This is a genomic window from Pseudomonas sp. 43mfcvi1.1 (assembly GCF_900115935.1).
Lineage (GTDB): Bacteria > Pseudomonadota > Gammaproteobacteria > Pseudomonadales > Pseudomonadaceae > Aquipseudomonas > Aquipseudomonas bijieensis.
Genome location: NZ_UETT01000019.1, coordinates 1 through 56,149, shown reverse-complemented (window position 1 = coordinate 56,149; position 56,149 = coordinate 1). Strand labels below are relative to the sequence as shown.

Annotated in this window: 53 protein-coding genes (1 of these 53 cut by a window edge); 34 read left to right on the top strand and 19 right to left on the bottom strand. The window is 61.0% G+C overall.

The window, feature by feature from the left end; translation table 11 throughout:
- Window positions 1-212: the 5' portion of a polyribonucleotide nucleotidyltransferase gene (locus DTP52_RS27940; RefSeq protein WP_109756263.1), read on the bottom strand. Its footprint begins 208 nt before the window's first position; the window shows 212 of its 420 coding nt (coding positions 1-212); the start codon lies at window positions 210-212; the stop codon falls past the left edge of the window.
- 95 nt (window positions 213-307) lie between these two features.
- Between DTP52_RS27940 and hrpB the strand changes: the two genes are divergently transcribed.
- Window positions 308-2,827 (top strand): ATP-dependent helicase HrpB, encoded by a 2,520-nt coding sequence (hrpB, locus tag DTP52_RS27935; RefSeq protein ID WP_109756262.1) that lies wholly within the window; start codon window positions 308-310, stop codon window positions 2,825-2,827.
- Window positions 2,828-2,845: 18 nt separating this feature from the next.
- Here the strand turns inward: hrpB and DTP52_RS27930 are convergent, their stop codons facing one another.
- From DTP52_RS27930 to DTP52_RS27920, 3 genes are all read right to left on the bottom strand, one after another.
- Window positions 2,846-4,081 carry a hypothetical protein gene (locus DTP52_RS27930; protein ID WP_109756261.1) on the bottom strand — a complete coding sequence of 412 codons (1,236 nt, stop codon included), beginning with the start codon at window positions 4,079-4,081 and terminating at the stop codon, window positions 2,846-2,848.
- 13 nt (window positions 4,082-4,094) lie between these two features.
- Window positions 4,095-5,174, bottom strand: a complete 1,080-nt coding sequence (locus tag DTP52_RS27925; protein WP_109756260.1) for an endonuclease/exonuclease/phosphatase family protein — start codon at window positions 5,172-5,174, stop codon at window positions 4,095-4,097.
- Between the two features lie 90 nt (window positions 5,175-5,264).
- Window positions 5,265-5,927, bottom strand: coding sequence for a YciC family protein (locus DTP52_RS27920; RefSeq protein ID WP_109756259.1), 663 nt, complete (start codon window positions 5,925-5,927; stop codon window positions 5,265-5,267).
- A 176-nt stretch (window positions 5,928-6,103) separates the two neighbouring features.
- On the opposite strand from DTP52_RS27920, the gene DTP52_RS27915 reads away from it, so the two are divergent.
- From DTP52_RS27915 to DTP52_RS27905, 3 genes are all read left to right on the top strand, one after another.
- Window positions 6,104-6,862, top strand: a complete 759-nt coding sequence (locus DTP52_RS27915) for a DUF2076 domain-containing protein (protein ID WP_109756258.1) — start codon at window positions 6,104-6,106, stop codon at window positions 6,860-6,862.
- Between the two features lie 127 nt (window positions 6,863-6,989).
- Entirely contained in the window at window positions 6,990-7,469 is a 480-nt protein-coding gene (locus tag DTP52_RS27910; protein WP_053182045.1) for an NYN domain-containing protein, read from the top strand.
- Between the two features lie 22 nt (window positions 7,470-7,491).
- The gene (locus DTP52_RS27905; RefSeq protein WP_109756257.1) at window positions 7,492-8,103 is read left to right on the top strand and encodes a PolC-type DNA polymerase III; all 612 of its coding nucleotides are present in this window, start codon (window positions 7,492-7,494) and stop codon (window positions 8,101-8,103) included.
- Window positions 8,104-8,235: 132 nt separating this feature from the next.
- Here DTP52_RS27905 and DTP52_RS27900 read toward each other — a convergent pair whose 3' ends face one another.
- Window positions 8,236-8,688, bottom strand: a complete 453-nt coding sequence (locus DTP52_RS27900) for an Lrp/AsnC family transcriptional regulator (protein WP_109756256.1) — start codon at window positions 8,686-8,688, stop codon at window positions 8,236-8,238.
- 160 nt (window positions 8,689-8,848) lie between these two features.
- Here DTP52_RS27900 and yedA point away from each other — a divergent pair, with 160 nt between their 5' ends.
- Both yedA and DTP52_RS27890 read left to right on the top strand, forming a co-directional pair.
- Entirely contained in the window at window positions 8,849-9,751 is a 903-nt protein-coding gene (gene yedA, locus DTP52_RS27895; RefSeq protein ID WP_109756255.1) for a drug/metabolite exporter YedA, read from the top strand.
- A gap of 58 nt (window positions 9,752-9,809) precedes the next feature.
- The gene (locus DTP52_RS27890; RefSeq protein ID WP_109756254.1) at window positions 9,810-11,147 is read left to right on the top strand and encodes a DEAD/DEAH box helicase; all 1,338 of its coding nucleotides are present in this window, start codon (window positions 9,810-9,812) and stop codon (window positions 11,145-11,147) included.
- Window positions 11,148-11,271: 124 nt separating this feature from the next.
- On the opposite strand, the gene DTP52_RS27885 is transcribed toward DTP52_RS27890, so the two are convergent.
- Window positions 11,272-12,513, bottom strand: a complete 1,242-nt coding sequence (locus DTP52_RS27885) for a TIGR03862 family flavoprotein (RefSeq protein WP_109756253.1) — start codon at window positions 12,511-12,513, stop codon at window positions 11,272-11,274.
- Window positions 12,514-12,793: 280 nt separating this feature from the next.
- On the bottom strand, window positions 12,794-13,714 hold the full coding sequence (locus DTP52_RS27880; RefSeq protein ID WP_109756252.1) for a histone deacetylase: 921 nt from the start codon (window positions 13,712-13,714) through the stop codon (window positions 12,794-12,796).
- Between the two features lie 73 nt (window positions 13,715-13,787).
- On the opposite strand from DTP52_RS27880, the gene DTP52_RS27875 reads away from it, so the two are divergent.
- The 3 genes from DTP52_RS27875 (at window position 13,788) to DTP52_RS27865 (ending at window position 15,921) form a co-directional block, all read left to right on the top strand.
- A complete protein-coding gene (locus DTP52_RS27875; protein WP_109756251.1) occupies window positions 13,788-14,357 on the top strand; it encodes a GNAT family N-acetyltransferase in 570 nt (189 codons plus the stop codon).
- A 104-nt stretch (window positions 14,358-14,461) separates the two neighbouring features.
- Window positions 14,462-15,331 carry an acyl-CoA thioesterase II gene (gene tesB, locus DTP52_RS27870; protein WP_003185696.1) on the top strand — a complete coding sequence of 290 codons (870 nt, stop codon included), beginning with the start codon at window positions 14,462-14,464 and terminating at the stop codon, window positions 15,329-15,331.
- A complete protein-coding gene (locus DTP52_RS27865) occupies window positions 15,328-15,921 on the top strand; it encodes an HAD family hydrolase (protein ID WP_109756250.1) in 594 nt (197 codons plus the stop codon). Before tesB ends, DTP52_RS27865 begins: the two co-directional genes overlap by 4 nt.
- Before the next feature lie 143 nt (window positions 15,922-16,064).
- On the opposite strand, the gene DTP52_RS27860 is transcribed toward DTP52_RS27865, so the two are convergent.
- Together DTP52_RS27860 and DTP52_RS27855 are read right to left on the bottom strand one after the other, a co-directional pair.
- Entirely contained in the window at window positions 16,065-17,012 is a 948-nt protein-coding gene (locus DTP52_RS27860) for an alpha/beta hydrolase (protein ID WP_109756249.1), read from the bottom strand.
- Window positions 17,013-17,900: a neutral zinc metallopeptidase gene (locus tag DTP52_RS27855; RefSeq protein ID WP_109756248.1), complete on the bottom strand. Its 888-nt coding sequence runs from the start codon at window positions 17,898-17,900 to the stop codon at window positions 17,013-17,015.
- Between the two features lie 212 nt (window positions 17,901-18,112).
- On the opposite strand from DTP52_RS27855, the gene DTP52_RS27850 reads away from it, so the two are divergent.
- From DTP52_RS27850 to DTP52_RS27835, 4 genes are all read left to right on the top strand, one after another.
- Window positions 18,113-18,889, top strand: a complete 777-nt coding sequence (locus tag DTP52_RS27850; RefSeq protein ID WP_109756247.1) for an IclR family transcriptional regulator — start codon at window positions 18,113-18,115, stop codon at window positions 18,887-18,889.
- A 54-nt stretch (window positions 18,890-18,943) separates the two neighbouring features.
- Window positions 18,944-19,822: a DMT family transporter gene (locus DTP52_RS27845; protein ID WP_109756246.1), complete on the top strand. Its 879-nt coding sequence runs from the start codon at window positions 18,944-18,946 to the stop codon at window positions 19,820-19,822.
- 397 nt (window positions 19,823-20,219) lie between these two features.
- Window positions 20,220-20,963: a polyprenyl diphosphate synthase gene (uppS, locus tag DTP52_RS27840; RefSeq protein WP_109756245.1), complete on the top strand. Its 744-nt coding sequence runs from the start codon at window positions 20,220-20,222 to the stop codon at window positions 20,961-20,963.
- Window positions 20,964-20,989: 26 nt separating this feature from the next.
- Window positions 20,990-22,024, top strand: a complete 1,035-nt coding sequence (locus DTP52_RS27835) for a hypothetical protein (RefSeq protein ID WP_109756244.1) — start codon at window positions 20,990-20,992, stop codon at window positions 22,022-22,024.
- A gap of 177 nt (window positions 22,025-22,201) precedes the next feature.
- On the opposite strand, the gene DTP52_RS27830 is transcribed toward DTP52_RS27835, so the two are convergent.
- A complete protein-coding gene (locus DTP52_RS27830) occupies window positions 22,202-23,539 on the bottom strand; it encodes an MFS transporter (RefSeq protein WP_109756243.1) in 1,338 nt (445 codons plus the stop codon).
- 270 nt (window positions 23,540-23,809) lie between these two features.
- Between DTP52_RS27830 and quiC the strand changes: the two genes are divergently transcribed.
- Both quiC and DTP52_RS27820 read left to right on the top strand, forming a co-directional pair.
- Window positions 23,810-25,711, top strand: a complete 1,902-nt coding sequence (gene quiC / locus DTP52_RS27825; protein WP_109756242.1) for a 3-dehydroshikimate dehydratase QuiC — start codon at window positions 23,810-23,812, stop codon at window positions 25,709-25,711.
- Between the two features lie 103 nt (window positions 25,712-25,814).
- The gene (locus tag DTP52_RS27820) at window positions 25,815-26,492 is read left to right on the top strand and encodes a TetR/AcrR family transcriptional regulator (RefSeq protein WP_109756241.1); all 678 of its coding nucleotides are present in this window, start codon (window positions 25,815-25,817) and stop codon (window positions 26,490-26,492) included.
- A gap of 32 nt (window positions 26,493-26,524) precedes the next feature.
- On the opposite strand, the gene DTP52_RS27815 is transcribed toward DTP52_RS27820, so the two are convergent.
- Window positions 26,525-27,376, bottom strand: coding sequence for a shikimate dehydrogenase (locus tag DTP52_RS27815; protein ID WP_370873694.1), 852 nt, complete (start codon window positions 27,374-27,376; stop codon window positions 26,525-26,527).
- Between the two features lie 5 nt (window positions 27,377-27,381).
- Window positions 27,382-27,822, bottom strand: a complete 441-nt coding sequence (gene aroQ, locus DTP52_RS27810) for a type II 3-dehydroquinate dehydratase (RefSeq protein ID WP_109756239.1) — start codon at window positions 27,820-27,822, stop codon at window positions 27,382-27,384.
- 304 nt (window positions 27,823-28,126) lie between these two features.
- Here aroQ and idi point away from each other — a divergent pair, with 304 nt between their 5' ends.
- From idi to DTP52_RS27780, 6 genes are read left to right on the top strand one after another with little or no spacing between them, the layout of a single operon-like run.
- A complete protein-coding gene (gene idi / locus DTP52_RS27805) occupies window positions 28,127-28,693 on the top strand; it encodes an isopentenyl-diphosphate Delta-isomerase (RefSeq protein WP_109756238.1) in 567 nt (188 codons plus the stop codon).
- An 11-nt stretch (window positions 28,694-28,704) separates the two neighbouring features.
- Window positions 28,705-29,625, top strand: coding sequence for a polyprenyl synthetase family protein (locus tag DTP52_RS27800; RefSeq protein WP_109756237.1), 921 nt, complete (start codon window positions 28,705-28,707; stop codon window positions 29,623-29,625).
- Between the two features lie 22 nt (window positions 29,626-29,647).
- The gene (dxs, locus tag DTP52_RS27795) at window positions 29,648-31,582 is read left to right on the top strand and encodes a 1-deoxy-D-xylulose-5-phosphate synthase (protein ID WP_109756236.1); all 1,935 of its coding nucleotides are present in this window, start codon (window positions 29,648-29,650) and stop codon (window positions 31,580-31,582) included.
- Between the two features lie 46 nt (window positions 31,583-31,628).
- On the top strand, window positions 31,629-32,612 hold the full coding sequence (locus tag DTP52_RS27790) for a hypothetical protein (RefSeq protein WP_146206890.1): 984 nt from the start codon (window positions 31,629-31,631) through the stop codon (window positions 32,610-32,612).
- Entirely contained in the window at window positions 32,609-33,913 is a 1,305-nt protein-coding gene (gene ispG, locus DTP52_RS27785) for a flavodoxin-dependent (E)-4-hydroxy-3-methylbut-2-enyl-diphosphate synthase (RefSeq protein WP_109756234.1), read from the top strand. The genes DTP52_RS27790 and ispG overlap by 4 nt, the downstream gene beginning before the upstream one ends.
- Window positions 33,914-33,928: 15 nt before the next feature.
- The gene (locus DTP52_RS27780; RefSeq protein ID WP_109756233.1) at window positions 33,929-35,104 is read left to right on the top strand and encodes a 1-deoxy-D-xylulose-5-phosphate reductoisomerase; all 1,176 of its coding nucleotides are present in this window, start codon (window positions 33,929-33,931) and stop codon (window positions 35,102-35,104) included.
- 74 nt (window positions 35,105-35,178) lie between these two features.
- On the opposite strand, the gene trmA is transcribed toward DTP52_RS27780, so the two are convergent.
- Together trmA and DTP52_RS27770 are read right to left on the bottom strand one after the other, a co-directional pair.
- Window positions 35,179-36,258, bottom strand: a complete 1,080-nt coding sequence (gene trmA, locus DTP52_RS27775; RefSeq protein ID WP_109756232.1) for a tRNA (uridine(54)-C5)-methyltransferase TrmA — start codon at window positions 36,256-36,258, stop codon at window positions 35,179-35,181.
- On the bottom strand, window positions 36,255-37,550 hold the full coding sequence (locus tag DTP52_RS27770) for an NCS2 family permease (protein WP_109756231.1): 1,296 nt from the start codon (window positions 37,548-37,550) through the stop codon (window positions 36,255-36,257). Before DTP52_RS27770 ends, trmA begins: the two co-directional genes overlap by 4 nt.
- A gap of 204 nt (window positions 37,551-37,754) precedes the next feature.
- Here DTP52_RS27770 and DTP52_RS27765 point away from each other — a divergent pair, with 204 nt between their 5' ends.
- The 5 genes from DTP52_RS27765 (at window position 37,755) to DTP52_RS27745 (ending at window position 42,923) form a co-directional block, all read left to right on the top strand.
- On the top strand, window positions 37,755-38,210 hold the full coding sequence (locus DTP52_RS27765; RefSeq protein ID WP_109756230.1) for a DUF4879 domain-containing protein: 456 nt from the start codon (window positions 37,755-37,757) through the stop codon (window positions 38,208-38,210).
- A 135-nt stretch (window positions 38,211-38,345) separates the two neighbouring features.
- Window positions 38,346-38,912 carry a DJ-1 family glyoxalase III gene (locus DTP52_RS27760; protein ID WP_109756229.1) on the top strand — a complete coding sequence of 189 codons (567 nt, stop codon included), beginning with the start codon at window positions 38,346-38,348 and terminating at the stop codon, window positions 38,910-38,912.
- 287 nt (window positions 38,913-39,199) lie between these two features.
- Window positions 39,200-39,724 (top strand): (2Fe-2S)-binding protein, encoded by a 525-nt coding sequence (locus tag DTP52_RS27755; protein ID WP_109756228.1) that lies wholly within the window; start codon window positions 39,200-39,202, stop codon window positions 39,722-39,724.
- A complete protein-coding gene (locus DTP52_RS27750) occupies window positions 39,721-40,722 on the top strand; it encodes a xanthine dehydrogenase family protein subunit M (RefSeq protein WP_109756227.1) in 1,002 nt (333 codons plus the stop codon). Before DTP52_RS27755 ends, DTP52_RS27750 begins: the two co-directional genes overlap by 4 nt.
- Window positions 40,722-42,923, top strand: a complete 2,202-nt coding sequence (locus tag DTP52_RS27745) for a xanthine dehydrogenase family protein molybdopterin-binding subunit (RefSeq protein WP_109756226.1) — start codon at window positions 40,722-40,724, stop codon at window positions 42,921-42,923. The genes DTP52_RS27750 and DTP52_RS27745 overlap by 1 nt, the downstream gene beginning before the upstream one ends.
- Here the strand turns inward: DTP52_RS27745 and DTP52_RS27740 are convergent.
- Window positions 42,920-44,158: an MFS transporter gene (locus tag DTP52_RS27740; protein WP_109756225.1), complete on the bottom strand. Its 1,239-nt coding sequence runs from the start codon at window positions 44,156-44,158 to the stop codon at window positions 42,920-42,922. The two genes, DTP52_RS27745 and DTP52_RS27740, sit on opposite strands and share 4 nt — an antisense overlap.
- A gap of 504 nt (window positions 44,159-44,662) precedes the next feature.
- On the opposite strand from DTP52_RS27740, the gene DTP52_RS27735 reads away from it, so the two are divergent.
- The 3 genes from DTP52_RS27735 to DTP52_RS27725 are packed head-to-tail and all read left to right on the top strand — an operon-like array spanning window position 44,663 to window position 47,280.
- Window positions 44,663-46,093: a cytochrome ubiquinol oxidase subunit I gene (locus DTP52_RS27735; RefSeq protein WP_109756224.1), complete on the top strand. Its 1,431-nt coding sequence runs from the start codon at window positions 44,663-44,665 to the stop codon at window positions 46,091-46,093.
- A 3-nt stretch (window positions 46,094-46,096) separates the two neighbouring features.
- Entirely contained in the window at window positions 46,097-47,104 is a 1,008-nt protein-coding gene (gene cydB / locus DTP52_RS27730; RefSeq protein ID WP_053125566.1) for a cytochrome d ubiquinol oxidase subunit II, read from the top strand.
- Between the two features lie 11 nt (window positions 47,105-47,115).
- The gene (locus DTP52_RS27725; RefSeq protein ID WP_003205785.1) at window positions 47,116-47,280 is read left to right on the top strand and encodes a DUF2474 domain-containing protein; all 165 of its coding nucleotides are present in this window, start codon (window positions 47,116-47,118) and stop codon (window positions 47,278-47,280) included.
- Between the two features lie 40 nt (window positions 47,281-47,320).
- Here the strand turns inward: DTP52_RS27725 and DTP52_RS27720 are convergent, their stop codons facing one another.
- The gene (locus DTP52_RS27720) at window positions 47,321-48,445 is read right to left on the bottom strand and encodes a class I SAM-dependent methyltransferase (protein ID WP_109756223.1); all 1,125 of its coding nucleotides are present in this window, start codon (window positions 48,443-48,445) and stop codon (window positions 47,321-47,323) included.
- 181 nt (window positions 48,446-48,626) lie between these two features.
- Window positions 48,627-49,367 carry an autoinducer binding domain-containing protein gene (locus DTP52_RS27715; protein ID WP_256594288.1) on the bottom strand — a complete coding sequence of 247 codons (741 nt, stop codon included), beginning with the start codon at window positions 49,365-49,367 and terminating at the stop codon, window positions 48,627-48,629.
- A 266-nt stretch (window positions 49,368-49,633) separates the two neighbouring features.
- On the opposite strand from DTP52_RS27715, the gene DTP52_RS27710 reads away from it, so the two are divergent.
- The gene (locus tag DTP52_RS27710) at window positions 49,634-50,410 is read left to right on the top strand and encodes a ferredoxin--NADP reductase (protein ID WP_109756222.1); all 777 of its coding nucleotides are present in this window, start codon (window positions 49,634-49,636) and stop codon (window positions 50,408-50,410) included.
- Window positions 50,411-50,452: 42 nt separating this feature from the next.
- On the opposite strand, the gene mscL is transcribed toward DTP52_RS27710, so the two are convergent.
- Entirely contained in the window at window positions 50,453-50,866 is a 414-nt protein-coding gene (gene mscL, locus DTP52_RS27705) for a large-conductance mechanosensitive channel protein MscL (protein ID WP_072411386.1), read from the bottom strand.
- Between the two features lie 282 nt (window positions 50,867-51,148).
- Here mscL and katB point away from each other — a divergent pair, with 282 nt between their 5' ends.
- The 3 genes from katB to radA all read left to right on the top strand — a co-directional run bounded on the left by katB (window position 51,149) and on the right by radA (window position 54,786).
- The gene (gene katB, locus DTP52_RS27700; RefSeq protein WP_109756221.1) at window positions 51,149-52,690 is read left to right on the top strand and encodes a catalase KatB; all 1,542 of its coding nucleotides are present in this window, start codon (window positions 51,149-51,151) and stop codon (window positions 52,688-52,690) included.
- Between the two features lie 137 nt (window positions 52,691-52,827).
- Window positions 52,828-53,376 (top strand): ankyrin repeat domain-containing protein, encoded by a 549-nt coding sequence (locus DTP52_RS27695; RefSeq protein ID WP_109756327.1) that lies wholly within the window; start codon window positions 52,828-52,830, stop codon window positions 53,374-53,376.
- Between the two features lie 42 nt (window positions 53,377-53,418).
- Window positions 53,419-54,786, top strand: coding sequence for a DNA repair protein RadA (gene radA / locus DTP52_RS27690; protein ID WP_030140305.1), 1,368 nt, complete (start codon window positions 53,419-53,421; stop codon window positions 54,784-54,786).
- A 140-nt stretch (window positions 54,787-54,926) separates the two neighbouring features.
- Here radA and DTP52_RS27685 read toward each other — a convergent pair whose 3' ends face one another.
- Complete coding sequence (locus DTP52_RS27685; protein ID WP_109756220.1) at window positions 54,927-55,283, bottom strand: PilZ domain-containing protein; 357 nt, start codon at window positions 55,281-55,283, stop codon at window positions 54,927-54,929.
- A gap of 158 nt (window positions 55,284-55,441) precedes the next feature.
- Between DTP52_RS27685 and DTP52_RS27680 the strand changes: the two genes are divergently transcribed.
- On the top strand, window positions 55,442-56,149 hold a 708-nt coding region (locus tag DTP52_RS27680; protein ID WP_305887899.1), incomplete at its 3' end, for a carbon starvation CstA family protein.

The following is a 56,149-nucleotide window of genomic DNA, read 5'->3' as shown; positions in this document are numbered from 1 at the left end:
ATGGCGCCGGTGGCGAAGTCCACGGCGAAGGCGATCAGGCCAGGGATGATGTAGAACAGCAGGCCGACGGCATCGAGCGCGGCAATCGCCGGGTCGATCTTGCCATCAATCTGGCCGCGACGGTCCGGGTAGAAGATCGAGCCACAGGCGCTGATCTGAGTCAGCAGGGAGGCGACCAGCACGCCACCGATCACGCGAAAGGGAATACGCATAGCAATCTCCTGAACAGGTAAAGGCGTTGCTGGTTGGAGTCCAGACCACGCTAAACAGTTCGCCGTTATACTCGGCCCTCTGTTTTGGAGCCAGCATGATTTCTTTGCCGATTGATGAAGTTTTACCCGCCCTGCGTCAAGCCTTGGCATCGCGCCACGAAGCCGTGCTCGAGGCGCCGCCCGGTGCCGGTAAAACCACCCGTGTGCCCCTGGCCCTGCTGAACGAGCCCTGGCTGGCCGGGCAGACCATCCTGATGCTCGAACCCCGGCGCCTGGCGGCACGGGCGGCGGCCGAGCGACTGGCCAGTGAACTGGGGGAAAAGGTCGGTGAAACCGTCGGCTACCGGATTCGCCTCGACAGCAAGGTCGGGCCCCGGACCCGCATCGAGGTGGTCACCGAAGGCATCCTCACTCGCCGCTTGCAGGATGATCCGGCGTTGGAAGGCGTGGGGCTGCTGATTTTCGATGAGTTCCACGAACGCAGCCTCGATGCCGACCTGGCCTTGGCCTTGAGCCTCAACGGCCGAGAGCTGTTTCGTGACGACCAGCCGCTGAAGATTCTGCTGATGTCCGCCACCCTGGAAGGGGAGCGCCTGGCCGGGTTGCTGGACGATGCGCCGATCCTGCGCAGCGAAGGGCGTATGTTCCCGGTGGCGGTGCGTTGGGGGCGGCCGTTTCAACCCGGTGAATTCATCGAGCCGCGACTGGTGCAGACCGTGCTGGAAGCGCTGCACGATGAAACCGGCAGCGTCCTGGTGTTCTTGCCCGGCCAGGCGGAAATCCGCAGGGTCCATCAACAACTGGCCGAGGCCTTGGGCGAAAACACCGATGTGCTGCTCTGCCCGCTGCATGGCGAGCTGGACCTGGCCTCCCAACGCGCCGCCATCGACCCTGCGCCACCGGGCCAGCGCAAAGTGGTGCTGGCCACCAACATCGCCGAAACCAGCCTGACCATCAACGGCGTACGAGTGGTGATCGACGCTGGCCTGGCGCGGGTGCCGCGTTTCGACCCGGGCAGCGGCATGACCCGTCTCGACACCCAGCGCGTTTCCCGGGCCAGCGCCACCCAGCGGGCCGGACGGGCCGGTCGATTGGAACCGGGCGTGTGCTATCGATTGTGGTCCGAAGACCAGCATGAACAACTGGCTGCTTACGGCAGTGCGGAGATTCTTTCGGCGGATTTGGCCGGGTTGGCCCTGCAACTGGGGCGCTGGGGTGTGGCGCCGCAGCAATTGGTCTGGCTCGATGTCCCGCCGGCCGCTGCATATGCCCAGGCCCAGGATCTGCTGCAACGCCTGGGCGCGCTGGAGGGCGAGCAACTGACCCGCCACGGCCAGGCCATGGCCGAACTACCAGCCCACCCGCGCATCGCGCATCTGCTGCTGCGCGGCCAGGCGCTCGGGCTGGCGGACATGGCCTGTAACGTCGCTGCGCTGCTGGGCGAGCGCGATATTCTGCGTGGCGCCGGTGCGGATCTGCACAGTCGCCTGGCCTTGTTGTCCGGCGAAGAACGAGCGGCGCGTGGCGCCCAGGGTGGGGTGCAGCGGGCGCGGCAACTGGCCCGGCAGTATCGCGGTTATCTACGGGGCAAGGCCGAAGAAGCGGTGGCCGATCCCGATCATCCACGCTGGCTCGGTGCGTTGCTGGCGCTGGCCTACCCCGACCGCGTCGCCCAGCAGCGCCGGCCCGGCGGCGCGGAATATCGCTTGGCCAATGGCCGTGCGGCGCTGTTTGCCGAAGCTGACAGCCTGATGAAACAAGCGTGGCTGGTGATCGCCGACCTGGGCAGCCGCCATGGCCAGCGGGAAGAGCGGATCTACCTGGCGACGGATTTCGACCCGGCGTTGTTCGATTCGGTATTGGCCGAGCAAGTCCGTGTTGTGGATCAACTGGATTGGGACGAGCGTGAAGGTGTGCTGCGTGCCGAGCGCCAGCGCAAGGTCGGCGAACTGGTGCTCAGCCGCGAGCCATTGATCGGCCTGGATGAGTCAGCCCGTAGCCAGGCCCTGGTAAACCTGGTGCGTCGCAAGGGCCTGGAATTGTTGCCCTGGACCCCGGAACTGCGGCAATGGCAGGCGCGGGTGGCGCTGCTGCGTCGCCTGGACCTGGAGGCCAAGGGCGAGAGCGAGTGGCCGGATGTCAGCGACGTGGCGTTACTGGACAGTCTCGAACATTGGCTGATGCCGTATCTGGGGCGAGTCTCGCGCCTCAGTCACTTCGCCAACCTGGACTTGTCCAGCATCGTTCACAACCTGTTGCCCTGGCCCCTGCCGCAACGCCTGGATGAACTGGCGCCGCACCATTTGAGCGTGCCCTCGGGCTCGTCCATCCGGCTGGACTACAGCGAGCACCCGCCGATCCTGGCGGTGCGCTTGCAGGAGCTCTTCGGCCTGGCCGACACCCCGCGCATTGCCGGCGGGCGGCAGGCGGTCAAGTTGCACCTGTTGTCACCGGCGCGGCGACCGGTGCAGGTGACCCAGGACCTGGCGAATTTCTGGCGCAGCACCTACGCCGAGGTGAAGAAGGACCTCAAGGGGCGCTATCCCAAGCATTACTGGCCGGACGACCCCCTGGTGGCGGAGGCGACGGCGCGGGTCAAGCCGCGTAAACCCTAGTGCCCTGTATCACAAAGACTATTTCAGATGCCTCGAGACGATATCTGCAATCAAAAGACCTATTTTTTCGCTGAAGGCCACTGATACCTGACCGTTGGCATACTGGATCCTGGCCGGTGCGAGGGATTCGTCGCTTTCGGTCACGCCCTTTACAACGGCATATCCATTGACCGATACGGTCAGGCGAACTCTCTTGACCGACAAGCCATGGCCAAAGTCCTTTTGCAGGACGTCCGCCGGGACAATGCCTGAAATTCTGGGGTCCGCTAGCGGCGAGCTTGCATCTCTATCGTAGTGGTTGAAGAACCGCTCGATGAGTACGCCCTCTACCTGCTCGAATGTGAACGCCAGGTTGTCGAAAAGTCGGTGTGGGTCGAATTCCTGTGTTCTCAGGCAGAACGTCAAGACCTTCAAGATGACTTGCGACCCTTTGAAATTAGGGTTGCCCGCAGGCGGATGAGTGCTTTCGGAGAAATGGAGCCGGGTCAGGTACAGGGCATCGTCCTTGACCAGGATATTCAAGTCGATCCTGGGTGGCGTGGGTTTTATCCCGGCGGATTTAATGCCGTACCATTCATAAAATCCGCCGAACCGGTCATGAATGGGGGTATTGGGTTTGCGCCCGTTGTTGATGTCGGATTCGTAATACAGCATGTTGGAACACAGTGATTCCGCCAGTTCTTCAGTCGGCGAGATATGCGTCCAGGGCCACTCCTCGATGGAAGCGAAGCGTTCGTCTTCCGTTTCGATCTGGTGCCTGAGATGGTGTGTCCCGGAACCGGCTAGATAGCAGGTTCCAAAGTTCTTGGTGGTTATCGTGGCTTCGGGGCGGTGGATGTAGGCGCGCTTGGCACCTTTTCCATCCAGTAGAACGCCCAGCATATGGAATGCACCCGCGGTCCTGCCCATGCCCATTAGAGCCTGGTCGATCGTGTCGGCATCTATCAGGGCATCCGGTTGATAGCTGAGTTTTGTCTCGATCGACCCTGCCAGCGCCACCCAGAATTCATAAGCCGATCGACAATCCCCTGCAAAGGCGAGCATGCCGCTGTTGTTCTTCAGGATGTAGGTTTTTCGACCCATGCGCGCGATATGAAACGGACCGTCGGCGTCATGCCAATCAGTGGGTATCAACCCCAGTGAAGGAACCCATACAGACATCGATTTGCGCATGTCCGGACCGTCCGCGCTGATCAAACAGTCGGCGATCAAGTGCGGGTCATTCTCGGGGTTGATCAGGGCGATTACCGTCATGGTGACACTCCGTTCATGGCATTGCCGGCAACAAGAACCGCGCAATCACCGGCAAATGATCGGAGATGCGCAAGGTATCGTCCTGCCTTACCTGAGCTTCAACCCGTTTGATCCGCGGGCTGTAGAACAGGTAGTCGACGGTGCGGTCGGGGCCGTTGAGGCCGGGGTCGTTCGGGTAGTGGGTCAGCCAGTGTTCGCGGTCGATGCCGCTGGCCTCGTTGTTGGTGGGGATCATCGGGTATTTGTCCCACAACAGGTGCAAGGGGCTGTCGGCGGAGTAGGGCGTGCGTTGCTCGGACGGCAGGCGCCGGTACTGGCCCAGGGGCAACTGGTTGAAGTCGCCGCCGATCAACCAGGGCGTGCCCGCCGATTCGAATTTATCCAGTGTCTTGGCGACGGCGGTGATTTGTCTGGGCGGGGTTTCTTCCGGCTCGGTGGCCCGTTCCAGATGCGTGTTGAGCACCGCCAGTTGGCCGCCATCGCTCAGTGGCAGATAGCTCACCAACAAGGCATTTTTCGGCTGGAACTGACGGCTGATGAAGTTGGCGTCGGCCACCGGCAGTTGTACTCGTTCGGCGTGTTCGATGCGGTAGCGGCTCAGGGTCGCCAGTTGCCGGCCGACGCTGCCGAAGATATGCGGGTTGGGGATGAAGTCGGCCTTCCAGTCGAAGGCACTGGTGCCGCACGGGTAGAGGTCGGCCAGGCGTTCCTGCAACAGCTTGAGCTGGTCCTGGTAATCGCTGGCCTTGGCGCCCTTGTCCAGTTCCTGGAGCAGCACGATGTCCGGTTGCTCGTCGCGGATCACCCGTGCCACTTCGTCGAGGCTGAAGGCCATGTCTTCCAGGGTCGGGCTTTCATCGTCGCCCTGGGCCAGGTCATTCCAGAACACGTAGCGCTTGCCGGCGAGGAACTGAACGTTCCAGGTCATCACCTTCAACGCCTGGCCGGGCACCAGCGGTGCCGCGTTGGCGGTGCAACTGACCGGCACGGTTTCCCGGGGCTGTGGTCGCCAGGTCAGGCCGTAGATCGACAGGGCGGCCAGGCTGAGGATCAACAGCAGGCCCAGCAAGGTGTAGCGCAGTAGACGGGTCATGGCTCGGCTTATGGGCGAAACGCGAAAGTGCTCCCGAGCATAACCGAGAGCGGTTCTCAAGCCCAAGCCCAGGGCCTTCGCAGTGTGCGATCAGCGGTTATCAGGTTTGGCCTCGATCAACATGAACATGCGGAAAAGCACCACGCTGGTGAACAGTTGCAGGAAACTGTGGACGCTGTCGATCAGCAGGCTGAGCACGGGGTTCTGGGGCGAAGGATACACCGAGACGCTGACGCCCTTGAGCAGCCATAGCGGGCCCATCACCGCGAGAATGCACAGCAGGATCCGCCAGAAGTTGCCGCGGGACAGGTTCAGGCTTTCCTTCATCGCGGCCAGGGGTGTCAGGCCCCTGAGGACCAACAGGTATTCACTGAAGGCCAGGGTCACCATCAGCCACAGGCCAGGCAGGAAGTACAGCGAAAGCCCCACCAGGATCAACAGCGTGTTGAGGGCCGTCAGCAAGGCAAAGCGTGGCCACAGGGTCAGGGCCGTTGCGAGCAAGTCACGGGTGCGTGGCGCTTCACCGCGGCTGCGGGCGTCGAGAAACAGGATCAACGCGGCGGTGTACAAGGGGTAGACCAGGAGCCCGACGATCACGCTGTAGCCGGGGAAACCCTCGGGGCCGACGGCGTTGTCCACGCCTTGCTGCAGCACAGCCTCGAGTATGACCAACGGCAGGCACAATTGGGCGATCCGGCCCAGATGGCGCTTGAAGAAATACAAAGAGTCGCGCAACACGTCAAACGGATTCATGAGTCGGTATCGCAGTTCAAAAAAGCGGTTCGACACTTTAACCGATCAGGCGCCCGCACAAGCAAACGTAAACATCAGGTAAAGACCATTGAAACCTTTTTGGCGAGCCCCATTACTGGTGGGCACCGGTCTTCGGGATCGGAATGGTTTCTACCCGGCAATCTAACGAGGTCGCCATGAACAGCGAAGAACAAACCCTGATCGATGGACTGTTTTCACGGCTGCAACAGGCCGAAAAGGAATCAGCCCCGCGTGACGCCCAGGCCGAGGCGCGGATCAAGGAGCACATGGTCAGCCAGCCAGCGGCGGGCTATTTCATGGCCCAGGCGATTCTGGTGCAGGAGGCCGCGATCAAGCGCCTCGATGAACAGAACAAGCAACTGAGCCAGCAAGTCGAGCAATTGCAGGCCGAGCTGCAACAGGCCCGCAAACAGACGTCGGCGCCCAGCGGCGGCGGTGGTTTTCTCTCGAGTATTTTCGGTGGCAGCTCGCGGGATTCACGCCCATCGAGCCCGCCGGCCTCCAGTGGGGGCGGCTGGCGCGAACCGGCGCCGTCGTCCTTCAATGCTCCGCCCCAACAGGGCTTCGGCGCGCCGCCCGGCAATTACGGCGCACCGCAACAGCAGGCCCCGGCAGCGAGCAGCTTCCTGGGCGGCGCCCTGAAAACCGCAACGGGCGTGGCCGGCGGCGTGATGCTGGCCCAAGGCATCAGCAGCCTGTTCCACAGCGGCCAGCAACCGCAGGAAATCGTCGAAGTCATCAAGGAAGAGCCGGCCCAACCGGTCAACGACACTGCCAACAGCAGCGACAACGGCTGGGGTGATGATCAGCGGGTGGCCGATAACGACACCTATGGCAACGACCAGGGTGGTTTCAGCGACGCGGACTACAGCGACGATTCTTCTTTCTTCGGCGACGACGACTCCTTCGTCTGACCCACCATTCGTCCGGGGCGCCCTGGCGCCTCGGACCGATTATTCGCGGAACAATCCTTCAGGCTGGCATACTGAGCGACTTTCGGCCCAGGTGGTCTGCGTGCGTGTGCATCCAAGAGGAAACGCGGTGAAAAAAATTGCAGTGTTCGCCGATGTCCAGAACCTCTACTACACCGTGCGCCAGGCCTATGGTTGCCATTTCAACTACGCCGCGCTGTGGGCCGATGTGAGCAAGCAGGGGCAGATCGTCGAGGCCTACGCCTATGCGATCGATCGCGGCGACAGCAAACAGCAGCAATTCCAGCAGATCCTGCGCAACCTGGGTTTTGTCGTGAAGCTCAAGCCCTACATCCAGCGCAGCGACGGCTCGGCCAAGGGCGACTGGGACGTGGGCATCACCCTCGACATCATGGACGCCGCCGACCACGTCGATGAAGTGGTGCTGGCCTCCGGTGACGGCGATTTCGACATGCTGCTCGAGCGCATCATCCAAAAGCACGGCGTCCAGGCTGTGGCCTATGGCGTGCCGGGGCTGACCGCCAATTCGCTGATCCGCGCCGCCAGCCGCTACGTGCCCATCGAAGGCGCCTTGCTGCTCAAGAATTGATTTTTACGGAGCTCAGACAGGTTTGGAACGCATCGCAGTCATCGACTTTGAAACCACCGGCATCACGCCAAGCAGCAGTTGTCGGGCCACCGAAATTGCCGTGGTGATCCTTGAGCAGGGCCGGATCGTCGACCGCTACCAGAGCCTGTTGAATGCCGGCGTGCGCGTCCCGGCGTTTATCGAGCAACTGACCGGCATCAGCAATGCCATGCTGCGCAGCGCACCGTCGGCGGAAAAGGTGATGAACGAGGTCAACGAGTTCGTCGGCATCACGCCGCTGCTGGCTCACAACGCTGCGTTCGACCAGAAGTTCTGGGACTTCGAACTGGGGCGAATCAAACGCACCCGCTTGCAGAATTTTGCCTGTTCACTGTTGCTGGCCCGACGCTTGATGCCGGCGGCGCCGAACCACAAACTCGGCACCCTCAACGCGTTCGCTGGCCTGCCCCACACCGGCCAGGCTCACCGGGCCATGGCCGACGCCGAAATGGCCGCCAACCTCACCGCGCACCTGGCCTCGGAACTGCGGCAAAAGCATGGGCTGCGGGAGTTGTCCCATGATTTGCTGTGCAGCTTGCAGAAAGTGCCGGCGGCGAAGATCAACGAGCATCTCAAGCGGCATCGCGGGTTCTAAACACACCACAAAACAAAAACTGTGGGAGCGAGCCTGCTCGCGATAGCGTTGGATCAGCCAACATCAATGTCGACTGACATACCGCAATCGCGAGCAGGCTCGCCCCCACAGTTTTGATTTGTGTTGGGTCGTTTATTTCCCGTTGCCTTCCAGCTGCCCCAACGGCACACGCTTTTCAATGGCGCTGGACAGCACGATCGAGGTCTTGCTGAAGCCGAACTTGGCGATGCGGTTGATCAGCTCTTCCAGCTCCGGCATAGAACCGACCGCCGCTTGCATGATCACGCACGGATCGCCGGTCACCCGATGGCATTCGGTCAGTTGTGGGATCTTGCACAGTTCGTCGTAAGTCTTCTGTTTACCGTGCTGGTCCATCCGCAGTTCGATGACGCATTGGATCGGCAGGCCGATTTTCGCCATGTCGACTTTGGCTTGATAGCCGGTAATCACGCCGCTGGTTTCCAGCTTGCTGACTCGCTCGGCCACGGCGGGGGCCGACAGGTTCACTTTGCGGGCCAGTTCGGCGTAGGACGCACGACCGTTTTCCAACAAAGCGCTGAGCAGCATGCGGTCGTATTTATCCACGGTTTGGCTTCCGATGACATGACTTTCGAAAGCATGGTTTATAGCGTTTATCTCCGTGTTTTGAAAAGTGTATGGGTCGGATAAACAGGTTTTGTAACTTATTTTCCGTCTGTCGCCTTTCTAGAATAGCGTCTCTCATTGTCCTGACTTCGAGCCGACCATGCCTGGCCCACGCCGTTTTCCTTTGCCATTGATCGCTGCCTTTTTCGCCTTGTACGTCATCTGGGGATCGACCTACCTGGTGATTCGCATCGGTGTCGAGCATTGGCCGCCGCTGTTGCTGGCGGGGATCCGTTTCGTGTTGGCCGGTTCGCTGATGTACGGCTTCCTGCGCTGGCGTGGAGCGCCGGCACCGACTTGGGCGCAATGGAAGGCCGGGGCCATCATTGGCGTGCTGTTGCTCAGTTTCGGTAACGGTGCGGTGAGTGTGGCCGAGCACACGGGCGTGGCATCCGGGGTCGCTGCGCTGGCGGTGGCGACGGTACCTTTGTTTACCCTGCTCTGCGGCTACTTCTGGGGCGCGCGCAATACCCGTCTGGAATGGGCGGGGATTGTGCTGGGGTTGATCGGCATCGCCATGCTCAATCTCGGTTCGAACCTGCAATCGAGCCCGTTGGGCGCGACCTTGCTGGTGTTCGCGGCAGCGTCCTGGGCCTTCGGTTCGGTGCTGAGCAAGCACCTGCCGTTGCCGGCGGGGGCGATGGCCAGCGCCGTGGAAATGCTGGTGGGTGGCGTGGTGCTGTTGATCGGCAGCGTGGCCAGCGGTGAGCATCTGGACAGTATTCCGCCGTTGGAAGGTTGGTTCGCCCTGGCTTACCTGACTTGCTTCGGCTCGATCGTTGCCTTCAACGCCTACATGTACCTGCTCAAGCATGTACGTCCGGCGGCAGCCACCAGTTATGCCTACGTCAACCCGGCCGTGGCGGTGTTGCTGGGCATTGTGTTCGCCGGTGAGACCATCGGCATCGAAGAAGCCCTGGCGATGCTGGTGATCATCAGTGCGGTGGTGTTGATCGGCTTGCCCCAGTGGCGCAAACCCAAGCCTGCGCCGGCCACATCCTGATTTAGGGTAAACTGCCGCGCATTGCACACCTTGCGCTGATTTTTCCTACGGTATTTCCATGACTTTCGCCACCCTTGGCCTGATCGAACCCTTGCTGCGCGCCCTCGAGACGCTTGGTTACCAGACCCCGACTCCGGTGCAGGCCCAAGCCATGCCGGCAGTGCTGGCCGGTCGCGACTTGATGGCCGCCGCCCAGACCGGTACCGGCAAGACCGCCGGTTTCGCCGTGCCGCTGTTGCAACTGCTGACCACCGAGGGACCGAAAGTCGCGGCCAACTCGGTGCGGGCGTTGATCCTGGTGCCGACCCGCGAGCTGGCCGAACAGGTCCATGAAAGCGTGCGTCAGTACGCGCAAAACTTGCCGCTGAGCACTTACGCTGTGTACGGCGGCGTCAGCATCAACCCGCAGATGATGAAGCTGCGCAAAGGCGTCGACCTGCTGGTCGCCACGCCGGGCCGCTTGCTCGACTTGTTCCGCCAGAACGCGCTGAAGTTCAACCAGTTGCAGACCCTGGTGCTGGACGAAGCCGACCGTATGCTCGACCTGGGCTTCTCCGAAGAACTGGCGAATATCTACAAGGCCCTGCCGAAGAAGCGCCAGACCCTGTTGTTCTCGGCAACCTTTTCCGATGCGATCCGCTTGCTGGCCGGGCAGATGCTCAACGATCCGCTGAGCATTGAAGTGAGTCCGCGCAACGTGGCCGCCAACACCGTCAAGCAATGGGTGGTGACGGTGGACAAGAAGCGCAAGCCGGAATTGTTCGTGCACCTGATGCGCAAGAACAAGTGGAAGCAGGTGCTGGTCTTTGCCAAGACGCGCAACGGCGTCGATGCGCTGGTGGAAAAACTCCAGGGCCTGGGCGTCAACGCCGACGGCATCCACGGTGACAAGCCCCAGGCCACCCGCCAGCGTGCCCTGGACCGCTTCAAGGCCAGCGAAGTGCAGATCCTGGTGGCCACCGATGTCGCCGCCCGTGGCCTGGATATCGAGGATTTGCCGTTGGTGGTGAACTTCGACCAGCCGATCGTCGCCGAAGACTACATCCACCGTATCGGTCGTACCGGTCGGGCGGGCGCTACGGGGCAGGCGATTTCTTTGGTCTGCGCCGATGAAGTGAATCTGCTGTCGGCCATCGAGATGCTGACCCGTCAGACATTGCCCCGGCAGATGGAGCAGGACTTCGAGCCTGAGCATCGGGTGCCGGACACTGATGCCAGTGGCCAGGTCATCAAGAAACCGAAAAAGCCGAAGAAACCAAAGGCCTCGGGCGGTGGTGGCAAGCGCAACCTGGGCAAGTGGGTGGACAGCGGCGATTCCTCGCCTGTGGAACCCTCGGTCAAGCCTGTGCGAAAAGTGCCGGTGTTCAATACCGGGCCGCGTAAGCGTAAGCCTTGATGATCTGCTCTATCTGATAAACCACTTTCGCGAGCAGGCTCGCTCCCACATTCGACCGAGTTCTTTCAGAAAGAATGCGATCACTGTGGGAGCGAGCCTGCTCGCGATGGCCGCGCCTCGATCTTCAATCCAGGCGCTGTAACCACTCCACCATGCCCAACCCCGACGCCCGGCCGCTGGCAAAGCACGCCGTGAGCAGGTAGCCGCCGGTCGGCGCTTCCCAATCGAGCATTTCCCCAGCGCAGAACACGCCAGGCATTTGCTTGAGCATCAGGCGTTCATCCAGGGCTTCGAACGCCACGCCACCGGCGCTGCTGATGGCTTCGTCCAAAGGCCGGGTCTTTACCAGGGTGACCGGCAAGGCCTTGATCGCCTGGGCCAGCCGCGCCGGGTCAGCGAAACAATCGGCGGGTGTGAGCTCGCGCAACAGCGCCGCCTTGACCCCATCGATGCCCAACTGACTGTGCAGGTGCTTGGCCATCGAGCGTGAACCGCGAGGCTTGCTCAGGGCTTGCTGGATTTTGTCCACAGGTCGCCCTGGCAGCAGGTCCAGATGAAGCGTTGCGCTGCCGTGTTGGTTGATCGCTTTGCGAATCGCTGCCGACAACGCATAGATCAAGCTGCCTTCGATGCCCGTGGTGGTGATCACGCATTCGCCGAGGCGCGGCACATCGTCGTTCAGGCCGATGGCGATGTTCTTCAGCGGGGCGCCAGCGAATTTGCTGATCATCAGGTCGCTCCAGGCCTCGACCTCGAATCCGCAGTTGCTCGGTTGCAACGGTGCCAGGGCCACGCCGTGCTGTTCCAGCGCCTGCATCCAGGCGCCGTCAGAGCCCAGGCGTGACCAGCTGCCGCCGCCCAGTGCCAGCAGTGTCGCGTCGGGGCGTAGTGTTTTCTCACCTTCCGGACTGGCTATTCGCAAACTGCCATCGGGGTTCCAGCCGAGCCAGCGATGACGGGTGTGGATCACCACGCCGGCATCACGCAGGCGCTTGAGCCAGGCGCGCAACAGCGGGGCGGCTTTCATGTCGGTAGGAAACACTCGGCCGGAGCTGCCGACGAAGGTGTCGATGCCCAACCCGTGAATCCATGTGCACAACTCATCCGCACCGAATGCCCGCAGCAGCGGCGCGAGGTTCGGCGCGCGTTCGCCATAGCGGGACAGGAAGGCCTGGAAGGCTTCGGAGTGGGTGATGTTCATGCCGCCAACGCCAGCCAGCAGGAATTTCCTGCCCACCGATGGCATGCCGTCGTACAGGTCGACCTGGACCCCGACCTGGCTCAACACCTCGGCCGCCATCAGGCCGGCGGGGCCGCCGCCGATGATGGCGATGTTCGGTGTGGAAGGCTTGGCGGTCGAGGTCATGATTTGAACTGTGGGGGCTGGAATAGGCGGGGCATTCTACCAGCACAGATCCCTGTGGGAGCGGGCTTGCTCGCCAATGCGGTGTGTCAGTGACATAAATATCGACTGGCGCACCGCATTCGCGAGCAAGCCCGCTCCCACAGCAGTAGGTAGGTGCTCTTGAGAGCTGATCAAAAAACAACCAGGACTGCGCAAGCTATAGTCAACACAGCCTGTAGGCCGTTTCGCTCAGGTTATCCACAGGCCGGCCCACAGGCATTGTGGGTAACGCGCCCAGCGTTCAATGACAACCTGATGACGCCCAGACCTTTTGTGCGCTGTGGTGCAGGATCCCATGGCGACGGGCCAGGGCCTGGCGGTCCTTGCTGTAGCCGCCGCCGATCACGCCGACCACCGGGATGTCGCGCCCCAGGCAATGGCGCATGACCCTCTCGTCCCGGGCGGCGAGGCCTTCGTCGGTCAGCTTCAGGTAACCGAGGGCGTCGTCCTTGTGGACATCGACGCCGGCGTCATACAGCACCAGGTCGGGCTGGTAGAGCGGCAGCAAGTAGTTGAGCGCATCGTCCACCACGTTCAGGTAAGCAGCGTCGCCCATGCCCATGGGCAGGGGGATGTCCCAGTCGCTTTGGGCCTTGCGTGCGGGGAAATTCTTTTCGCAGTGCAAGGAAACTGTCACGGCATCGGGGGTGTCATGGAGTATTCGAGCGGTGCCGTCGCCCTGATGTACATCGCAATCGAAAATCAGCACCCGCGAGACCCGACCGCTGGCCAGGAAATAGCGACTGATCACTGCCAGGTCGTTGAAAATGCAGAACCCGGCCGGGTGGTCGTAATGGGCGTGATGGGTGCCGCCGGCCAAGTGACAGGCCAGACCGTGCTCAAGGGCCTGTTCGGCGGCCAGGAGCGAACCACCCACGGCGCGTACCGTACGGCGGGCCAGGGCTTCGCTCCAGGGCAGGCCGAGTCGCCGTTGGTCTTCGCGGGACAACTCGCCGCCCATGTAGCGTTCGATATAGGCACGGTCGTGGGCCAGGGCGAGAATGTCCGGCGGACACAGCGACGGGCGCAGCAGGTCGGCGTTGCGGGTCAGGCCGCTGTCGACCAGGTGATCGCGCAGCAGGCGAAACTTATCCATGGGGAAACGATGTTCCGCCGGGAATTCGGGACTGTAGTCTTCGTGATAGATCAGTGGCAGCGGCATGGTGTTTTCAGTGGTGATTATGTGACGGATCCTACCAGCGTTGTAGACTCTGGGGCATGGAAGGGGAGTGAAGATGGAGCCGATACTGGAACTGGAAAGCGCACGGCTGCTGTTGCGGCAGTGGCGTGACGAGGACTTGCCGGAATTTGCCGCCATGTGCGCAGACCCACAGGTGATGCGTTATTTCCCCGCGCCCTTGAGCCGCCTGGAAAGCGCCGCCCTGATCGGTCGCGTGCGTGGGCATTTCGCCGAGCATGGTTTTGGTTTGTGGGCCCTGGAGCGCAAGGACACCGGGGCCTTCATTGGCTTTACCGGGCTCGGTGTGGTCGGGTTCGACGCGCCGTTCACACCGGCCATCGAGATCGGCTGGCGTCTGGCGCGGGAGCACTGGGGGCTGGGCTATGCCAGCGAGGCGGCGTGGACCGCACTGCGCTGTGCCTTCGACCAGTTGTTGCTGGACGAAGTGGTGGCGTTCACCGCTGTGGATAACCTGCCGTCGCAAAAGGTCATGCAGGCCATTGGCATGCAGCACGACCCGGCTGACGACTTCGAACACCCAAAGCTCGCGGTCGCGGATCCATTGCGTCACCATGTGCTCTATCGCATCAACCGTGAACAGTGGCTACAGACCCTGCACGGTTAGCCGACACGGACGTTTACAATGCCCGCCACAATGGCTCGGGCCAACAATCGATCCACCGCCGCAGCGCAGACTGCGCGGTGTTGCGCTGTGTGAGGAAAGTCTGAATGAGCCACGTGTTGGAAGATCTGGTCGACCTGCTGACCCTGGAACCGATCGAAGAGAACCTGTTTCGCGGTCGCAGCCAGGACCTGGGGTTCCGTCAGTTGTTCGGTGGCCAAGTGCTGGGTCAGTCGTTGTCGGCGGCCAGCCAGACCGTGGAGGAGGCGCGTCATGTGCACTCAATGCACGGTTATTTCCTGCGTCCGGGTGATGCCGCACTGCCGGTGGTCTACCAGGTGGACCGGGTGCGTGATGGCGGCAGTTTCAGCACCCGCCGGGTGACGGCGATCCAGAAGGGCAACCCGATTTTCACCTGCAGTGCGTCGTTCCAGTATGACGAACAGGGCTTTGAGCACCAGAGCAGCATGCCGCAAGTCGTCGGGCCGGAGAACCTGCCGTCCGAGTTGGAGCTGACCCAGCAGCGCGCGCACCTGTTGCCTGAGCACATGCGCGAAAAACTGCTGTGCCCCAAGCCGATCGAGGTGCGCCCGGTCACCGAAAAAGACCCTTACAACCCGCAACCGGCCGATCCGATCAAGTACGTGTGGTTCCGCGCCGATGGCGCCCTGGCCGATTCGCCAGCGTTGCACAAATACCTGCTGGCCTACGCCTCGGACTTCGGCCTGTTGACCACTTCGCTGCTGCCCCACGGCAAATCGGTGTGGCACAAGGATATGCAGGTCGCCAGCCTCGACCACGCCTTGTGGTTCCACGCCGACCTGCGCGCCGATGACTGGTTGCTCTACGCGATGGACAGCCCGTGGGCTGGCAATTCCCGCGGGTTTTCCCGTGGTAGCGTGTTCAATCGCGCCGGGCAACTGGTGGCCTCGGTGACCCAGGAAGGCTTGATCCGCCACCGCAAGGACTGGGCATGAGCCTGGCCGACGTTCGACACTGGGTATTCGACATGGACGGCACGCTGACCATCGCCGTGCATGATTTCGCGGCGATCCGCGTGGCCCTGGCGATTCCGGCCGAAGATGACATCCTCACCCACCTGGCGGCGTTGCCGGCCGATGAAGCCGCGGCCAAGCATGCCTGGCTGCTGGAGCACGAACGGGACCTGGCGTTGGGCTCCAAGCCCGCACCGGGGGCGGTCGAGTTGGTGCGCGAACTGGCGGCGCGTGGCGTTCGCCTGGGGATCCTGACCCGCAACGCCCGCGAGCTGGCCCACGTGACCCTTGAAGCCATCGGCCTGGCGGACTGTTTCGCCGTGGAAGATGTGCTGGGCCGCGACGAAGCACCGCCCAAGCCTCATCCCGGTGGCCTGTTGAAACTGGCCGAGGCCTGGAACGTGGCACCTGAGACGATGGTGATGGTCGGTGACTACCGTTTCGACCTGGACTGCGGGCGTGCTGCTGGGGCGCGGACAGTGCTGGTGAACCTGCCGGACAATCCATGGCCGAAGCTGACGGATTGGCATGCGCGCGATTGTGTCGAGTTGCGGCGGATGCTTTTGGCTTGAGGGTTGTATTGTCTGATCGATCGTTATCGCGAGCAGGCTTGCTCCCACAAGGGGATTTCTGTTGATCGCAAAATTTGTGTCCACACCAGATCTACTGTGGGAGCGAGCCTGCTCGCGATGAGGTTCTGGCATTCGCTAAAAACTCACTGACCAAACAACACCCTCAACCCCTCAGGCGAAGTCAGCATCCCATCCCCGTTATGCCCCACCCCCGGCACTTCGATCAGCCGCTGGTTCAACCCCTCGGGATGACGCCGGGTCAGGTAGTCGAAAAAGAAATGCCCGCGCAGTAACCGATACGGCCCCTGGGTCTGCGCTTCGCAGCCCTTATCCAGCGCCGGATGCTCCGGGTCGACGTCCAGTTGCCCGAGCAGATAAACGATGTCGCGCTTGACGTAGTTATCTTCCAGTTGCGCGGGCATTTGCCCCGCCGCGTAGGCGGGCAAGTTCTGCAGGCCATATTTCCAGTGGTTGAAGCCAGGGCAACTGGCAGGGTCGAAAGCCATGGGGCGTTGGGCATCGAAGTAGGCATAGGACGACGGGTTGGCGATGACAAAGCGTGGCTCTATCCGATATTGACCGTGGGCGAGCAGGGCATAACGCTGCACGACCTGGGCGCCGCCGGAATGGCCGGCGATGACGATTTCTTTCACTTCGGGAAACTGCTGCCGGTCACTGACGCGCGCAACGATGTCGTCCAGAACCTGGTAGGAACTGACCGGATTGGGCCCTGTGGACAGGCCTCCGGCCATCCAGTCGTTGCCGTGCCAGCGCAGGACGTCATTGGGTAGCGTGTGGCGAGCCACGTCCTGCTCATTGAGGAACTGCGGGGCGATGATCAGGGTGGTGCCCAGTTGCCCGGCCTGCCCGGCAGCCTTTTCGGCGCTGTGCAGATAGGTGTCGGCATTGCGCAGCCGACCGTGGAGGATGATCAGCACACGCTGGATAGACGCCGGGGGCGGGCTCACGGCGACGGCCATGGCGCCGCCTTTGAGTTGCAGGCGCCCTTGGGCGACCACCTTGACGCTGTGTTCCTCGGCCTGGGCCACGGCGCAGCACAGCACCAGCCCGATCAATGCTCCCCACTTCATCTACAGGTTTTTCGCCGCGAACGTGTCGCACTGGCTGACCTGGCCCTGGGCGAAGCCGGTCTTGAACCAGCGCACTCGTTGTGCCGAAGTGCCATGGGTGAAGGAGTCCGGTACCACGCGGCCCTGGCCTTGTTGCTGCAAGCGGTCATCACCGATGGCATTGGCGGCGTTCAAGGCCTCCTCGATGTCCCCCGGCTCCAGCCAGTTCAGGCGTTTTTGCGCATGGTTGGCCCACACGCCGGCCAGGCAGTCGGCTTGCAACTCCTGACGTACCAATAAGCCTCCATCACCTTCCATCTGCCGACCTTGTTGTCGGGCTTCCTGGATTTTCGCCGACACGCCGAGCAGGGTCTGCACATGGTGTCCGACTTCGTGGGCGATGACGTAGGCCTGGGCGAAGTCCCCGGCGGCAGCGAAGCGTTGGGACATTTCCTTGAAGAAGCTCATGTCCAGGTAAACCTGGCGATCGGCCGGGCAATAGAACGGACCGGTCGCCGAAGAGGCGAGACCGCAGGCCGAGTTGACCCGACCGCTGAACAACACCAGTTTCGGTTGTTGGTATTGGCGTCCGGCTTGCTGGAAGACCTGGCCCCAGGTGTCTTCGGTGTCGCCGAGGATCGAGCGCACGAATTCGGCCTGTTCATCGTTGGCCGGTGGCGCCTGGCGGGTTTGTGAGGAGGTGGGCGCAGAGGTCTGGTCCATCTGCCCGGCCAGTTGTCCGAGAATCTGCATCGGATCCTGGCCGGTGATCCAGCCAATGCCGACGATCAGAATGATGGCCGTCAGGCTCAAGCCCTTGCCGCCGCCGAAGCGCATCCCGCCACCGCCCCCACCGTCACCGCGAGCGTCCACCACGTTGTCACTGCGGCGACCTTTTTTCCATAACATGTGGGCGTTCCTCTGATTGACCGGAGTGTCACTGTACTGCCGTTGCGGTGAGTCTAGCTTTTGGGGCGTCAGGATGCGCGTGGCGCCTGAGCTTTCAGGCAATCATCGCGGGGTTTGGTTCATCAGGGCATGAATGAATGGCTCACCGGTTCCAGAATTTGAATTACACTTTGCATATTCTGGAACTTGCGAACATTACATCTGGATCTCTCATGGCCGGCAGTCAAATCGAACGGGTTTTCAATGTGCTGGAAAGCCTCGCCAGCGATCCTCGCGGGTGGCCGCTGCTCGGCTTGGCCGAACAGTTGCAGATCCCCAAGAGTGCCACCCATCGTTTGCTCGCCGAACTGATGCGCCTGGGCTATGTGCGCCAGAACCCCGAGAACCTGCGTTATCACTTGTCGACCCGCCTGGTTGCCATGGGTTTTCGCTATCTGTCGCGAAGCGGTGCCGACATCGTGCAGCCAGTGCTCGATCGCCTGGCACGGGAAACGGGTGAACTGGTGCGCCTGGGTGTCATCGAAGGGGAGTGCCAGACCTGGATCGCCAAGTCTCAGGGGGCCCGTTCCGGCTTGCGCTACGACCCGGACATGGGGCGTGAGACGCCGTTGTTCTATACCGCGTCGGGCCATGCCTGGCTGGCGTGCATGAGTGATGCCGAGGCGTTGGCGCTGGTGGCGCGCCAGGCCGTGCAAATGCCGGCGGACGCCGGGCCGAACGCGCCACGCAGCAAGGCTGAACTGCTCCAGTACTTGCACCAGGCTCGTGAGCAAGGCTATGCCTGTGTCGAGGAAAGCTCGGCGATCGGCACGTCGGCCATTGCCGCTGTGGTCCGTCATCCATTGGATGGCCGGGTCATAGGTGTGCTGAGTGTTGCCGGGCCCAGCGCACGGATGACTCGAGCGCGGTTGCATGAGCTGGCACCGACCTTGCTGGCGTTTGCCTCGGAGTTGTCGCAAGCCAGCCAGGCCTCGGAGTTGTTCAGCTGAATCCACGGTCGCAGATATTGGTTCTTCCCTACACACGCAACGCAGGATTCCTACATGACCGTCAGCACCCCGCTTTCCGGCGTCAATCAGGCCTTCAAGGGCATCCTGCTTATTCTCTGTGCGACGTTCCTGTTCTCCAGCCATGACGCACTGTCGAAATATCTCTCGGGTTTCTATCCGATCATCATGGTGGTGTGGGCCCGATACGTGGTGCATACGTTACTGATGGCAGGTATTTTCCTGCCGCGCTCGGGGCTGCGGGTCCTGCGGACCAAGCGTCCTCTGTGGCAACTGGCCCGGGCCCTGTGCCTGCTGGGGACCAGCCTGTTCTTCACCACGGCCCTGATGTATATCCCGTTGGCCGAGGCGACCGCGGTCAACTTCCTGGCCCCGGTGCTGGTCACCGCGCTGTCGGTGCCATTGTTGGGCGAGCATGTGACGCGTGGCCAATGGATCGCTGTGATCTTCGGTTTTATCGGGGTGTTGATCATCGTCCATCCGGGCGGGGATCTGTTTACGCCGGCGGTGTTGTTGCCGTTCTGTTCGGCGCTGTTTTTCTGCTTCTACCAGTTGCTCACGCGCAAGCTCAGTGAGATCGACAGCCCGACCACCAGCAACTTCTTCGCCGGCCTGTGCAATACGTTGGTGATGAGTGCACTGGTGCCGTTCTTCTGGCAGGTGCCGAGCCTGTTGCACGGGGCGATGATGCTGGCGCTGGGGGCCTGCGGGATGACGGCGCACCTGATGCTGACCCAGGCCTTCCGCTTTGCCGCCCCGGCGCTGCTCGCGCCGTTCGGGTACTGCCAGATCGTGTTTGCCGGGTTGCTGGGCTGGTTGCTGTTCAACCACACGCCGACACTGACCACGGTGGTGGGTATCGCTCTGATTTGCTTGAGTGGGCTGGCGGCGGCGTGGCAACAGCGGCGGAGCTAACGCGGACTGTGGGGGATCGATTGTGATTTCTGTGATAGGTAACTTACGTTGGAGTTAAAATGATATCCGGGCGTTTTTTGTCCAGGGTGCAGATATCCAATGATTAATTTATAAGTGCCAAGTGTCACTCATTAGTTGGTGATTACAGTTTTAGATTGTTTGGTGATTGAGGTGGATACGAAAAGCTCTAACGGGTCGCTGCATTACTAATGTTATGCCGGAAATATTATTTTGATATAAGTCAGTTGTGTTTCTTGAAAAAGTTTTATAAAAAACTGTTATTTTCTACAGTAGTCAGAGTTGCTTTCAACCCACACCATTCGGCGACAGGGCTCGTTTCCTAGTTGGGTAATCTAATCCGGCCGTTTACCTAGGGGATCCAAAGAGAGCATCATTCATGTTCGGAAATCATGCTGCGGCGTCTAGTGAGTTATCGAACTACAGCCATCCTCCTTTACAGCATCTCGCTGTGATCCTGGATGGTAATCGGCGCTGGGCAGAGAGACGCGCTTTGCCAGTGGTCGAAGGGTATCGTCAGGGAGGGAGGACCGTTGTTGAGCTTCTTAACTGGTGCGATGCTTGCCGTATACCCCGAGTTACTCTATGGCCCCTATCATTGGAAAATCTCAAGCGTGACCCGAAAGAGGTTGCCGCGTTGCTGGGTGTGATTGTCGATGTAATTCATGCGTTGGCTGCTATTGGCCGCTGGCGCCTGAGCTTCGTCGGTCAGCTTTGTAAATTGCCTACCTCAGTTATTCAAGCCATCGAAAAGGCACAGGGCACTGCGCGGATTGGAAGCGGAATGTATGTAGACATCGCTATTGCATACAATGGTCGAGATGAAATTGTCTCCGCGTTCAAGAGTATCTTGCTCGAGAGTATGGCTGCTGGATCGCTTGCGCAGTTGGCCGAGACCTTGAGTCTAGAAGATATAAACACTCACCTTTACAGCGCTGGAAAGCCAGACCCTGACCTGATCATTCGCACATCTGGTGAACATCGCCTATCAGGGTTCATGCCTTGGCAGAGTACGTATTCTGAATTTCATTTTTCGTCCGTTTGCTGGCCAGAGTTCGGTAAGGACGACTTTGATGCAGCCATCAATAGCTATCTGCAAAGACAGCGACGGTTTGGCGCATAAACTCACTGTTTTCAGGCGTACTTGTCATGAATACGATGAACAAGCTGATGCTCCCGCGATTGAACTACCCCTTCGTCGCAGAGATTCATCCCCGATCGAGCCAGGTGGAAGACGGCATGGTTCGCTGGATGGTGGGATTTGGGTTGCTGGCGGACCCGGACCTCGCGCGTGCCATTCAATTCGGTCGTTTTGGCGAATTCACCAGCCGTGAATACCCAACTGCGACCGATGACGGATTGCAGTTGATAACCGATATTTTCGGCTGGTTATTTGCGCTGGATGACATGGTTGGAGATACCGGTATGTTTGGCCAAAGTCCTGCTCATCTGAGCCGATTTTTTCTATGGGTACGGGAGATTATGGATCGCTCGAGTTCAACCCAGCATGACGCGCTCGGCGCGCTGATAATCGAAAATTGCACCATTGAGCAAGTTCACCTTTGCCAGGCGCTTGGATCGGCAACCGCGAATATTTGGCAAAGGATGGAAGCGTGCTGCTCGCCGCCCCAATACATGCGATGCGTTGAGGCAGCGACCTATTATTTTTTTGGATTGATATGGGAGGCCGGTTGGCATTCGCTCCGCTGCACACCAAGTGCAACGGAATATCTCGTGGGAAGACGCTTCACGACTGCAACGCCTTTCGGCCTGGCTTTACAAGACGTCGCAGCAGGCTACGAAGTGCCTCCAATGGAGTATCACCGAATTGACATTCGCGAACTCAACGCGCTCGTTACCCTCATTACTGCGCTGTGCAATGATATTTTTTCGTTTCCCAAAGAGCGAGATGAACCGCGGGTAATAGCCCTCAACTTTCCTGCAGTGCTCATCGAGCATGAGGGCGCGCGGGCGCAGGAAGCGCTGGAGAGAACAGCACAATTGCATAATCAATTGATTGAACAGTACCTCACCCTGGAGGCCGCCGCGCGCCACGGTGCTAGCCCTCAGTTGCTGCGCTTCCTGGCGGCAATGCGGTCGAAAATGAGAGGGCATTACGACTGGGCACGTCATTCGCCACGTTACCGACTCGAACATTACTTCACTGGGCTGGATATGACTTGATGCAACGCCAGACCCTCCGCCGTCGCAGCTGTACGCGGGTTAGCAAACCGGTCAACAGGAAAATCAGCGCACCCCCATGACCAAATGCCACTAACGCCATCTATCAAATGTGGGAGAGGGCTTGCCCGGGCAAGCCTTGCTCCCACAGTGGGATGAATAACTCTGGGCTGACCGGTATCAGTTTTCCAGCGTCGGCACCTTGCGCGGCGCCATGAAGTACAGCCAGGTCAGGGCAATGAAGTACATCGCCGGAATCAGCGTGAACAGCACGGTGTAGTTGTTATTGGTGATCGTCAGGATGTGGCCCACCAGTTGGGTCATGAACATCCCGCCGATGGCCGCGCACATGCCGCCGAAGCCGAACACCGTGCTCATCATGTGCTTGGGCGTGTAGTCCATCACCAGGCTCCAGATGTTGGCAGTCCAGGCCTGGTGCGCGCCGATGGCCAGGGAAATGGCAAACACCGCCATCCACAGGTTGCTTGCGCCGGCCGCCATGATCACGCCGATGATGCAGCAGGCGAACAGCAGCATGGACACCAGTCGCGCCTTGATCGGATTGAGGCCGCGACCGATCAGGAACGAAGACAGGATGCCGCCGCCCACGCTGCCGAAGTCGGCGGTGAGGTAGATGATGATCAACGGAATACCCATCTGGGTCACGTTGATGCCCAGGTTGTATTGCTGGTTCAGGAACGGCGGCAACCAATACAGGTAGAACCAGAACACCGGTGCGGTGATCGAGTAGGCCAGGGCGAACGCCCAGGTACCACGCATGCGCAGGATCCGGGAGAAGGGCACGCGGACCTGGTCTGGCTCGTCCTGGGCCTGGATGTAGTCCAGTTCCGACTGTTTGACGCGGGGATGATCTTCCGGGTTGAAGTATTTCAGGCCCCAGAACAGTAGCCAGATCCCGCCCAGCGCGGCCATGCACAGGAACGCGGCCTGCCAGCCCCATACGTGCAGGACCAGCGGCAGCAGCATCGGGGTGAACATCGCGCCGACGTTGGTCCCAGCGTTGAAAATGCCAGTGGCCACCGCCCGTTCACCGGCCGGGAACCACAGCCGCGTGGTCTTCACGCAGGCCGGGTAGTTGGCAGCTTCGGTCAGGCCCAGGATAAAGCGGCAGACCATGAAGCCCACCGCCGAGGTGGCCAGGCCGTGGGCGCCGGTCGCCAGGCTCCAGAGCAGCACGGCGCAGAAGAACACGCGCTTGACGCCGATCCGGTCGATCAGCCGCCCTTGCAACACGAAGCCGACGGCATAACCGACCTGGAACCAGAAGTTGATGTTGGCGTAATCCATCGCCGTCCAGCTCATCTCCTTGGCAAGAATCGGCTGCATCACGCCCAGGGCGGCGCGGTCGATGTAGTTCAGGGTGGTGGCAAAAAACACCAGGGCGAGCATGCCCCAACGGGTCTTGCCTACGGCCATGGCGCCGCGGATCTTGTCACCGATGCCACTGGTCGAGACACCCAGGCCGGGGGCCAGGCGGGAGCTTTGGGAAGGAATCATAGCGGGTACCCGTTTTTGAAATTCTTATGGTTGGTCTGGGTCTGTCCATTGATGCCGGCGGCCAGGGCCTGCGTCAATGTGGGAGCGATGGTGCGCAGTGAGCAAAAAATCGTCAATTCGGCAATCGGCATTTTGTTCGATAATCGCCCAAAAAACTAACTGGATGGTACATATTAAATTGCTGAAAGAAACCGGCAGCTCAATAATCGGCTGACTCTTTAAAAAGCGGCGCACCTTTTGTAGCCGATGCCTGTCCCGGGAGCCGAAGTCATGCAGCGTTCCATTGCCACCGTGTCCTTGAGCGGTACCTTGCCGGAAAAACTCGAAGCCATTGCCGCCGCCGGTTTTGACGGGGTGGAAATCTTCGAGAACGACCTTCTCTATTACGATGGCAGCCCTCGGGAAATCAGGCAGATGTGCGCCGATCTGGGCATTGCCATCACCTTGTTCCAACCGTTTCGTGACTTCGAAGGCTGCCGCCGCGATCGCCTGGCGCGCAACCTGGAGCGCGCCGAGCGCAAGTTCGACCTGATGCAGGAGCTGGGCACCGATCTGGTGCTGGTGTGCAGCAACGCCTCGGCCGACAGCGTCGGTGATGAACAGATCCTGGTCGATGACCTGCGCTTGCTCGCCGAACGCGCCGGTGCGCGTGGCTTGCGTATCGGTTACGAAGCGCTGGCCTGGGGGCGGCACGTCAATACGTATCAACAGGTCTGGAACATCGTGCGCCAGGCCGATCACCCCAGCCTCGGCGTGTTGCTCGACAGCTTCCACACCTTGTCCCTCAAGGGCGATCCGAGTGCGATTGCCGAGATCCCCGGCGAGAAAATTTTCTTCGTACAAATGGCCGACGCGCCGATCCTGGCGATGGATGTGCTGGAGTGGAGTCGGCATTTCCGCTGCTTCCCCGGGCAGGGTGAATTCGATTTGCCTGGCTTCCTGGCGCCGATCATCAAGAGCGGCTACACCGGGCCGTTGTCCCTGGAAATCTTCAACGACGGCTTCCGCGCCGCGCCGCCACGGGCCAATGCCGCCGACGGTCTGCGCTCGCTGCTGTACCTGGAAGAAAAGACCCGCCAGCGCCTGGCCGAAGAAGCGCCGTCCACCGGCAATGCCGATATCCTTTTCGCCACACCGCCGGCGAGTGAATACAACGGCATCGAGTTTCTCGAGTTTGCTGTGGACGATAACCTCGGCGCCAAACTGTCCCATTGGCTGGAGCGGCTGGGCTTCGTCAAGGCCGGTCAGCATCGCTCCAAGAATGTGAGCCTGCTGCGCCAGGGCGATATCAACCTGATCCTCAACACTGAGCCGTATTCCTTCGCCCACAGCTTTTTCGAAGCCCACGGACCGTCGTTGTGCGCCACTGCCGTGCGGGTGAAAAACAGCGCCAGTGCCCTGGAACGGGCGGTGGCCTACAAGGGTCAGCCTTATCGCGGGTTGGTGGGCCCCAACGAACTGGAACTGGCGGCGGTGCGTGCCCCGGACGGCAGCCTGATCTACCTGGTGGATCAGGAAGCCGACGTTTACGGCACCGATTTCAACTTGCAGCCCGGTGCCGTGATTGGCGCCGGACTCAAGCGCATCGACCACATGGCAATGGCGCTGCCGGCCGACAGCCTCGACAGTTGGGTGCTGTTCTACAAGAGCCTGCTGGATTTCGAGGCCGATGACGAAGTCGTCTTGCCCGACCCTTATGGCCTGGTAAAAAGCCGTGCGTTGCGTAGCCGCTGCAGTTCGATCCGCTTGCCGCTGAACATTTCCGAGAACCGCAATACCGCGATCTCACACGCACTGTCGAGTTATCGCGGTTCGGGGGTGCATCACATCGCTTTCGACTGCGACGACATCTTCGCCCAGGTCAGCCGTGCCAAGGAAGCTGGTGTGCCGTTGCTGGACATCCCGCTCAACTACTACGACGACCTGGCGGCGCGGTTCGATTTCGATGATGAGTTTCTCAGCGAGCTGGCGTATTTCAACGTGCTGTACGACCGCGACGCCCAGGGTGGCGAGCTGTTTCACGTCTACACCGAGCCGTTCGAGGGGCGGTTTTTCTTTGAAATCATCCAACGCAAGAACGGTTATGCCGGTTACGGCGCGGCCAACGTTGCGGTGCGCCTGGCGGCCATGGCCAAGTCCCGCAGCGGTGGCTTGCGGCACGCCAAGTTGTAGGGAAATCGTAAATGCGGCGGTAAAGGGCAATGCCGTGGCTTCCTTCACTGCACGGTGCGGCCCATAATCGCCAGCCTGTGCAGTGATGGCCGTGAGCCCCGCAATGACTATGAATCCAGAGCTTTCCGCAGCGCTCGACGAACCCGTCGCCACGCCGCGCAAGAGTCGCAAGAACAACCCGGAGAAGACCCGGGAGAACATTCTTCAGGAAGCCATCGTCGAGTTCGTCCAGCAAGGCCTGGCTGGCGCCCGGGTCGACGCCATCGCCGAGCGCATCCACACCTCCAAGCGCATGATCTACTATTACTTCGGCAGCAAGGAGCAGTTGTACGTCGAGGTGCTGGAAAAACTCTACGGGGATATCCGCACCACCGAGAGTCGTCTGCACCTGGCCGAGCTGGCCCCGGTCGACGCGATCCGGCGCCTGGTGGAGTTCACCTTCGACCACCATGACCGTAATGTGGATTTCGTGCGCATTGTCTGCATCGAGAACATCCACAACGCCGAATACGTGAAGCAGTCAGGCGCGATCAAGGCGATGACCAATACCATCCTCGATTCCCTGGGCGTGATCCTGCGGCGCGGTGCTGAAGAGGGCGTGTTCCGTCCTGATCTCCAACCCCTGGACGTGCACTTGCTTATCAGTTCTTTCTGCTTTTACCGTGTGTCCAACCGCCAGACGTTCGGCGAGATCTTTCAGATCGACCTGTCGGATGAAGCGGTCAAGCAGCGGCATCGGCGGTTGGTTTGTGAGTCGGTGTTGAGATACTTGCAGGCCTGATTCTGGAAACCTTGTGGGAGTATCACTAGACCTTAATGATTCATGCTCTGGAAATGCGCCAGCATCCGTTGTGCATCCGGCGCCACGCCGCTGAACAGTTCGAACGCCTTCACCGCCTGGAACACGGCCATGTTGCCACCGTCCAGCGTGCGGCAGCCGAGGGCACGGGCGTTGCGCAGCAGTTCGGTTTCCAGTGGGAAGTAGACGATTTCCGCGACCCACAACTCGCCCCGCAACAGCTCGACCGGTACCGGCATGCCCGGCAGTTTTGCCATGCCCATGGGCGTGGTGTTCACCAGGCCGTCGGCATCGGCCATGGCGCTGGCCAAGTCATGCCCGGCCCGGGCGCGGCCTGCGCCGAAGTGTTGGTTGAGGTTATTAGCCAGGGCCTCGGCACGGCTGACTTCGACGTCAAAAATGCTCAGCGTCTGCACGCCTTCTGCCAGTAGCGCATGGGCCACCGCCGCGCCAGCGCCACCGGCGCCCATCTGGACCACGCGCTGGCGCGCCACATCTCCCAGGCCGCGCCGAAAACCTTCGGCGAACCCCAGGCAGTCGGTGTTGTGGCCAATGCGTTTGCCATTCTTGAGCACCACGGTATTCACCGCGCCAATGCCCCGGGCCTCCGGTGACAGTTCGTCCAGCAATGGGATGATCGCCTGCTTGCAGGGAAAGGTAATGTTCAGGCCGGTGAAGTCCATGCGCTCGGCGGCCTTGAGCAAATCGGGCAGGGCGCCGCTGTCGAGTTTCAGCGCGTCGAGGTCGATCAGCCGATAGAGGTAGCGCATGCCCTGGGCATCGCCTTCACGCTCATGCAGCGCCGGTGTGCGAGACGCCTGGATGCCCGCACCGATCAGGCCGGCCAGCACAGTGATATTCGACATGCTCATCAACCCTTCAAACGCTGACTGAAATGTTCCAGGGCCATGCGATAACCATGGCTGCCAAACCCGCACATCACGCCGATGGCGACCGATGAGACGAAGGAGTGGTGGCGAAAGGTTTCCCGAGCGTGGACGTTGGACAGGTGGACTTCGATGACCGGCACTTCGCTGGCCACCAGGGCGTCGCGGATTGCCACCGAGGTGTGGGTCCAGGCTGCCGGGTTGATGACGATGCCGGCGCATCGGCCGCGTGCGCCATGCACCCAGTCGAGCAACTCGCTTTCCTGATTGGTCTGGCGAAACTCCACCGCCAGGCCGAATTCTTCAGCAGCACGGCCGCACAGTGCCGAGATGTCGGCGAGGGTTTCGTGGCCATAAGTTGCCGGCTCGCGGGTGCCGAGCAGGTTCAGGTTCGGGCCGTTGAGCACCAGAACGATAGGCGGCATCGGGATATCTCCATTGTTATTGTGAGCTCGACGGATGGCCGTTGGCTTTTCAGGAGATAAAATGTACCAGTCGGTTAATTTGGTCAATTCGATCGATGAGTACGCTACGACAAAGCTGTTCGGTAATCGAACGTTGGAGTGTCGATGCCCATAAGACGAACGGCGTGGCAACAGGCCTTTTTAAGCTTGCGCCCAACCGGACACGGGCTAGAGTTAAACGACGTTGTTTAATAAAGTCTGAATTTCCCTACGCATTCTGGTCTGCAGTTCTGTCCAGTGGTGAAGACCTTATGGAGTCCGAGCCGTGGAAGAAACACTCATTCTGGTGGATGAGGATGATTGCGAAACCGGTAGTGCGCACAAGTTGTTCATCCATCAACAAGGCCTGCGACATCGGGCGTTCTCGATCTTTATCTTTGACGAGTACGGCCGTTTGCTGTTGCAGCAACGCGCCCTTGGCAAATATCACTCCCAAGGCCTGTGGACCAATACCTGTTGCGGGCATCCACGCCTGGGCGAACAGATCCACGCCGCCGCACAAAGACGTTTGTTCGAAGAGATGGGGCTGAGCTGTCCGCTGAAGAAGGTGGCGTCGCTGCTCTATCGAGAACAGGTATCGGACGATCTGGTCGAGCATGAGTTCGACCATCTGTTTGTGGGGACCTGCGATACTTCACCGATTGCCAATCCCGATGAAGCCCTGGCCTGGGAGTGGGTGCTGCTGTCCGATATTCCCGGGTGCATCGCCGCTGCGCCCGATAGATATACGGTCTGGTTTCGCAAGATCTTCGACACCTACACCCTTGCGGGTATCCGAGCCTGGCAAGCGCTGTCTGTCGATATTCCCTCAATCGGCCATCTGGCCCTTTAGGGCTCATCATCATGCAGAGCGCATACGACACGTTGGCGACGGAGGGTGCCCAGCTCGCCTTTGGCTTTTGGAGGCTGGCGGTGCTGGATCGACTCGAGCGTCAACTCGATGCTCAATTGCCGTGTGTATCAACGCCTCCCATCCGGCTGCATGAAGCCATGCGCTACGCAGCCCTGGGTGGAGGAAAACGGCTGCGCCCATTGTTGTGCCAGGCCAGTGGCGTCGCCCTTGGGGCGGATCGACAGGTTTTGGACACGGTCGGCGCGGCGGTGGAAATGGTCCATGTCAACTCCCTGGTGTATGACGATTTGCCGGCCATGGACGACGATAGCCTGCGCCATGGCCGGCCCAGCGTACATATTCAATTCGACGAGGCCACCGCCATCCTGACCGGCAGCGCATTGTTGATGCAGGCATTCATGACCTTGCGGCACGCACCGGTCTCTTGCGCCCGGCAAGTCTTGTTGATGGAGGAGCTCGCCCGCGCGGCCGGCCCGGACGGCTTGTGTGGCGGACAGATGTTCGATCTGGACAGCCTCGGCACCGTGATCGATATCCCGGCCCTGAATCTGATGCACCGGATGAAGACCGGGGCGCTGATCCGTGCGGCGGTACGCATGGGCGCGCTCTGTGCCGAGCCGGTTGATGCGGATCTCGATGCGCTGGATCGCTACGCGGCAGCTGTAGGCCTGGCATTCCAGATCGTCGATGACATTCTCGATGCCACCCAGGACTCGGCAACGCTGGGAAAAACCGCCGGCAAGGATGCGCAAGACCATAAACCCACCTATGTCTCGGTGTTTGGTCTGGAGCCCTCGCGCCGCCTGGCCTGGCAGTTGAACGAGCAAGCCCATGCCGCTTTGACCTGCTTCGGTGCCCGGGCGTTCTATTTACGTGAGCTGGCTGACTTGATCGTCAAACGCTTGCACTGAGGCAGGAAAAAGGGAACCCGACATGTTCGAGCTACTGAGTACCATCGACAGCCCCGGCGATTTACGCGCTTTGCATCCCCGGGCGCTCGGTGCGGTTGCCGATGAGTTGCGCGCTTTTATCCTTCACAGTGTTTCCAGAACCGGCGGGCACCTGTCGGCCAATCTGGGCAGCGTGGAGCTGGCTGTTGCGCTGCACTATGTGTTCGATACACCGCATGACCGGGTCGTCTGGGATGTAGGTCATCAATCCTATCCGCACAAGATATTGACCGGTCGGCGCGAGGCCATGGCCAGCATCCGCCAATGGGGCGGGATATCCGGTTTTCCCCGGCGCCAGGAATCCGAGTATGACTGCTTCGGAACGGCCCATTCCAGTACCTCGATTTCTGCGGCATTAGGCATGGCACTCGGGGCACGGAGCAAGGGCGAACATCGGCACAGCATTGCGGTGATTGGCGACGGTGCCCTGAGTGGTGGCATGGCCTATGAGGCGATGAATAATGCCGGCCTGCATGCGGATCTGCCGTTCCTGGTCATTCTCAACGATAACGATATGTCGATTTCTGCCTCCGTCGGGGCGCTGCGTCTCTATTTGGGCAAACTGACCGCTCATTGCTGCACGAGCTCGGTCGGTGGTGGCATCAAGCGGATCCTGCGCGATGAGTCGCCCCGGGATGAGCGGGGCCGGCGACTGGAGGCACAACGCGCGGATATGACGGTGTCGGCGACCCTGTTCCAGGCCCTGGGCTTCAATTACACCGGCCCCGTCGACGGTCACGACCTGGATGAACTGATCCCGGCCTTGCAACTGCTCAAGGACCTGCGAGGCCCGCAATTACTGCACATCGTCACCGAGAAGGGGCACGGCTACAGTCCGGCGGCGATTGATCCGGTGCTCTACCACGGGCCGGGTAAATTCAATCCGGAACAGGGCCTCCTGCCTGGTCTCCCAGGGAAGCAGAGCTACACCCAAGTGTTTGGCCACTGGCTGTGCGACGAAGCCGAGCGCGACCCGCGGGTCATGGCGATCACCCCGGCCATGCGTGAGGGCTCGGGCCTTGAGGAGTTCGAACGACGCTTCCCCGAGCGGTATTTCGATGTCGGGATCGCCGAACAACATGCCCTGACCTTCGCCGCTGGTCTGGCGACCGAAGGCTTGAAACCGGTGGTCGCGATCTACTCGACCTTTCTGCAGCGCGCCTACGATCAACTGATTCACGATATCGCGATCCAGAACCTGCCGGTGGTATTGGCCGTCGACCGGGCCGGGATTGTCGGGGCGGACGGCGCCACTCATACCGGGGCGTTCGATATCGCCTATCTGCGCTGCGTGCCCAATCTGGTCATCATGGCTCCGGCGGACGAGAACGAGTGTCGCCAGATGCTGCACACCGCCTTGCTCCAGGATGGACCGGTGGCGGTGCGTTATCCCCGTGGCGCGGGCCCTGGCCGCATCGCGAAAAACGAGCTCAATGTCCTGCCTCTGGGCAAGGGCGAAATCCGCCGGCAGTCGAGCCGCAGCCAGGGCGAACGAATCGCCATCCTCGCCTTCGGCTCGATGTTGATGCCCAGCCTTGCGGCCGCCTTGGAGCTGGATGCAAGCGTCGCCAATATGCGCTTTGTCAAACCTTTGGATATCGACCTGGTAGAGGCGCTGGCATGCAGCCACGATTTGCTGGTGACGATTGAGGAGGGCTGCGTGAAAGGTGGCGCCGGGGCGGCGTGTCTCGAGCATCTGGCGGCTTCGGGCATTCCCCGGCAGGTGTTGCAGTTGGGTTTCGACGATCAATTTATCGAGCATGGTGCATCCGAACAGTTGATGGCGGCCCGTGGCCTGGACGCCCAGGGCATCATCACCTCGATCAGGCTCTTCCAAGAACAGCTTGCGCTGTTGCAGCCGCTGGCTCTGCCGGTGCTCAGTGTCGGCGGGCACAGCTTGATCGGTCGACAATCATGAAGATTGTCCTGGCAGTCATAAAGTAAGTACTTCAAGGAGTGGCCACATGTCCGCCTTCGTTCTTCCTCCACTGTCCCTGCCGTTCTCGTTACGCATCAATCCTCATCACGATGTTGCTGAAGAGGCCTCTCGGTCATGGTTCCGCTCGATGGGATTCGACCACCTGGAAGGGGTCATGCATGAGTATGAAAGTAATCGCTCCTGTGACCTGGTGGCCAGGGCGTTTCCAGACGCCGGGCCGCTCGAGTTGGAGCACCTGACCAACCTGGTTTTCTGGATGTTCCTGCTCGATGATGGGTTGGACCAAGGGGCATTGAGTCTGTCGAGCGACGAGGGACGCAAGAGGCTGGAGCGGATGTTCTCCCTGCTCAGTGCTCCGGCTGGCGAGGCGCGTCCGCAAACCCCTCTCGAGCGTTCGGGCGTGCTGATGATTGCGCCGATGCTCGAGGCCATGACTGGGGAGGGTGGGCGGCGCTTGCTCGAAGAGATCAGAATGTTGTTCAGCTGGGTTGCACACGAGGTGCAAAGACGTTCCTGCGCAGAACTCCCCGATCTATTGGCCTATGCCCACCAGCGCCGTTTCACCTCGGCGGCGAGGGTCGTATTCAGGGCCGGTGAATACGCCAACCACGCCGAAGTCCCCGCGGTCTTCCACCAAAGCCGACTGTTCGAAACGCTGCAAGACAGCGCCACTGATGTGATCACGCTGGTCAACGATCTGATTTCCTATGAGAAGGAAGCCGAGTATGGCGAGATCAATAACTATGTGGTGGTTTGCCAGCAGTTGCTGGGCTCGTCCATCGACGACGCGGTGGCCTTTCTCCTAGCATTGCTCGATGCGCGTCTCCAATGCTTTCAACGGGAGCGCAAGCGGGTCGCGGGGTTTATCGAGAAACACACTTTTTCGAATGACGAACGGCAGGCGATCCGGCGTTATGTGCAAATGTTGGAGGATTGGATGAGCGCCAATCTGGACTGGTCGTTGCGGGTGCCTCGCTACAATGACCTGCGCAACGGGCCTCGACGATGAACGCCAATATTGCCCGACGTAAAACCCGCCAGGTCTGTATCGGCCCCCTGACCATGGGCAGCGGCAGTCCGATAGTAGTCCAGGCGATGACCAATACCGATACCGCCGATGCCCGGGCTACGGCGGCGCAGGTCGAGCAACTGGCATTGGCCGGCGCCGAACTGGTACGGATCACGGTGAACGGTCATGAGGCGGCCTCCCAGGTCGCGAAGATTCGCGAGCTGTTGGATGCCCGTGATATCAAGGTTCCGCTGGTCGGCGATTTTCATTTCAATGGCCACCGCCTGCTGGCGGCCTATCCCGAGTGTGCCCAGGCGTTGGGCAAGTACCGGATCAACCCGGGCAATGTCGGCAAGGGTACGAGGCGCGACGAACAGTTCTGCGAAATGATTGAAATGGCCTGTCGCCATGGCAAGCCCGTACGCATCGGGGTCAACTGGGGCAGCCTGGACCCAGAGTTGCTGGCGCGGATGATGGACAGTAACGCGGCGCTCGCTACGCCGTTAGCGGCCGATGCGGTGATGCGTGAAGCCCTGGTGGTCTCGGCGCTGGAGAGTGCGCAGCGGGCCATCGAGGTCGGCCTGCCGGCGGAGCGGATCGTGTTGTCGGCCAAGGTCAGTCATGTACAGGACCTGATCGCCGTGTACCGCAACCTGGCCGCGCGCTGCGATTTTGCCTTGCACCTGGGGCTGACCGAGGCCGGCATGGGTTCCAAGGGCATCGTCGCCTCGTCCACCGCCCTGGCTGTGCTGCTGCAGGAGGGCATCGGCGACACTTTACGCATTTCCCTCACCCCCGAACCCGGCGGCGAACGTACCCGCGAAGTGCTGGTGGCCCAGCAGATCCTGCAAACCATGGGCTTGCGGGCCTTTACCCCCTCGGTGGTGGCCTGTCCCGGTTGTGGGCGTACCAGCAGCCATTTTTTTCAGGAGCTGGCCCAGCAGATCGAAGATTATCTGCGCCAGCAAATGCCAATCTGGAAAAACCGCTTCAACGGTATCGAGCATTTGCAGGTGGCCGTCATGGGTTGTGTGGTCAACGGCCCGGGGGAAAGTCGCCTGGCGGATATCGGCATTTCCCTGCCGGGGGCCGGCGAACACCCCTCGGCCCCGGTGTACATGGATGGCGAACGGGTGTTGACGCTTAAGGGCAAAACGATCGCCAAGGAGTTCACCCAGCTCCTGGATGCCTACGTGGCAGCTCGCTATGGAGGGGAGGAACAGGCGCGGCAGACACTGTCCGAGTTGCTCAAGGCTTACGCTGCCGCCCCCCGTGAGCTGATTGCCCATGGCAAACAATAGCCAGGGAGACCCAGCATGAGCCAGCGACTTACCTTGCTCGGGGCGACCGGCTCCATTGGCCGGAGTACGCTCGATGTCGTGGCCCGCCACCCGGAGCTTTTTTCGTTGTTCGCGCTGACTGCGCATCACAGTATCGACAGGCTTTACCAGCAGTGCCTGGCCTTCCGGCCGCAGGTGGCAGTGGTCGCCAGTGCCGGGGAGGCGGCGCAGCTTTCGCGGCGCTTGAAAGCGCGTGGATGCAATACCGAGGTGCTCTACGGGCCGGATGCTCTGGTCGCGGTGGCCGCAGCCAGCCAATGCGATACGGTTGTTGCCGCTATTGTCGGTGGCGCCGGGTTACCTTCGACGCTGGCTGCGGCGCAGTCCGGTAAGCGCGTCCTGCTGGCCAACAAGGAGGCTTTGGTGATGTCCGGCGCGTTGTTCATGCGCTGCGTGACTCGCGCACGAGCGCAGTTGTTGCCGGTCGACAGCGAACACAATGCCATTTTCCAATGCCTGTCGAACCACCCTGGGGTCCGTCCGGAGCGCTTGCTCCTGACCGCTTCCGGCGGTCCATTCCTGAACCGCTCGCTGGACACTCTGGACAGCGTCACACCCGACGAGGCCTGCGCCCACCCCAAGTGGCGGATGGGGCGCAAGATCTCGGTCGACTGTGCAAGCATGATGAACAAGGGCCTGGAGGTTATCGAGGCACATTGGTTGTTCGCGATGTCGCCGGAGCGGATCGAGGTACTGATTCACCCGCAAAGCATCGTCCATTCGATGGTGGTGTATGCCGACCAGTCGGTCCTGGCGCAATTGGGTAATCCCGATATGCGCACGCCTATCGCCCAGGCGCTGGCCTATCCACAACGTATCGATTCCGGGGTCGAGCGGTTGGACCTGACGCAATCCGAGCCATTGAGCTTTGCCCAAGCGGACCTGCGGCGTTTTCCCTGCTTGGGCTTGGCGCTTGACGTGGCGCGAGACGGTTGTGAACTGAGCGTGGTGCTCAATGCGGCCAATGAAGTGGCGGTGGCGGCTTTTCTTGCCGGCGTGCTGGCGTTCACTGATATCGCGCGTATTGTTGGCGAAACCCTGAGCCAGACCCGATCGGTGGCGATCGATAATCTTGAGGGTATCCAGCAGACGGACTGTCTGGCTCGTATCCGGGCTAGACAGTTGGCAGGTTTGCCGCCGTTGAGCGAGTAGTTGCGGTTGCTATGGCGTCCACTGCGTTCAAGGGAGCGAGACTGGCAGTGCGCCGCGCCGCCAGCTTCGGTAGATCAGCGCCGCGTCAGCAACACCCCGGACTCCATGTGATGGGTCCAAGGGAATTGATCGAACATCGCGCAGCGGGTGATGCGGTGGGTGTCGTGCAGTTGCGCGATGTTGGCGGCGAGGGTTTGCGGGTTGCACGAGATGTAGAGGATGTTGTCGAACCGCCGGGTCAGCTCGCAGGTGTCCGGGTCCATGCCGGCGCGGGGCGGGTCGACGAAGACGCTACCGAATTCGTAGCTCTTGAGATCGATACCGTGCAAGCGACGGAAGGGCCGGACTTCGTTCAAGGCTTCGGTCAGTTCTTCGGCGGATAGACGTACCAGCGTGACGTTATCCACAGCGTTTTCGCTGAGGTTGCTCAACGCGGCATTCACCGAGGTCTTGCTGATCTCGGTGGCCAACACTTTGCGTACGCGAGTGGCCAGGGGCAAGGTGAAGTTGCCGTTGCCGCAGTACAACTCCAGCAGATCGTCGGCGCGATCACCCAGCGCGTCATACGCCCAGTTGAGCATCTTCTGGTTCACCGTGCCGTTGGGCTGGGTGAAGGCGCCTTCGGGTTGGCGATAGCTGAAGGTCCGGCCGCCGACGTCGAGTTTCTCCACCACGTAGTCGTGGCCGATCACTTCGCGCTTGCCCTTGGAGCGACCGATGATGCTCACGCCCAGGTCGGTCGCCAGTTTCGCGGCCGCCGCGTGCCAGTGTTCATCCAGCGGGCGGTGATAGCACAGGGTGATCATCGCGTCGCCCGCCAGGGTGGTCAGGAACTCCACCTGGAACAGCTTGTGGCTCAAGGGCGCGCTGGCCTGCCAGGCGGCCTTGAGCTGCGGCATCAACTGGTTGATGCGCAGGCTGGCGATGGGAAATTCCTCGATGAGGATCGGTGTGCGCTTGTCGTCCTGGGAGAACATTGCGTAGTGCCGTTCGCCGGCCTCGCGCCACAGGCGGAATTCGGCCCGCAGGCGAAAGTTTTTCAGGGGCGAATCGAACACCGCAGGTTCTGGTGCATCGAACGGGGCCAACAGGTCACGCAAGCGGGTGACCTTGTCCTGCAACTGGGCGGCATAGGCCTGGGAATCAAAAGTCATGCGTTGAACCAACCCAATTTGATCACGAACAGGATCGACAGAATGACCAGCGCCGGGTTCAGCTCACGGCCACGACCGGACACCAGTTTGATGGCGGTCCAGGCGATGAAGCCGAAGGCGATGCCGTTGGCGATGGAATAGGTGAAGGGCATCGCCAGGGCGGTGACCACCACGGGGGCGGCGACGGTGATGTCGTCCCAGTCGATTTCCGCCAGGCCCGAGGTCATCAGCACGGCGACGAACAGCAAGGCTGGGGCGGTGGCGAAAGGCGGGACACTGGCGGCCAGTGGCGAGAAGAACAGCGCCAGCAGGAACAGGATCGCCACGACGATGGCGGTCAGGCCGGTGCGGCCGCCAGCGCTGACGCCCGCTGCCGACTCGATGTAGCTGGTGGTGGTGGAGGTGCCCAGCAGCGAACCGGCCATGGCGGCGGTGCTGTCGGCGATCAGCGCACGGCCCATCTTCGGCATATGGCCGTCCTTGCCCATCAGCCCGGCGCGCTTGGCGACGCCGATCAGGGTGCCGGAGTTGTCGAACAGGTCGACGAACAGGAAGGCGAAGATCACGCTCACCAGGCCAATGTCCAGGGCGCCCTTGATGTCCAGTTGCAGGAACGTTGGGGCCAGGGACGGTGGCGCGGAAATGATGCCGCCAAACGGGGTGAAGCCCATCAGGATCGAGACGATGGTGACCGCCAGGATGCCGATCAGCACCGCGCCGCGGACTTTCAGTGCTTCGAGGGCGACGATCAGGATGAAACCAAGGGTGGCGAGGATTGGCGCCGGCTGTTTCAAGTCGCCGAGGCCGACCATGGTCGCCGGGTTTTTCACCACGATGCCGGCATTGTTCAGGGCGATCAGCGCCAGGAACAGGCCGATACCGGCGGCAATGGCCGAACGCAGGGGCAGCGGGATGCTGTTGATGATCCATTCGCGGATGCGGAAGATCGAGAGAATGAAGAACAGCACGGCGGAGATGAACACCGCGCCCAGTGCCACTTGCCAGGTATGGCCCATGTGCAGGACCACGGTGTAGGTGAAGAAGGCGTTCAGGCCCATGCCCGGGGCGAGGGCGATCGGGTAGTTGGCGATCAGGCCCATGACCGTGGAGCCAATGGCCGCCGCCAGGCAGGTGGCGACGAACACCGCGCCTTTGTCCATGCCGGTTTCGCCGAGGATGCTCGGGTTGACGAACAGGATGTAGGCCATGGCCAGGAAGGTCGTGACGCCCGCCAGGATCTCGGTCCGCACGTTGGTGTTGTGTGCCTTGAGTTGAAACAGCCTTTCCAGCATGTCTGCTCCCCGTGGCGCGCCCGGCGCCGTGAATGTATCGACCTCAACAGCAAAGCACAGGTCGCCAGCGGCGCCCGGGAATTTTCTGCGGGTCGGAAAAAGCCGCGCATCATACCAGCAGCGTAGCGTTGTGGCTGCGATCGTCGTCGATGTTTTGCCAACGCGCCAAGTGGGCCATACTGCGCGCGGTTCCGGGAGATCTCTATGTATCGCATGAATAAAAAGCTGATGGCGGCAGTGGGCTGCACCCTGGGTCTGTGGTTGCCCGGCCAGGCTGCGGATGCGGCGTCGGCACCACCGCTGAGTGAGGTCAAGGTGCTCAAGGTCGAGTCGCCGGCCTGTGGCTTCGAAGACATCGCCCAGGGGCAGGAGCAGACCCGTTGCGATCACAGTGGCCCGAATATCAAGGTCTACGTGCTGGAGGTCGGCTATGGCCGTCAACCCCATGTCACCCTGGACGGCTTTGAAGTCGACGGCACCCGCTCGCCGGTGTGCGCGTACAGCAATGGCAATCTCAATGACTGCTCGGTGCGGACCAAAGTCGTGGGCTATTTGTACGTCTTCGACCTGAAGGGTAAGCAAGAGGGAACCTTCAGCTTCAGCAACATCTCGATCAACGCACCGGGCAACCGGATGTCGACCCAGCTGTACATCAAATAACCGCTACCCCATGCAGGAGCTGTCGAGTGAAGCGAGGCTGCGATCTTTACCCCCACGCTGATCTCAAGCGCATATCAAAAGATCGCAGCCTTCGGCAGCTCCTACACTACAAGCATCATCCAGCGGAGAGCGCCCATGATTCCTGGAACCAAGATCCCCCGAGCCCTGATAGCCGTCGCCGAGGGTGTCGACGACTTGCAGACGGTCACCCTGATCGACGTGTTGCGTCGAGCGCAGATCGAAACCGTGGTGGCGAGCATCGAAGGGCGGCGTATGCTCACCTGCGCCTGCGGCACGCGCCTGACGGCCGATGGCATGCTGGTGGACATGCTCGTGCAGGATTTCGACCTGATCGTCCTGCCGGGCGGCATCATCGGTGCCCAACACCTGGCGGCCCATCAGCCGCTGCAACAACTGATCAAGGGCCAGGCCGCCACCGGACGTTTCTTCGCCGCCATCGCCGAAGCCCCGGCCCTGGCGCTACAGGCATTCGGCGTCCTGCGCCAGCGGCGCATGACCTGCCTGCCGGCGGTGAGCCAGCAACTGTCCGGTTGCAGCTTCGTCGATCAACCCGTGGTGGTGGACGGCAACTGCATCACCGCCCAAAGCTCGGCTGCCGCCCTGGCGTTTGCCTTGATGCTGGTGGAACAACTCAGCGGCAAGGGCGTAAGAAGCGTGGTGGCGGCGGAGCTGCTGGCCTGACACTCGTCAAGCCGACACCGGCCTGTGGTACCGCTATCGCGAGCAGGCTCGCTCCCACAGGGATTTATGGTGGATGCAGGATCTATGAGCACCCGAGAACCCATGTGGGAGCGAGCCTGCTCGCGATGGCGTCAGCACATTCAACCTCAGTGCAAGCTGACCCACTGAAGGCGCTGGCTTCCAACGTCAATCATTTGCCTTGAACGCTTCACCCCACCCAGAAGTCGTACCCCTTATGACGGCGGTTTCCCAAAACGCCGCGAGTACGACTAACCGTGAGGTGTTCCATGAGCGCGACCTTGTCCGAAGCGACGCCGGCGGCCTTCGTCCGTCACCCGATTCGCCTGACACTCAATGGCCAGGCACGTGAGCTGCAGGTGCTGCCCTGGACCACGCTGCTGGACCTGCTGCGCGAGCAATTGGACCTGGTGGGCAGCAAGAAGGGCTGCGACCACGGCCAGTGTGGCGCCTGCACGGTGCTGCGCGATGGCAAGCGAATCAACGCCTGCCTGACCCTGGCCGTGATGTGCGACGGTGCCGAGTTGACCACCGTCGAAGGCCTGGCTGGCGATGATGCCTTGCATCCCATGCAGCAGGCGTTCATCACCCATGACGCGTTCCAGTGCGGTTACTGCACGCCGGGGCAGATCTGTTCAGCGGTGGGGCTGGTCAACGAGGGCAGGGCGCAGACCCGCGCAGAGATCGTTGAACTGATGAGCGGCAATCTTTGCCGGTGCGGCGCCTACAACAACATTCGTGATGCTATCGAAGAGGCTTTGCCGCTCTGCCAGCAACCGGGAGGTGATCAATGAATCCCTTCCACTACAGCAAGCCAGACACCGTGCAGGCCGCCGTCGACTTGTCGAGCCCGGTGTCACGTTTCATCGCCGGCGGCACCAATCTGCTGGACCTGATGAAAGAGAACCTCACCCGCCCCGAACACCTGATCGACATTACCGGGCTGCCCCTGGCGGACCTCAGCGAAACCCCTTCCGGCGGGGTGATGATCGGTGCGCTGGTGAGCAATGCCGACCTGGCCTGGCACCCCTGGATCGAACGCCGCTATCCGCTGCTGTCCCAGGCGATCCTGGCCGGCGCCTCGCCGCAGTTGCGCAACATGGCCAGCACTGGCGGCAACCTGTTGCAACGCACCCGCTGCTATTACTTCTATGACGCCAGCGTGCCGTGCAATAAACGCCGACCCGGCAGCGGTTGCCCGGCCCGCAACGGTTTGAACCGGATCCACGCGATCTTCGGTGCCAGCGAACAATGTGTCGCCACTCATCCTTCCGACATGTGCGTGGCCTTGGCGGCCTTGGAGGCGGTGGTCCATGTCCTGGGGCGGGGTGGCGCGCGGACCATCGAGTTTGCCGACTTCCATCGCTTGCCCGGTGATGCCCCGGAACGGGATAACCAACTGGCCGATGATGAGCTGATCACTGCTATTGAGTTGCCTGCCGCCGGTTTTGCCGACCATAGCCACTACCTGAAGATCCGTGACCGCGCCTCCTACGCTTTTGCGCTGGTCTCGGTAGCGGCGGCGCTGGAGTTGGACGGGCCGGTGATTCGCCAGGCGCGCCTGGCCCTTGGCGGCGTGGCGCACAAACCCTGGCGCGACCGGGCTGTGGAGAGCTGGCTGGCCGGGCAGACCGTCAGTCGCGAAACCTTCACTGCCGCCGCCGATGCGCTGCTGCAAAACGCCGAGCCGTTGGAGCACAACGGCTTCAAGGTCCGATTGGCGCGCCGGGCGATTGTCCGCGCCTTGAGTGATGCCGCATTGGGTTGCGCACCGCAGGGAGGACACGCCTGATGAACGCTTCGAGCAAATCCATAGGGCAGCCACTGGACCGGGTCGATGGCCTGCTCAAGGTCACGGGCCAGGCTCGTTATGCCGGTGAGTACCCCGAGGACGGCCTGCTGCACGGCAGCGTCGTGTCCGGCACTCTCGCTCGCGGCCGCGTGCTGCGCATCGATGCCTCCCGAGCCCTGGCGCTGCCCGGTGTGGTCGCGGTCATCGATCACACCAATCGGCCGAGGATCGCCAGCTACGATGAGCCCTACCAGGATGCCGATGCGGCGGACGGCTCGCCGTTCCGGCCGCTGTACAACGACCACGTGCTCTACAGCGGCCAGCCATTGGCCTTGGTGGTCGCGGAAAACCTTGAGCTGGCCCGGTATGCAGGTTCCCTGGTTGAAATCGAATACGAGGCCCAGGAGCATCAGACCGATCTGATCACTCTGCAAAACGACGCCCATCCGGCACCGGCCGAACTGCCCAAGCCCCGTGGGAATTTTCAGGGCGAGTACGCCAGCGCCGCGCTCAGCGTGGATGTGTCCTACAGCACGCCGATTGAACACCACAACCCGATGGAGCCACACGCCTCCACCGTGCTGTATCAGCCTGATGGCAGCCTGCACATCCACGACAAGACCCAAGGCACGCAGAACTGCCAGGCCTATGTCCAAAAAGTGTTCGGGCTGGAGAAAGAGCAGGTGCGAGTGTTCGCCGTGTTTGTCGGCGGCGCCTTCGGTTCAGGGCTGCGTCCGCAGTACCAATTACCTTTGGCGGTGATGGCGGCGCTGGCCCTCAAGCGCTCCGTGCGGGTCAGCCTGACGCGCCAACAGATGTTTACCTTTGGCTATCGGCCGCGAACCCTCCAGCGCGTGCAACTGGGGGCGGCGGCCAACGGTCGCTTGCTGGCCGTGGCGCACACCGCCGTCGGCCAGACTTCGCGCTTCGAGGACTTCACCGAGCACGTGGTGGAGTGGAGCGGCATGCTCTATCACTGCGATAACGTCCAGTTGACTTACAAACTCGTGCCCCTGGACGTCTACACGCCCCTGGACATGCGCGCGCCCGGTGCCGCCCTTGGGCTGATTGGCCTGGAATGCGCCATGGATGAACTGGCCTGTGCCCTGGCGCTCGATCCGGTCCAGTTGCGGTTGATCAACTACGCCGAGCGCAACGAGAACGAAGGCAAGCCGTATTCCAGCAAAGAGTTGCGTGAGTGTTATGCCCAGGGCGCCCGTCGTTTCGGCTGGGACAAGCGCAACCCGGAGCCGCGCAGCATGCGTGAGGGGCGGCAGCTGGTGGGTTGGGGCATGGCCGGTGGTGTATGGGAGGCCATGCAGCAGAAAGCCAGCGCCCGGGCCTCGCTGGACCTCGATGGCAAGCTGACTGTCAGCAGCGCCACCACGGATATCGGCACCGGGACCTACACGGTCATGACCCAGATCGCCGCCGAGGCGTGTGGCGTTACCCTTGAGGACGTCACGTTTGTCCTGGGTGATTCGTCGCTGCCCACCGCGCCATTGCAGGGCGGTTCGTTCACGGTTTCGTCGGTGGGCACCGCCGTGCAGCAAGCCTGTGAAGCGCTGAAGGAAAAACTCCTGGCCGTGGCTCGCCAGGCGTGTCCGGCCTTCGGTGGCGCGACCCTTGAACAAGTGACGTTTGTGGATGGCCAACTGCGGCTGGGCGAAGCGAGCGTTGCATTAGCGGAGTTGGCGCAGAAAAGCGGCGAGACCCCGTTGCAAGCCCAGGTCACGGCCAAGCCGGATGAAAAACGCCAGGCCTACGCCACGGCCACGCACTCGGCGGTGTTCGTTGAAGTGCTGGTGGATGAAGACCTGGGGACGGTGAAGGTCAACCGCGTGGTGAGCGCCATCGCCGCCGGCCGGGTCGTCAACCCGAAAACCGCCCGCAGCCAGATTCTCGGTGGCGTGGTATGGGGCGTCGGCATGGCTTTGCACGAAGAAACCCTGACCGATCACACCCTGGGTCGCCACATGAATCACAACCTGGCCGAGTATCACGTGCCGGTCAGTGCCGACATCGGCGACATCGAGGTGATCTTTGTCGAGGAGCGTGACGAGATCGTCAATGCGCTGGGTTCCAAGGGCGTGGGTGAAATCGGCATCGTCGGGGTGGCCGCGGCGGTGGCCAATGCGATTTACCATGCCACCGGCAAGCGGGTGCGGGACTTCCCCATCACCCTCGACAAGTTGCTCTAGGCTTTTGCTTCGTCCACCGGTTCGTGCATCCGGTCACGGTTGGCCAGGGTCGGGAACAGTTTGATCCAGACCCCGGTCACCAGCAGCGTGCCGATGCCGCCCATGACCACCGCCGGCACGGTGCCGAACCAGTGGGCGGTGAGGCCGGACTCGAACTCGCCCAGCTGGTTCGAAGCGCCGATGAACAGCCCGTTCACCGCGCTGACCCGGCCACGCATTTCATCCGGTGTTTCCAGTTGCACGAAGGAGGCGCGGATGACCATGCTGATCATGTCCGCCGCGCCCAACACCACCAGCACCGCCAGGGAAAACCAGAACGAGGTGGAGAGGCCGAAGGCAATGGTGGCGACGCCGAACACGCCCACCGCAGTGAACATCACTCGGCCGACCTTGCGCTCCACGGCAAACCGCGCCAGCCACAGCGACATCAGCAAGGCCCCGACCGCCGGCGCCGAGCGCAACAGACCCAGGCCCCAGGGACCGGTGAGCAGGATGTCCTTGGCGAACACCGGCAGCAGCGCCGTCGCGCCGCCGAGCAAAACCGCGAACAGGTCCAGGGAAATCGCGCCGAGAATGTCCGGGCGACTGCGAATGAAGCGAATCCCGGCCAGCAATGAATCCAGCGTCGCCTTGCCTTTGTTCAGCGGCGTCTGCCGAGCGGGCAGGTTGAGCATCAGGCAACAGGCGATGAGGTAGAGCACCACGGTCGGTCCATAGACCCAGATGCTGCCGAAGGCATAGAGCAGGCCGCCGAGTGCCGGGGCGACGATGGTGGCCGATTGCTGGGCCGATTGCGCGGCGGCCACGGCCCGGGGAAACAGGCCCGCCGGCACGATACTGGGCAGCAGCGCCTGGGTGGTGGGCATCTCGAAGGAGCGGGCGGCGCCCAGGAGGAAGGCAAGGATGAAGATCATTTCCCGGGTGACATTGTCGGTGGCGCTGCCGATCACCAGGGCCAGGGCAATCATTGCCTGCAATGACTGGCAAATGGCCGCGACCTTGCGCCGGTCATAGCGGTCAGCCACATGCCCGGTGTGAAGCATGAACAGCACGCGCGGGGCAAACTCCACCAACCCCACCAGGCCCAAGTCGAGGACGTTGCCGGTCAGTTGATAGAGGTTCCAGCCAATGGCCACGGTGAGCATCTGGAAGCCGCTGGCGGTGAATATCCGTGCCAGCCAGAAGGCGATGAAGGGACGATGGTGACGGAGCAGCAGCGGCGCTTGGCTGGGCATCTATGACGGGTCCGGTGGTGAAGACCACGAGATTATCACCGAGCTGTAACAGGAAGTTGCGTTGGCTGGAAAAATAGTTAGCCAAACATCTACTTTTCACCTAGCACGCTTTTTTTGTGGCGAGGGGATTTATCCCCGCTCGAGTGCGCAGCGCTCGCAAAAGCTTGGGGCCGCTTCGCGCCCCAGCGGGGATAAATCCCCTCGCCACAACAGTGCACTCCTCAAGATTCAAGGAATCCTGGTTTGGAGCAGGGTTTCGACACTGAGACAACCTGCCACGCGACAAAAGACCACGCCGTCCATCGGTAATAATGCGACTACTCTTTGAGCATTGCTTGATCCAGGTCAATACCTCTCGGGGCGTTGGGCTGGCGGCCATCCGGCCAGAGTCCTGCGTTGTGACGGTTATAAAAAGAACGATTTGAAAAGCATCGCACTCCATATCCCTGGGGCTTGTGATGCAGGCCCCGCCCGCAGCCGGTTTTACCTGACAGAGGAAGACTTATGTTCGGTTTGGAGGCGCTCGATCTCGCCCGAATCCAGTTCGCGTTCACCATCTCGTTCCACATCCTGTTCCCGGCCATCACCATTGGCCTGGCGAGTTACCTGGCGGTACTCGAAGGCCTGTGGCTCAAGACTCGCGACGATACCTATCGCGACTTGTACCACTTCTGGTCGAAGATCTTCGCCGTCAACTTCGGCATGGGCGTGGTGTCCGGCTTGGTCATGGCCTATCAGTTCGGGACCAACTGGAGCCGTTTCTCGGACTTCGCCGGGGCGGTGACCGGACCGCTGCTGACCTACGAAGTGCTCACGGCGTTCTTCCTCGAGGCGGGTTTCCTGGGGGTGATGCTGTTCGGCTGGAATCGCGTTGGCCGTGGCTTGCACTTCTTCTCCACGGTGATGGTGGCGATCGGTACGTTGATCTCGACCTTCTGGATCCTGTCCTCCAATAGCTGGATGCAGACTCCGCAGGGTTACGAAATCGTCGAAGGCCGGGTGATTCCGGTGGACTGGCTGGCGGTGGTGTTCAACCCCTCGTTCCCCTATCGCCTGCTGCACATGTCCACGGCGGCGTTCGTTGCGACGGCGTTCTTCGTCGGTTCATCGGCCGCCTGGCACCTCTTGCGCGGTCGCGATACCCCGGCCATCCGCCGGATGCTGTCGATGGCGATGTGGATGGCCTTGCTGGTGGCACCGATACAGGCGGTCATCGGCGACTTCCATGGCCTGAACACCCTCAAGCATCAACCGGCGAAGATCGCTGCCATCGAGGGCCACTGGGAAAACGTCGGCAATGAGCCCACCCCGCTGATCCTGTTCGGCTGGCCAGACATGCAGGCCGAGAAGACTCGCTTCGCCGTGGAAATCCCCTATCTGGGAAGCCTGATCCTGACTCACAGCCTGGACAAACAGGTGCCGGCCCTCAAGGAGTTCCATCCTGAGGACCGACCGAACTCGACCATCGTGTTCTGGTCGTTCCGGGTCATGGTCGGCCTTGGATTGCTGATGATCTTCACTGGCCTGTGCAGTCTATGGCTGCGCCGCAACGATCGGATCTACCAATCACGACCGTTCCTCCACATGGTGTTGTGGATGGGCCCCTCCGGGCTGGTCGCGATCCTGGCCGGCTGGTTCACCACGGAGATCGGCCGCCAACCCTGGGTGGTCTATGGCTTGATGCGCACGGCCGATGCTTCCTCCGGCCACAGTTTCGCGCAGATGAGCATCACCCTGGTGCTGTTCGTCGTGGTGTATTTCGCGCTGTTCGGCGCGGGCTTGAGCTACATGATGCGTCTGGTGCGCAAGGGGCCGCAGGTCCACGAAACCGAGCCGAGCGATGGTGGCCCGGGCCAGAAACGTACGCCGGCCCGGCCATTGTCGGCCGCCGATGACGATGTGGACCAAAACGACCGCTCGAACAAGGGGAATTGAGTCATGGGTATTGATCTTCCGCTGATCTGGGCCGTGGTCATCATCTTCGGCATCATGATGTACGTGATCATGGACGGCTTCGACCTGGGGATCGGCATTCTCTTCCCCTTCGTCAAGGGTGAGCGCGACCGCGACGTGATGATGAACACCGTGGCGCCGGTCTGGGACGGTAACGAAACCTGGCTGGTGCTCGGTGGTGCCGGGCTGTTCGGGGCATTTCCGCTGGCTTATTCGGTAGTGCTTTCGGCACTGTACCTGCCGTTGATCCTGATGCTCATCGGGTTGATCTTCCGCGGCGTGGCCTTCGAATTCCGCTTCAAGGCCAAGGCCGAGAAGCGCCACCTGTGGGACAAGGCATTCATTGGTGGTTCGCTGACGGCCACTTTCTTCCAGGGGGTGGCGCTGGGGGCATTCATTGATGGCTTCGAGGTGGTCAATCGCCAGTTCGCCGGCGGCTCCTTGGACTGGTTCACGCCATTCACGGTGTTCTGTGGCTTGGCGTTGATCGCCGCCTATGCGTTGCTTGGCTGCACCTGGCTGATCATGAAGACCGAGGGCAAGCTGCAAGAGCAGATGCATGACCTGGCGCGGCCGCTGGCGTTCGTGGTGTTGGCGGTGATCGGTATCGTCAGCATCTGGACACCGCTGGCCCACGCGGACATCGCCGCCCGCTGGTTCACCCTGCCGAACCTGTTCTGGTTCCTGCCGGTGCCGATCCTGGTGCTGGTGACCATGTACGGCTTGTTCCGCGCGGTGGCGCGTAACGCCAACTACACGCCATTCATCCTGACCCTGGTGTTGATTTTCCTCGGCTACAGTGGCCTGGGCATCAGCCTGTGGCCGAATATCGTGCCGCCATCGATCTCGATCTGGGACGCCTCGTCACCGCCCCAGAGCCAAGGCTTCATGTTGGTCGGCACGCTGTTCATCATTCCGTTGATCCTGGTGTACACCTTCTGGAGCTACTACGTGTTCCGCGGCAAGGTGACCCATGATGATGGTTACCATTGAGGACGTTGAGCATGGCCAAACCTGACTTGAAGGACATCGAGGCCGCCGAACGCAAGCCGCTTTGGCAGCGGCTCGGCTGGCTGGCGCTGATCTGGGCCGGCAGTGTGCTGGCGTTGTTCATCGTCGCCAGCCTGATGCGGATGTTCATGAATGCCGCGGGGCTGACCACCCACTGATTTCCCTGTGGGAGCAAGCTTTGCGCCCACAGAGGACGATTTATTTCCGGGCTTTGAGTATCACGAACTTCGGCGTGGCGGCCACTTGTTCGACGCCTCGGAACAACCGCGCCAGTTTGCTGTGGTAGCCCAGGTGCCGGTTGCCGACGATGTACAGCGCGCCACCCACCACCAACGCTTCGCGAGCCTGCTGGAACATTCGCCAGGCGAGGAAATCGCCCACCACTTGCTGCTGGTGGAAAGGCGGATTGCATAACACCACATCCAGCGACTGCGCCTCTTGTCCCGCCAGGCCATCGCCGGCCCGGATGATCACTTCCCTATCGCCCAGGGCCGCACGCCAGTTTTCGGCGGCCGATTGCACGGCCATATACGACTCGTCCACCAGGGTGTAGTGGGCGTCGGGGTTTTGCAGGGCACTGGCGATGGCGAGCACGCCGTTGCCGCAGCCCAGGTCCGCGACACGGGCTGTCCCGAGGTTTTTCGGCAGATGTGGCAGGAACGCGCGGGTACCGATGTCCAGGCCTTCGCGGCAGAACACGTTGGCATGGTTGAGCAGTTCGATCTTCGGTTCGTCCAGCCAGTAACGCGTGGGGTAGGGCGATACGCTGGGCGGCTTGGCTTGCGGCGTGGCGATCAACAGGCGGGCTTTTTTCTGCGCCAGGGAGGCCTGCACCGGGCCGATATAGCGCTCCAGCAAATCGCCGGCGGCCCGGGGCAAGTGCTTGATCATGGCCCCGGCAATCACCTGGGCGCCTGGTGCCAGTTGGCCTTGCAGGCGAATCAGCTGTTCCTCCAGCAGGGCCAGGGTCTTCGGTACTTTGACCAGGACACGATCGAATGGGCCGGTCAGGGGCTCGCTGGCAGGCAACGTCGGCACCGCATCGAAGGGGCGGCCGTTGCGCACCAGGTTTTTCTCCAGGGCCTGCAATGCCAGGAAGGAATCACTGCTGCTGGTCACTTCGACCTTGCCGGCCAGGCTGGCCGCCAGGGCGCCGAAGCCGTCATTGAGCACCAGGACCCGAGTCTGCGCGCTCGGCTGTTGTTCGGCCAGGTACGCGAGCAGGTATTCATCGGCCGCATCGAAGGCTTGCAGTGGTTCGTTCTGCTGTTCGGGTTGGCGGATCAGGTCGAGTTGGGCGAAGGGGCTGTCGAGCAGGGGCATGGCTGGGGACTCTGGAGATCAACGAATGTCCCGCTGCCTGGAGGTAGGTGTCTGTGCGGGACCGCCTGAATGAACTGCGTCGCGTGCAAGAAGCGGCATCATTCAAGTGGGACCGTAAATGGTACGTTTTTTTGTTGCACATTACTCGCAGGTTTTCGGCCTGGCGCTGCCACTCCACTGTTCAGATCACATGGATCTGGGCCGCTTTTGCCACCGCTGAAATTTTATTGCTGACGTTCAGTTTCCGCATGCAGCTGCACACATGGAAGTTCACGGTTCGTTCGGAAAGACAGAGAATCCTGCCCACTTCCGACGCTGTCTTGCCTTCGGCAGACCACCTCAGGACTTCGATTTCTCTCGGTGACAAGTGATAGTTCTGCTTGACTGCGACGGCGTCAGACAGCTTTTTGCTGGCGAGCGCATGCAGTTTTTGACTGGCGAAGATGGCATAGCCGAGATTGGCATAGTGTTCCTCTATATCAATGGGACAATGGGTTCGTGCCAGGCTGAACAGGCTGCACTGTGCCCCTTGGTCGTCATGAACGGCCTGGGTCCAGCCGTACTTGAGTCCCTGTCGATTAAGTTCTCGCCATAACTTGGGGGCCTGAGCGAAAACAGTCTCATCCCATAAAATGGGGAGTAGTGATTGATTGCAATGTGCTACTAATGGATCGTTCGATGCATAGCCATTCTGTTCATAAAGTCTGTCCCATCCATAAGGGTAGTTATTGAGGTTCACCTTGCTGGTGTGCTTGTCGGGGCTTCCGAGATAGGCTGAAAATGCGCAATATTCAAATCCCTGATTGTTAAAGAAATTCAGGACCAGACGATAGGCCGTCTGCAGGTCTTTTTCACAAGACAACTTTCTCAATAGCAAGTCCTTCCACTTTTCCATCGCTCTCTCCTGGGTTGATTCGTCCATGCGGATCCAATCCATGATGCGAAATTTCAGTGTAGGACTATTCTTAGTTTGTAGTGAGTTTTTTTTGATTTGCTTACATTGAGGGATGTTTAAAAAAATAAACTTTTTAATTAATTATTACTACAGCTACTGCGGTTTTGTATAGGTTTGGTAAAGGTTTTTGCCGGGTGGCGCGAAATTAGTGGTTAAAGTGCTATTGCTCACCGTTGGTGGTGGAGACGCTCGCTTTGCGGGACACTGTGAGTCTTGTCCCATTGGAGTGGCTCATGACCGACAGCGCAGAGAAGTTCACCCGCCAGACCCTGCTCGATGTCCAGCCGTTGACATCTCATTTGTTTACTTTGCGTACGACCCGGGATCGCGGCTTTCGCTTCCGGGCGGGTCAGTTTGCCCGGCTGGGGGTTGTCAAGGCGGACGGGAGCACCGTCTGGCGGGCGTATTCCATGGTGTCTTCGCCGTTCGACGAGTTCCTCGAGTTCTTTTCCATCGTGGTTCCCCATGGTGAGTTCACCAGTGAACTCAGTCGCTTGCAGCCGGGTGACGAACTGCTGGTGGAGCGGCAGGCCATCGGCTACCTGACACCGGATCGTTTCGTCGACGGTCGGGATTTATGGCTGCTGTCCACGGGGACGGGGGTGGCGCCGTTTCTTTCGATCCTCCAGGATTTTGAGGTCTGGGAGAAATTCGAGCGGATCATCCTGGTGTACAGCGTGCGCGAAGCACGAGAGCTGGCGTATCAGGAGTTGATCAAGGACCTGACCCAGCGCGACTACCTGGCCGAGTACGCTCATAAGTTTCGTTTCATTGCGACCGTCACCCGCGAGCAGCATCCAGGGGCGCTCAATGGGCGGATTACCACGCTGATCGAAAATGGTGAGCTGGAGCGAGTGGCCGGTGTAGCGCTGACGCCGGAGCATTCGCGAGTGATGTTGTGTGGCAACCCGCAAATGATCGACGACACGCGCAAGTTGCTCAAGGCCAGGGGGCTGCAACTGAGCCTGACCCGTCGGCCAGGCCAAGTGGCGGTGGAAAACTACTGGTAGGCTGATGTCGATCAGTTGGGGGTATGGCTGTGACCGACTGGTTCAGGGCCGTTCGTTCTGAGCCTTGAGCAGGTCGCGAATCTCGGTGAGCAGCAATTCTTCCTTGGTTGGAACGGGAGGCGCGCTAGGGGCTACGGCTTCTTCGCGCTTGAGGCGGTTGATGGCCTTGACGCCCATGAAAATGGCGAACGCCACGATGATGAAGTCTATGGTGCTCTGGATGAATTTACCGTAGGCCAGTACCACGGCAGGTGCATCACCTTGGGCTGCCTTGAGGGTGATGGCCAGGTCACTGAAGTCCACCCCACCGATCAGCAGGCCAATTGGAGGCATGACCACGTCGCCAACGAATGACGAAACGATCTTGCCAAAAGCGGCACCGATGATGATCCCGACGGCCATGTCGACGACATTGCCCTTGACCGCGAAGGCCTTGAACTCGCTTAGCACGCCCATGAGTTATTCCTTGTGACAGATGAAAGATGAGTGGCAGTGTAAATCAGCCTAGCGAGTCCCGCTCGAAACACCGGCTTACAAAGCTTCAGTTATCGACCCGGCCCTGGGGGAAAAGTTTTCAAAGTGCCATCAATCGCGCGTGATACGCGGTTTTAGCATAGCCCCCCATAACGTTTTTTCTATCGATGCGGTACGGCATTTCTATTTAGGTTTTCCTTTTTCGAGCACTAGCCTCTGGATGGCGCACATGGATGCGCTCTATAACATCAGAGGAACACGCCTATGAATACTTCCTTCGGCTACGGGCCTTATTCCCATCGCCGCGCTTTTTTTGTGCTGACCGCGAGCCTCTTGTCCTTGTCGGTCAACGCGGCCACCCTGACCCGGGACAACGGTGCGGCTGTCGGCGACAACCAGAACTCGCAAACGGCGGGCCCCAACGGCCCAACCCTGTTGCAAGACGTGCAGTTGATCCAGAAGCTCCAGCGCTTTGACCGTGAACGCATCCCCGAGCGCGTGGTGCATGCCCGTGGTACCGGCGCCCATGGCACATTCACGGTGTCCGACGATCTCAGCGACCTGACCAAGGCCAAGGTCTTTGCCGCAGGCCAGGTCACGCCAGTGTTCGTGCGTTTTTCTGCCGTGGTACACGGCAATCATTCGCCGGAAACCCTGCGCGACCCCCGTGGTTTTGCCACGAAGTTCTACACCGCCGACGGTAATTGGGACTTGGTGGGTAACAACTTTCCGACCTTCTTCATTCGTGATGCCATCAAGTTTCCAGACATGGTCCACGCCTTCAAACCCGACCCGCGGACCAATCTGGACGATGATTCACGTCGTTTCGATTTTTTCTCCCATGTACCAGAATCGACCCGCACTCTGACCGAGTTGTATTCCAACTCCGGGACCCCGGCCAGTTACCGTGAAATGGACGGTAACGGCGTGCATGCTTACAAACTAGTTAATGCCAAGGGCGAAATTCATTATGTGAAGTTTCATTGGAAAAGTTTGCAGGGTCTGAAAAACCTCGATCCGAAAGAAGTTGTGAAAGTTCAGGGTCAGGATTACAGCCATATGACAAATGACCTGGTGACGCATATTAATAAGGGTGACTTCCCGAAGTGGGACTTGTACGTCCAGGTACTGAACCCACAGGACCTTGCCAAGTTTGACTTCGACCCACTGGACGCGACCAAGATCTGGCCAGGCGTGCCTGAGCGCAAAGTCGGGCAGATGGTCCTGAACCGCAATCCGGCGAATGTCTTCCAGGAAACCGAGCAGGTGGCCATGGCGCCGGCCAATCTTGTGCCGGGTATCGAACCATCCGAGGATCGCTTGCTCCAGGGGCGCGTATTTTCCTACGCCGATACGCAGATGTACCGGATAGGCGCCAACGCCCTGCAATTGCCGATCAACGCCCCCAAGGTGGCGGTGAACAACGGTAACCAGGACGGTGCGATGAACCCGGGCAGCACCAGCACCGGCGTGAACTATCAGCCAAGTCGCCTGACCCCTCGTGAAGAGCCGCAAGCGGCACGCTACAGCCAGACTGCGCTGACCGGCAGTACCCAGCAGGCGAAGATCCAGCGTGAGCAGAACTTCAAGCAGGCCGGTGATTTGTATCGTTCGTTCAGCAAGAAAGAGCGTGATGACCTGATCGAAAGCTTCGGCGGCTCTTTGGCGACCACCGATGACGAGAGCAAGCACATCATCCTGTCGTTCCTCTACAAGGCTGACCCTGAGTACGGCACTGGCGTGGCCCGTGTCGCCAAAGGCGACCTGGCCCGGGTCAAGGCCCTGGCGGAAAAACTGAGCGACTGATTCACAGTCCGGCAAGTGCATAGCCTGTGGGAGCAAAGCTTGCTCGCGAAGCAGGCGCTGCGGTCTGAATCCAGACCGAGTTGTCTGCGTCGCGGGCAAGCATGCGCCCACAGTCGTATGCCAGAGGAGACATCATGATGCGCAGATTCCTTTTATCGATGCTTGCGATCTGGTCAATGAGCGTACTGGCCGATCAGCCAATACCCACTGAGCCGGCGGTCGTACAGGAACAGTTGCAAAACTATTATTTCGACGCCGCTCGCCGCGGCGATGTGCCGATGCTCGATACCTTTATAGAGGCCGGTTACTCGTTGGATACCCGGGATGAAAAGGGCTACACCGCGCTGATTCTGGCGGCCTATCACGGCCACGGCCCGGCGGTGGAGCGGCTGCTGGCGGCAGGGGCCGATGCCTGTGCCCAGGACAAACGCGGCAACACAGCGTTGATGGGCGCCATTTTCAAGGGCGAAGTGCAGATTGCCCGGCGTCTGCTGTCCACCGATTGCAGTCCGGACCAACGCAATGGTGCCGGGCAGACCGCAGCGATGTATGCCGGTCTGTTCAAGCGTGATGAATTGCTCGACGCCTTGAAGGCCAAGGGCGCCGACCTGGAGGCCAAGGATCCGTTGGGCAATACCGCGATGGGACTGGCCAAGGGTGAAATCAGAATGCCGGCCCCTCAGTGAACCTTCACTGGGCTATCATCGCGGTTTTGACCCGGAGTTCAGATGGCCAAGGCAAAGCGCATGTACGGCTGCACCGAGTGCGGCTCGACCTTTCCCAAATGGGCCGGCCAGTGCAGCGAGTGCGGGGCCTGGAACACCCTGACCGAAACCATGGTGGAGAGCGGCGGAGCGGCGGCGCCCACCGGTCGCACTGGCTGGGCCGGGCAGCAGGCGCAGATCAAGACCCTGGCCGAAGTCAGCGTCGAAGAAATTCCACGTTTCTCCACCGCGTCCGGTGAACTGGACCGCGTGCTGGGCGGTGGCCTGGTGGACGGTTCGGTGGTGCTGATTGGCGGCGATCCGGGCATCGGCAAATCCACCATCCTGTTGCAAACCTTGTGCAACCTTGCCACCCGCATGCCGGCGCTGTATGTCACCGGCGAAGAGTCCCAACAGCAGGTCGCCATGCGCGCCAGGCGCCTGGGCTTGCCCCAGGACCAACTGCGGGTCATGACCGAGACCTGCATCGAAACCATCATCGCCACGGCACGCCTGGAAAAACCCAAGGTGATGGTGATCGACTCGATCCAGACGATTTTCACCGAACAACTGCAATCGGCCCCCGGCGGCGTGTCCCAGGTGCGCGAAAGCGCGGCGTTGCTGGTGCGCTACGCCAAGCAGAGCGGCACGGCGATTTTCCTGGTGGGCCACGTCACCAAGGAAGGTGCGTTGGCGGGGCCACGGGTGCTGGAGCACATGGTCGATACGGTTTTGTATTTCGAGGGCGAATCCGATGGTCGCCTGCGTTTGCTGCGGGCGGTGAAGAACCGCTTCGGTGCCGTCAACGAACTGGGTGTGTTCGGCATGACCGACCGGGGCCTGAAAGAAGTCTCGAACCCTTCGGCGATCTTTCTGACACGAGCCCAGGAAGAAGTCCCCGGCAGTGTGGTCATGGCAACGTGGGAAGGGACTCGCCCGATGCTGGTGGAAGTGCAGGCGCTGGTGGACGACAGCCATTTGGCGAACCCGCGCCGGGTCACCCTGGGCCTGGATCAGAACCGGCTGGCCATGCTGCTGGCGGTGTTGCATCGACACGGTGGGATTCCGACTCATGACCAGGACGTGTTCCTCAACGTCGTGGGTGGGGTCAAGGTGCTGGAAACCGCGTCCGACCTGGCGTTGATGGCGGCGGTCATGTCCAGTCTGCGCAACCGGCCGCTGCCCCACGATCTGTTGGTGTTCGGCGAAGTGGGGCTGTCAGGCGAAGTGCGGCCGGTGCCCAGTGGGCAGGAGCGGCTCAAGGAGGCGGCCAAGCACGGCTTCAAACGCGCCATCGTGCCCAAGGGCAACGCGCCGAAGGAAGCGCCGGCGGGGTTGCAGATCATTGCCGTGACACGCCTGGAACAGGCGTTGGATGCGTTGTTCGAATAACACTGGCCATTGCGGAAGAAATGTATGTGGGAGCAAAGCTTGCTCGCGATGCAGGCGACTCGATTTCGAAAGACCGCATCGCAGCCATCGCGGGCAAGCCTTGCTCCCACATGGATCCCCGTGCCAAGGGGCGGGGCAGCTCAGATATGAATCAACGCCGCCAACTCCCGCTCCAGTTCATCATGATCGGCCAGGTTCAGCTCCACCAGTCGGCGCAGGTGGGCGATGGAGTCCAGGTCGATATGCTCGCAGACGAAGCCCAGGTGGCCGTGGTCGTCGTGGGCCAACCGAACCTCCATCTGCACTTCCACCTCATTGCTCAGGTGAATGTCGGCAGTAAAGGTTTTCTCGGGATTACCCAGCCAGGGCTCGGGCTTTTCGATCAGCAGGCCCTTGAGGGACAGGTCCAGCAGCTCCACCGGCCATTTGTATGGGGGCTGGCTCAGTTCGGTCCTGGCATGGAATTCGATTCGTACGAAGCGGCGACGATCGCTCATTACGTATTCCCTCTGAAGATTCATTGACTATAGACCCTGCTGGCGGAGCATCGTCACCGTTCGGCCGCCGACAGACGAATGTCGGGTATGGCCTTTGCCCTGGTTAGCGCTAAACTCCAGTGGCTGCCTTTCTTGTCCACCCTGGCTGGAATATAAAAATGAAAAACAATAATAGCCTGCTGCGCCATCTACCCTGGCTACTGCTGGCCGTCGTAGGAGCGTGCGCCCTGGGCGTCGTGGCTTTGCGTCGAGGCGAGGCGATCAACGCCTTGTGGATCGTCGTCGCAGCCGTGGCCATCTACCTGGTCGCCTACCGCTACTACAGCCTCTTCATCGCCAACAACGTGATGCAACTCGATGCGCGCCGGGCCACCCCCGCCGTGCTCAACAACGATGGCCTGGACTATGTCCCGACCAACAAACACATTCTCTTCGGCCACCACTTCGCGGCCATTGCCGGCGCGGGGCCGCTGGTCGGGCCGGTGCTGGCGGCGCAGATGGGCTACCTGCCCGGTACGCTCTGGCTGATCGCCGGCGTGGTGCTGGCCGGTGCGGTGCAGGACTTCATGGTCCTGTTCCTGTCCACCCGCCGCAACGGGCGCTCCCTGGGCGACATGGTCCGCGAGGAAATGGGCCGCATTCCCGGCACCATCGCGCTGTTCGGCTGCTTCCTGATCATGATCATCATCCTCGCGGTGCTGGCGCTGATCGTGGTCAAGGCCCTGGCCGAGAGCCCGTGGGGCATCTTCACGGTGATGGCGACCATCCCGATCGCGATGTTCATGGGCCTCTACATGCGCTACATCCGCCCGGGCCGCATCGGCGAGATCTCGCTCATCGGCGTGCTGTTGCTGCTGGGCTCGATC

Excerpts from the sequence above, each read along its gene's own strand:
- hrpB (WP_109756262.1), top strand. The coding sequence starts at position 308 with ATGATTTCTTTGCCGATTGATGAAGTTTTACCCGCCCTGCGTCAAGCC.
- DTP52_RS27930 (WP_109756261.1), bottom strand. The coding sequence starts at position 4,081 with ATGACGGTAATCGCCCTGATCAACCCCGAGAATGACCCGCACTTGATC.
- DTP52_RS27925 (WP_109756260.1), bottom strand. The coding sequence starts at position 5,174 with ATGACCCGTCTACTGCGCTACACCTTGCTGGGCCTGCTGTTGATCCTC.
- DTP52_RS27920 (WP_109756259.1), bottom strand. The coding sequence starts at position 5,927 with ATGAATCCGTTTGACGTGTTGCGCGACTCTTTGTATTTCTTCAAGCGC.
- DTP52_RS27915 (WP_109756258.1), top strand. The coding sequence starts at position 6,104 with ATGAACAGCGAAGAACAAACCCTGATCGATGGACTGTTTTCACGGCTG.
- yedA (WP_109756255.1), top strand. The coding sequence starts at position 8,849 with ATGCCTGGCCCACGCCGTTTTCCTTTGCCATTGATCGCTGCCTTTTTC.
- DTP52_RS27890 (WP_109756254.1), top strand. The coding sequence starts at position 9,810 with ATGACTTTCGCCACCCTTGGCCTGATCGAACCCTTGCTGCGCGCCCTC.
- DTP52_RS27885 (WP_109756253.1), bottom strand. The coding sequence starts at position 12,513 with ATGACCTCGACCGCCAAGCCTTCCACACCGAACATCGCCATCATCGGC.
- DTP52_RS27880 (WP_109756252.1), bottom strand. The coding sequence starts at position 13,714 with ATGCCGCTGCCACTGATCTATCACGAAGACTACAGTCCCGAATTCCCG.
- DTP52_RS27875 (WP_109756251.1), top strand. The coding sequence starts at position 13,788 with ATGGAGCCGATACTGGAACTGGAAAGCGCACGGCTGCTGTTGCGGCAG.
- tesB (WP_003185696.1), top strand. The coding sequence starts at position 14,462 with ATGAGCCACGTGTTGGAAGATCTGGTCGACCTGCTGACCCTGGAACCG.
- DTP52_RS27865 (WP_109756250.1), top strand. The coding sequence starts at position 15,328 with ATGAGCCTGGCCGACGTTCGACACTGGGTATTCGACATGGACGGCACG.
- DTP52_RS27860 (WP_109756249.1), bottom strand. The coding sequence starts at position 17,012 with ATGAAGTGGGGAGCATTGATCGGGCTGGTGCTGTGCTGCGCCGTGGCC.
- DTP52_RS27855 (WP_109756248.1), bottom strand. The coding sequence starts at position 17,900 with ATGTTATGGAAAAAAGGTCGCCGCAGTGACAACGTGGTGGACGCTCGC.
- DTP52_RS27850 (WP_109756247.1), top strand. The coding sequence starts at position 18,113 with ATGGCCGGCAGTCAAATCGAACGGGTTTTCAATGTGCTGGAAAGCCTC.
- DTP52_RS27845 (WP_109756246.1), top strand. The coding sequence starts at position 18,944 with ATGACCGTCAGCACCCCGCTTTCCGGCGTCAATCAGGCCTTCAAGGGC.
- uppS (WP_109756245.1), top strand. The coding sequence starts at position 20,220 with ATGTTCGGAAATCATGCTGCGGCGTCTAGTGAGTTATCGAACTACAGC.
- DTP52_RS27835 (WP_109756244.1), top strand. The coding sequence starts at position 20,990 with ATGAATACGATGAACAAGCTGATGCTCCCGCGATTGAACTACCCCTTC.
- DTP52_RS27830 (WP_109756243.1), bottom strand. The coding sequence starts at position 23,539 with ATGATTCCTTCCCAAAGCTCCCGCCTGGCCCCCGGCCTGGGTGTCTCG.
- quiC (WP_109756242.1), top strand. The coding sequence starts at position 23,810 with ATGCAGCGTTCCATTGCCACCGTGTCCTTGAGCGGTACCTTGCCGGAA.
- DTP52_RS27820 (WP_109756241.1), top strand. The coding sequence starts at position 25,815 with ATGACTATGAATCCAGAGCTTTCCGCAGCGCTCGACGAACCCGTCGCC.
- DTP52_RS27815 (WP_370873694.1), bottom strand. The coding sequence starts at position 27,376 with ATGTCGAATATCACTGTGCTGGCCGGCCTGATCGGTGCGGGCATCCAG.
- aroQ (WP_109756239.1), bottom strand. The coding sequence starts at position 27,822 with ATGCCGCCTATCGTTCTGGTGCTCAACGGCCCGAACCTGAACCTGCTC.
- DTP52_RS27800 (WP_109756237.1), top strand. The coding sequence starts at position 28,705 with ATGCAGAGCGCATACGACACGTTGGCGACGGAGGGTGCCCAGCTCGCC.
- dxs (WP_109756236.1), top strand. The coding sequence starts at position 29,648 with ATGTTCGAGCTACTGAGTACCATCGACAGCCCCGGCGATTTACGCGCT.
- DTP52_RS27790 (WP_146206890.1), top strand. The coding sequence starts at position 31,629 with ATGTCCGCCTTCGTTCTTCCTCCACTGTCCCTGCCGTTCTCGTTACGC.
- ispG (WP_109756234.1), top strand. The coding sequence starts at position 32,609 with ATGAACGCCAATATTGCCCGACGTAAAACCCGCCAGGTCTGTATCGGC.
- DTP52_RS27780 (WP_109756233.1), top strand. The coding sequence starts at position 33,929 with ATGAGCCAGCGACTTACCTTGCTCGGGGCGACCGGCTCCATTGGCCGG.
- trmA (WP_109756232.1), bottom strand. The coding sequence starts at position 36,258 with ATGACTTTTGATTCCCAGGCCTATGCCGCCCAGTTGCAGGACAAGGTC.
- DTP52_RS27770 (WP_109756231.1), bottom strand. The coding sequence starts at position 37,550 with ATGCTGGAAAGGCTGTTTCAACTCAAGGCACACAACACCAACGTGCGG.
- DTP52_RS27765 (WP_109756230.1), top strand. The coding sequence starts at position 37,755 with ATGTATCGCATGAATAAAAAGCTGATGGCGGCAGTGGGCTGCACCCTG.
- DTP52_RS27760 (WP_109756229.1), top strand. The coding sequence starts at position 38,346 with ATGATTCCTGGAACCAAGATCCCCCGAGCCCTGATAGCCGTCGCCGAG.
- DTP52_RS27755 (WP_109756228.1), top strand. The coding sequence starts at position 39,200 with ATGAGCGCGACCTTGTCCGAAGCGACGCCGGCGGCCTTCGTCCGTCAC.
- DTP52_RS27750 (WP_109756227.1), top strand. The coding sequence starts at position 39,721 with ATGAATCCCTTCCACTACAGCAAGCCAGACACCGTGCAGGCCGCCGTC.
- DTP52_RS27745 (WP_109756226.1), top strand. The coding sequence starts at position 40,722 with ATGAACGCTTCGAGCAAATCCATAGGGCAGCCACTGGACCGGGTCGAT.
- DTP52_RS27740 (WP_109756225.1), bottom strand. The coding sequence starts at position 44,158 with ATGCCCAGCCAAGCGCCGCTGCTGCTCCGTCACCATCGTCCCTTCATC.
- DTP52_RS27735 (WP_109756224.1), top strand. The coding sequence starts at position 44,663 with ATGTTCGGTTTGGAGGCGCTCGATCTCGCCCGAATCCAGTTCGCGTTC.
- cydB (WP_053125566.1), top strand. The coding sequence starts at position 46,097 with ATGGGTATTGATCTTCCGCTGATCTGGGCCGTGGTCATCATCTTCGGC.
- DTP52_RS27725 (WP_003205785.1), top strand. The coding sequence starts at position 47,116 with ATGGCCAAACCTGACTTGAAGGACATCGAGGCCGCCGAACGCAAGCCG.
- DTP52_RS27720 (WP_109756223.1), bottom strand. The coding sequence starts at position 48,445 with ATGCCCCTGCTCGACAGCCCCTTCGCCCAACTCGACCTGATCCGCCAA.
- DTP52_RS27715 (WP_256594288.1), bottom strand. The coding sequence starts at position 49,367 with ATGGACGAATCAACCCAGGAGAGAGCGATGGAAAAGTGGAAGGACTTG.
- DTP52_RS27710 (WP_109756222.1), top strand. The coding sequence starts at position 49,634 with ATGACCGACAGCGCAGAGAAGTTCACCCGCCAGACCCTGCTCGATGTC.
- mscL (WP_072411386.1), bottom strand. The coding sequence starts at position 50,866 with ATGGGCGTGCTAAGCGAGTTCAAGGCCTTCGCGGTCAAGGGCAATGTC.
- katB (WP_109756221.1), top strand. The coding sequence starts at position 51,149 with ATGAATACTTCCTTCGGCTACGGGCCTTATTCCCATCGCCGCGCTTTT.
- DTP52_RS27695 (WP_109756327.1), top strand. The coding sequence starts at position 52,828 with ATGCGCAGATTCCTTTTATCGATGCTTGCGATCTGGTCAATGAGCGTA.
- radA (WP_030140305.1), top strand. The coding sequence starts at position 53,419 with ATGGCCAAGGCAAAGCGCATGTACGGCTGCACCGAGTGCGGCTCGACC.
- DTP52_RS27685 (WP_109756220.1), bottom strand. The coding sequence starts at position 55,283 with ATGAGCGATCGTCGCCGCTTCGTACGAATCGAATTCCATGCCAGGACC.